The following is a 53,584-nucleotide window of genomic DNA, read 5'->3' as shown; positions in this document are numbered from 1 at the left end:
AACATTTCGGGGTCGTGCAGCACGCGTTCCTGCAGGGCCGTCAGGCTCGGCAGGCCGAAATGGCTGCGCGCCTGAAGCAGGCGGCGCTTGATCGACGCCCGCGCATAATGGCGAAAGTCATAGTGGTAGCGTTGAAACAGCGCCTCCAGCAGAAGCCCGATCTCGATGTCCTCGATCTCGTTCGTCATGGCGGAACTCAGCGGGGCATCCAGACGCGGACCAGGGACAGCAGCTTGTCCACGTCCAACGGTTTAGCCATGTAGTCGTTCGCCCCGGCCGCCATGCAGCGTTCCTGGTCGTCCGGCATGGCCTTGGCGGTCAGCATCAGCACCGGCAGCGTCTTCCAGCGTGGATCCTTTCTCAGCTCGCGCGTGGCCGCCAGACCGTCCATGACCGGCATCATCACGTCCATCAGCACCAGGTCGACGGCCTTCGACGGGTCGGTCGAGGATCGCTCCAGGGCCTCAAGCGCCTCCTTGCCGTTGCGGGCGATCTCGATCATGGCGCCGCGCGGTTCTAGGACGTTGGTCAGGGAGTAGACGTTGCGGACGTCGTCCTCGACGATCAGAATCCGACGCCCCTCCAGCACGGCGTCGCGGTTGCGGGCTTTGCGGATCATCTTCTGCTGCTCGGGCGGCAGCTCCGACACCACCTGGTGCAGGAAGAGGGACACTTCGTCGAGCAGGCGTTCCGGCGACTTTGCGCCCTTGATGATGATGGAGCTGGAATAGCGGCGCAGCTGCTGCTCGTGATCGGGCGATAGATCGCGTCCTGTATAGACGATCACCGGCGGGAAGCCGTGGCCGCCTTCGCGGCTGAGGGTCTCGAGCAGGGAAAAGCCCGACGCGTCCGGCAAGGTCAGGTCCAGCACCATGCAGTCGAAGGTCTGGCTTCTGAGTTGTTCCAGGCACTCGGCGGCGGTGCCTACGCCTACGGTCTCCACATCGCCTGAGGCCAGCAGGCGGCTCACAGCGTCGCGCTGGACCACGTCGTCCTCGACGATGAGCACGCGACGCACGGTGCGGGTCAGCTTGTCCTCCAGGGTGCGCAGAACCTCGGCGAGATCTTCGCGCTTCACCGGCTTGACCAGATAGCCGATGGCGCCCAGCGACAGGGCGGTCTGGCTGTGATCCTCGGCCGAGACGACGTGGATCGGAATGTGACGGGTGTCGTCGTCGCGCTTCAGCACATCCAGTACGGTCAGGCCCGACTGGTCGGGCAGGCCCACGTCCAGCACGACCGCGCTGGGGCGATGGCGCTTGGCCAGTTTGAGGGCCTCCTCCGCCGTACCCGCTACAATGCACTGGAAGCCCAGCTCGCGGGACAGGTCGCGGACGATGGCGGCGAAGCGGTCGTCATCCTCCACCACCAGCAGCAGGCGGCGCGTCCCGGCCAGATGATCGCGGTCGTCCTCTATGCTTGCCGGCACATGAGACAGGCGGCGCTCAGGAGTTGCGTCCGATGGGGACGAAGTTTCCAGGGCAGGGGCGGGCGTTTCGCGAGAGGCGACCTGCGCCGCGTCATAGGTGCGCGGCAGAGAAAGGGTAAAGACGCTGCCTTCGCCCAGTCTGCTTTCCAGCCTGATCCGCCCGCCAAGCAGACGCGCCAGTTCGCGCGAGATCGACAGGCCCAGGCCTGTGCCGCCGTATCTGCGGCTGATCGTTCCGTCAGCCTGCTGAAAGGCATCGAAAACGCCCTTCTGCTGCTCGGGCGATATGCCGATGCCGGTATCCGACACGGCGAAGGCGATCCTGTCGCCGGGCTGGGCCGATATGCTCAGCTTTACCTTGCCGCTTTCCGTAAACTTGAAGGCGTTCGACAGCAGGTTCTTGAGGATCTGCTCCAGCCGTTGACGGTCTGTCTCCATCAGATCGGCTCCGGCGTCCAACTCGATGTCGAAAGCCAGGCCGCGATCGTCCGCCACCGGCTGGAAGAGTTGGCGCACGTCTTCGGTCAACCGCTGCATCGAAACCGCTTCGGGACGCGCCTGGATGTGACCGGCTTCAATCTTGGATAGGTCGAGGATGTCGTTGATCAGGGCCAGCAGGTCATTGCCGGACGACTGAATGGTGCGAGCGTAGTTGACCTGGTCCTCAGACAGCGTCCCTTCCGGGTTGTCCGCCAGCAGCTTGGACAGGATCAGCAGCGAGTTGAGCGGGGTGCGCAACTCATGGGACATGTTGGCCAGGAAATCGGATTTGTACTGGCTGGCCTGTTCCAGTTCGCGCGCCTTCAGCGTCAAAGCTGAGGCGCCGCGCTCCAGATCGTCGCGCTGAGTCTCCAGAAGTTGGGCCTGCTCCTCCAACTGGCTGTTGGTCTGCTCCAGCTCCGCCTGTTGCTGCTCGAGACGCGTCTGGGACTCCTTCAGCGCGCGGCCCTGCTCCTCCAGCTCTTCATTGGAGACGCGAAGCTCTTCGCTCTGGACCTGAAGTTCTTCGGCCTGGCGTTGGGTTTCCTCCAGCATGTTCTGCAACTGGGCGCGGTAGCGAGCGGATCGCAAAGCCGTGCCTATGGCGGGGCCCGCCTCTTCGAGCAGCGCCATGAGCCGTTCGTCAGGCGCGTGAAGGAAGCCGAGTTCCAGAACCGCATTGACGGCTCCGTCCGCTCGCGCTGGGGCGAGCACCAGGTGCCGAGGCTTGTCGCGGCCCAGAGCCGAACCGATCGTCAGATAGCCTTCGGGCACGTCGGACAGGGTCAGAACCTGACCTTCAGCCGCCACCTGACCGAGCAGCCCCTCACGCAGACCGAAGCGCTCTGCGATGGGAGCGTCAGACGGTACGCCGAGGGCGGCGACGCGCCGGTAGAGGCCGCCTTCGCCCTTGAACAGCGCGCCGGCCTGCACGCCGGCATAACGCCCCAGATAGGCGAGGATGCTGTCCGCGAGTTGTTCCAGGGACTGATCTCCCATCATGGCGGCGGCCAGGCCGACCTGCCCTTCGTGCAGCCATTCCTGGCGGGCGCGCGCTTGCGCGCTGCGGCGGATCAGAGTGAAGACGACAAGCGTCAGCGCCGCTCCCAGCAGGCCGGAAAGCACGCCGCTGATCAGCGCCGTCCGATAGGCGGCGTCCATTTCGTTCAGGCGCAGTTGGCGCACCCGCTGCTCTTCCTGGCGCAGGAGCGTGATCTGGGCGCGGACCGCATCCATCTCACGCTTGCCCTGATCCGTCGCCATGCGCGCCAGGGCGGCTTGCATCCCCTCGGTGCGGCGCGTCTGAAGGGTGGCTCCCAATTCAGCCATCTTGGCGTCGATGTGGCGTCGCAGTTGGCGCAGATGAGCTTGCTGGGTCGGGCTGTCCTTCGTCAGATCGCCGACCTCGTCCAGACGTCGAGCCAAGTCCCGGCTCGCGGCTTCATAGGGCTGCAGATACTGAAGGTCGCCCGTCAGCAGATAGCCACGTTGCCCCGTCTCCGCATCCTGAGCGGCGGACAGTACTTCATCGACCGCGACGATCACCCGGTGTGTATGGATGATCTGTTGGTTGTTGGCCCGCAAGACTTCCACGTTGCGCCAGGCGACGACGCCGGTGGCGAAAAAGAAGGCGAGAACAAGGGCCAGCCCCAGCGTCGCCCAGGCTTCCATTTTTGAGCCCGTAGACGGGCGACGTGGCGATTTCATCAATCTGCGAACCTTGGCGAGCCTCGGGAACGCCCTGCCTACAGGCGGGGGCGAAGCGTACAATAACCTATGCTGGACTCATCGCACAGGCTGGGCGAAGAGCGAGGCTGGGGGCGCCTGTTCGCCCTATGTTCGAGCCCGTCAAGGGAACCCTCTGCGAGCATGAGCTTTGGCTGCCTATGGCTTCCGGCATCCACTTTGGCCCCATACCGGCAAACGCCGTCCATCTGTGCGTGGACATGCAAAGACTGTTCGCGGAGGACACGCCGTGGCGCACGCCCTGGATGCCGCGCGTCCTGCCTGTGATCGTGCATCTGTGCGAGCGCAAGGCCGAGCGTACCTGTTTCACCCGGTTCATCCCCGCCCGCTCGGCCGATGAGGGGCGGGGAGCCTGGCGTCGGTATTGGCGGCGATGGGCCTCGATGAAGCTTGAAAATCTGGGGGAGGAACGGGTGGAGCTTCTGCCCGAGTTGCAGGCATTCGCTCCGCCCGGACAGGTGCTGGACAAGGCGCACTATTCTCCCTGGGTCGACACGGGTCTGGCGTCGGCTCTGATGGCGAGCCAGGTCGACACCTTGGTGGTGACGGGCGCCGAGACCGACATGTGCGTGCTGGCGACCGTTCTGGGCGCCGTGGATCTGGGTTTTCGCGTGGTGGTGGTGTCGGACGCTCTGTGCAGTTCCTCAGACCAGTCGCATGACGCCTTGCTGGGTCTTTATCACGACCGTTTCGGCCAGCAGATCGAGACGGCGGAATGCGACGAAGTTCTCGAAGCCTGGATCTAGGCGGGGCCGCCCAGCAATCGCGCCAGGCTCGAATCGAAACCCTGAGCGTCTGGACCAGGCAGTAAGGTTGTGATGCTTCCGGTTTCATAAAGTTCAATCACGCGCGGATGCACATAGGAACCCCGGCAGACCGTCGGCGTATTGCCAAGCAGGCCCGCGATCGTTCTCATGCAGGCTGAGACGTTGCGCCGGGCTTCGGTCTGGGACGTGGGGAGGGCCATCTCGCAGAAGGCGCGGGCGGCGGAAACGGTGGCCGCCCAGGTCCGGAAGTCCTTGGCGGAGAACTGATCGCCCATGGCCTCGCGGATATAGGCGTTCACGTCGTCTGAACTGATCGGCTTCAGAACGCCTTCGGCGTCGCGGTATTTGAAGAGGTGCTGGCCAGGCAGGCCTTCCAACCCGCGCATGACACGCGCCAGACGCCGGTCGCTGACCTTGACGCAGTGTTCCTTGCCGCTCTTGCCCCGGAACTCGAAGATCAGGGCCGAACCGTCGACTTCCAGGTGGCGTTTGCGCAAGGTCGTCAGGCCGAAACTGCGGTTCTGGCGGGCATAGGCGGCGTTGCCGACGCGGATCAGGGTGATCTCCAGCAGACGGACGGCCGACGCCACGACCTTCTCCTTGCAGGGCCCCCGGCGCGATAGATCGTTCTCCACCCGCGCGTGCAGCCGCGGCAGGCGGCGAGCGAAATCAGGCAGGCGGGCGAACTTGTGCGAGGCGGCCTGAGCCGTCCATTCGGCGTGATAGCGATACTGCTTGCGGCCGCGCGCATCGCGTCCCGTCGCCTGGATATGGCCGTTCGGGTCAGGACAGATCCAGACGTCCCGCCACGCAGGCGGAATGGCCAGGGCGTGGATGCGCATGAGGATGCCCTGATCGCGGACCAGGCGGCCTTTGGCGTCACGGTAGCAGAAACCTCGCCCGCTCCGGCGACGCGTGAGGCCCGGAGTCTCGTTGCTGGACCAGATCAGTCCGTCGGAAGACGGCGGCTGGGGCGCACTCGTCAGCATCTCTGCAGCTCTGGCTGAGTTTGGGTCTAGGCAACGCCAGAGCGCAGCTTCGGCTCCCCTATGTGATCCGTCGCGGGGGGCGCGCCGCAGCGGCACGAAAAATCTGAGAGGCTGTCGGCGTCCAGGATAGACGCCTTGCCGCGGCTGAAGCGCACAGCGCCCATAGTCTGCAGGTTGCTGGCGGCGGCGTTGATGCTCGTTCTTTGGACGCCGAGCATGGCGGCCAACTGGGCCTGCGTCAGGCGAAGCGACGCGCCGTTGCCGCCGTGGTGCAGGCGAAGCAGCCATTTCGCCAGACGCTCCGACACGCGGTGCGAAGCATTGCAGGCGGCTTCCTGTTCCAGAAACGTCAAACGCTGAACCGCCTGAAGAGCGATGAAACGCGACAGCCAGTCGTAGCCCAGCGCTTCGCGGACGGCGGCGGCTGGAACGCGAAACAGCCGAACATCCAAAAGCGGGCGCACGTCGGCGCCGCTGCCGCTGGAGCCCAGGGCGTGATCCCAGCCGTAGACGGAGCCGGAGACGATCGGCGCCACGCAGACGTCGCTGGCGGCGGGAAAGACGCCCAGAACCCCCGACAGAATGAACCAGAGGTGGTCCCTGTCCAGCGGGGTCTGTGCATCGCCTGACAGGTCGAGCTCCACCCCCTCGGCGATCAGACGCTGTTGGGCGTCCGACGGCAGGGCGCGATAGACCGGATGGTCGTGGATGTTGGGCCGGGAACGGCCGGTAGGCCGTGCGGGCGAGGGGAGAACGGCGGCTGAATCTGCGGGCATGGGGCCTCCTGACCTGAAGCCCTGCCACGGAAGCCTAAGATCCCCACTTACATGGGTTAGTCGCGACTGGGCGGCGCATCCGCGAGATCGTCCGCGATGCTGAGCCCCGCGGCCAAGGCCAGACCCTGCAGGTCAGGCAGGATGGCCCGCCCGGTCCGGTAGTCGACCAGGCCCGCCCGTCGGAGCTGCTGCAGCGTGCGATTTATATGCACGGCGCTGAGCCCCAGGATGTCCGCCAGCATGTCCTGGGTCAGAGGGAGATGAAGAACGCCGGGCTCGGCGGCGCCGAGGCGGCTTTGCCGCTCGTACAATTCCAGCAGAAGGTGGGCGGTCCGCTCATAGGCGCTGAGACGCCCCAGACGGATCACGTGCCGCGCTAGGCGCAGACGCTCCGCAGAGCGGACCTGGCGCCAGGCTTCCAGCAATCGGGGGCTGACGTCGACGCTTTCCGAAATCGCCTCCCACAGCAGGGAGGCGTCGAGGGTGGAAGCGTCGGTAAGGGCCCAGACCGCCATGTCGGCGTCCACGGCGTCGGCGGCCAGAATGACGTCGCCAGGCAGGCTGAGGCCCACGATCTGCCGCCGGCCGTCTTCCAGCATGGCTCCACGCGCGATCCAGCCGCGGGCCACCACGCGGGCGTCCTGACGTTCGGGATGAAGAGACACCGACCCGCCAGGCGGGTGGACCAGCGCCGGACCGTGGAACCAGCCGCGGACCCGATCGACGTCGGCGGGCGACAGCGCGACGAAGCTGGACAGCATACGTTCCAGCGACGCCGCGGCTATGTCTACATCATCTTGATAAGACTGATTCTTCATCCCCCTGACCAACAGCACGGCCAGAGGTGTTTCGTTCTTTACATAGGTTAGTCGGAACGCTCGAACGTCACGCTTGCGACATCGTCATCAGAGCTCTTTTAGGCGCGGTAGTAGGAATCCGAGCAAAGGGTGCGAAGCTGCCTCCACGTGGCCTTGCCTTCCAGTTGGAAGAGCTCAGCCTGGGTATACCGATCTGAGATCAGGGCCTTTCGCACTTCGCTAGGGATACGGAAACGCCCGCTGCGAGCCAACTCGAAGGCGCGCTCGATAACTGGTGTTCTATTCACGATACAAACTCCCCTGTTACGGGAAGACAATGCGGCTCAGGCCTCGCGGTTCTCTGTGTCGCATTTGCGGCCCCCGGGAACCCCGGCGGCTTCCCCAGCCGCGCAACATTCGCGAAGAATCGGCGTTGTGTTTCCGCCAACGTAGGGGAGCGAGATGCACGATCACAGCCGTCTTCTGGAGAACAAGCTGGAGCGCCGCGACGTCATCACGGACTGCGAACGGCAGGCCTTGCGAAGCGTGCTGACCCATGTGGTTCTGAAGCCCGCCGGCAGCGACATCGTCTCCCAGGACGCTTTGGTCGATCATTCCAGTCTGGTCGTCGACGGCTTCTGCGCGCGTTATCGCGATCTGAGCGACGGAAGGCGGCAGTATACTCAGATCAACCTGCCCGGCGACTTCATCGACCTGCACAGCTTCGTTCTCAAGCGTGTCGACCATGGCGTGCGTGCGCTGTCGGACTGTCTTATCGCCGAGGCCCCGCATGACCGTCTGCGCGAATTAACTGAACAGCATCCTCATCTCACACGCTTGTTGTGGCTGGAGACGGTGGTCGACGCCGCGATGCATCGCGAGTGGCTGCTGGCGCTGGGGCGGCAGGAGGCGCTGGAGCGGACGGCCCTGCTGGTCTGCGAAATCTACGCTCGCCTGGAGGCGGTGGGGCTGGCGCATGACGGCGTCTTTCGCTTCCCCATCATACAGGCTGAGATTGCGGATCTGCTAGGCATGTCCGCCGTGCACGTGAACCGTACGCTGAAGGTCATGCGCGAGGCTGGATGGCTGGAGTGGACGGGATCTGAGGTCCGTATTCTGGAATGGGACCGTCTGGCGGACGAGGCCGAATTCAATCCCTCCTATCTGCGGCTGGAGCGACTGCCGGTTTAGCGCCGAATGACGGCCCCGCCGCTGATCGGGCGGCGGGGCCGTCGGAATTCAGGCGGCGGGCTTCAACGCCTCGGCGTTGATCGCGGCGTCGGCGATGGCCGTCAGATCATCGTCGGTCTGGCTCTCTTCCTGCAGGGTTTCATCAAGCAGTTTGACGGCGTCCTTCAGCCCCATCACCTCGGCCCAGCGCTTGAGCGTGCCGTAGCGGGTGATCTCATAATGCTCGACCGCCTGGGCGGCGGCCAGTAGGCCGGCGTCCAGCGCCGCCGAATCCTTGTACTCTTCGGCGATCTCGTCGCCCTCGGCCAGGATGCCTTCGATGGCGTCGCAGGTTTTGCCGCGTGCGGGCTTGCCGATGATCTCGAACACCTGTTGCAGGCGCTCGATCTGCCCTTCCGTCTGCTCGCGGTGTTTTTCAAAGGCCGCCTTGAGATCGGGCGACTGGGCGGCGCGCGCCATCTTCGGCAGGGATTTCAGGATCTTGCGCTCAGCGTAATAGATGTCGCGCAAGGTGTCGTGAAACAGGGTCTGCAGCGTTTTCTCAGCCATGGGGCTCTCCTGAATATGAAAAGGGGAGCCTGCGAAGCGGCAGGCGGACATGCGCGTTCCTAATGTTCGGATATGAACAGGGCCGGGCGCAACGGAACCCTTGCGAATTGGACAGCCTGGCCAATGCCGAAGGCGGCGGGGAGTCGCTGAATAGAAAGAAGGGGCGGACTGCAGTCCGCCCCTTCGCGCCGTTTTAACTTTCGGCCGATGTCAGCCGACCAGGTTGGATTGCAACTGCTTGGCGCGCTCCAGGTGGGCTTCGATCTTGGGCAGGACGGTGCGGGCGTGCTCCGCCAGGGCCGGGGCGTCCGTCTTGTCCGAGAAGCCGCGATGGAGGGTGACGGCCTCCTCATGGGCGGCGACCTGCTGGTCGATATAGGTTTTGTCGAAGTCCGCCGCCGAGGCTGAGCGCAGGTTGTCGATCAAGCCCTTGCGGCGCTGGTCCAGCTCGGTCGGCAAGGTCGTGTCCGGCGCAGCCTGCCCGGCGGCGGCCTTTAGAGCGCTCGAGGCGGCCGAGTGGTCCGTCTTGATCATCTGCGCCAGTTCTTTGACCTGGGCGTTCTTTGACCGCTCTAGGGCGATGTCGGCGGCCTGGATTTCGTACATGTCGCCCATGGCGGCGTTCGGGACATAGGCGCTGACCATATTGGCGCCCATGGTCGCCGCCGAGGTCTGGCCCACCGGCTCGGAAGCGGCGTCCTGCGCCTTGTCGACGGCTTCGGACCCTTGCTGTTGATTGCAGGCAGCCAAGGTGAGAGCGGCGGCTGAAGCGGCCAGGACGGCGGCGGTTTGCTTCATCATCATATTGATTCCTTAGTTGATCAGGATTTGGCGGCCATGCCGGGCGTGACGGGGGCCAGTTCTTCCGCCTGAGTTTTGGGCGGGGGCGCGTCGGCGTGCTGAAGGCCGTCGTCCGGCGTTTCTCGGATGGACAAAACGGCCTCGTGAACGCGCATCAGCGGGGCAGCGGCGTCAATGGCCTGGGCGTCGGTAGGCGAGGCCACCCGCAGGCGTCTTTGAGGGCCGCTGTCGCTGCCGACCACGACTTCATAGAAGCGCATGGCGGTCTCCCGTCGCGGGGACGCCCGGGGGGCGGCGATTGCGATCGATCATGTCTTTAATCCTCCCTGTGACGGGAGCTTAAGCGGCGGGACGCGGAGGTGTTCCAAATGCCCAAGCCTGGACATGCCGTCACATGGCGCGTTCCAGCGGGGCTTCGGCGCCGGTCATTCGTGCATCGGGAGTTTTTGTTTGTGTGCGGAGAAAACCGGTCGCCGCCGTGGCCAGGTAGACGACGAACAACAGGGCCAGAAGGGCTCCGACGAGCATCAACAGCCGGCGCGGACGTCGCAAAATCGGTGGTTTTTCCTTGTTTGCAAGCGGCAAAGAGAACTCCTTTCGTATTGATAGGAGAAGGAAACGACGCCGAGCCTGTTCCATACGGCGCCGGTCAGTCCTTATTTTTGCCGCGGGGATTTTAGGCTAGATTCAAAGGGCTTTGAGGGGCGGTTGCCCCGGGCCAGCACGGCCAAGGTCAGTTTCTCGGCCGTCAGCCGCACTTCATCTTGAACGGCGGGATCGCGATCCAAGGCGTCATGGCTGGTGGCGTAAGGCTCCCAATAGCCAATGTAACGATCGATCTCGGCGCCGGCCGGCGACAGCTCCATCGAAACCAGCCAGTCGGACAGAGAACGACGCACGTTCTCGGCGCCTTCCGCATCGCCATGAACGACCAGGGCGAAACGCCGACCCGCCAAATGGCGGGGATAGGGCCAGTCGGCCAACTCCAGCGCCTTGGCCATCGGAACGGTCTTGCCGTGCGTCGTGGTGGGGTCGGGATTGCCGCCGTCGGCGCAGACCATCCGGTCCATCATCAGCTTGAACGGGCTTGAGGCGTGATACCAGTTGACCGGGGTGACGATCAGGACGCCGTGCGCGCGGACCCACATCGGATAGATGTCATTCATCCAGTCGTGGACCTGGCCCAGGCTGTAGTTGGGATAGCAGCTGCACGGCCAATGGCAGAGGGCCGCTGCGGTGGAGAAGCAGGCCTTGCAGGGATGAATTTTCCGGCCGTATTCCGACGCCAGGCGTGACAGGTCGAGAACTTCAGTCTCCACCCCCGCGTGACCTTCCACAACTTCGCGGGCGATCTGGACCAGACGCCAGCTCTTGGACATTTCGCCGGGGCAGGTGTGTTCGGAACGGCTGGAAGCGTTGATGATCAGGATGCGCGCGGGCATGGCGGCGTCGTCATGCTGCGCCTCGGCGGCGCGGAGAGCTTTGTGGGCGTCCAGCCAGTCCAGCGCCAACTCATAGTCCGGCTCGGCGAAGCTCGGACCGGCGGGGCGCGTCAGCGGCGATTTCCGACCCCCGATGTAGCCGTCCCAGGCTGCGGCGGCCAGGCGGTCGATCTCGTCGCGCAGGGGATCGAAGGCGGGGTCCGCGAACCGGCTGCGGAAGCGGGTTTCAAAGGTTGCGCGGTCCAGTTCCGGGCTGGGCATGCCCTTGCGCGGTTCAGGGACGGCTGGAGCTTGGGGAACGGAATCTGGCATGCGGCTTCTCCGGCTCGGGTGCGTCGGAAACGTCGCGTCTGAAGACGACGTTCCGCCGCAGGAGGGGAACGCGCGGACAGAGGGCGACTTAGGAAGGCACGCCCTTCAAACGTCTACAGGAGCCGTCATGTCCGACCGTCTGACAATGCAGGATCCCCGTCATCAGTATCCGCGTCCGCCATTTCCGCGGCAGCCGCAACCGGCGCCCGGACTGGCGGCTGAGATGGAGCCCAGTCCCGATCATGGGGAGGAGAGCTATCGCGGCCACGGGCGGCTGAAGGGGCGTCGCGCCCTGATAACCGGGGCCGATTCCGGCATCGGCCGCGCCATCGCCATCGCCTACGCCCGCGAAGGGGCCGATGTCGCCGTCTCCTATCTGCCCTCCGAGGAGGCCGACGCGCGCGAGGTGATCGCCCTGATCGAGGCCGAAGACGTCAAGGCGCTGGCCCTGCCCGGCGACGTGCGTGACGAGGCGTGGAATGCGGCCATGGTGGCGCGCACGCTCAAGGCCTTCGGCGGCCTGGACATCCTGGTCGTCAACGCAGGTCGGCAGCAGTTCCGCGAGGACGTAGGCGAGGTCTCGACCGAGGATTTCGACGCCACGCTGAAGACCAATCTCTACGCCCTGCACTGGTTGTGTCAGGCGGCGACGCCGCACCTGCCGCCGGGCGCGGCGGTCATCACCACGGCCTCGATCCAAGCCTATGAACCGTCGGACATCCTGCTCGACTACGCCACCACCAAGGGCGGGATCGTCACCTACACCAAGGCCCTGGCCAAGCAACTGATCGAGAAGGGCGTGCGGGTGAACGCCGTGGCGCCGGGCCCCTTCTGGACGGTTCTGCAGCCCAGCGGCGGCCAGCCTCAGGAGAAGGTCGAAAAATTCGGGGCTCACAGCGCCTTCGGCCGCCCGGGCCAGCCGGTCGAGATCGCACCCGTCTACGTTCTGCTGGCGTCGCAGGAAGCCAGCTTCGTCACGGGCGAGGTCTGGGGCGTCACCGGCGGCGCCGGGATCGCCTGAGCTCAGACCTCGAATACGCGATAGGGCGTGTCGCCTAGCGCCCGCAGCACGGGCAGGGCGACGTTGTAGACTGGGACGCCGCGCGCCGTGCGGCCTTCCGGCGCCCCGCGATGCGCATGGCCGTGCACCACCAGCTTGACGTTCTCATAGCGATCGACGACCTCCGCCAGCCGCGATGAGCCGAGGAAGGCGTGGATTTCCGGCGGCTCGCCGATCACCGTGTCGACCACCGGCGCATAGTGGAGAAGCACGACGCTCCGTTCGGTGCGCAGGGTGCGGATGGAGTTCTCGATGAGGTTGGCGTCCTCCACCGCCTCATTGACGAAGGTCTTCACCGAGGCCTCGCCGAACGAACTGAGCATGTAGCGGCCGAAGCCGCCCACGAAGCCTTTTCCCCCGGCGAAACCGACGCCGTCGATCTCATAGGCCTCGCCGGTGAGCATCTTCACGCCGGCTTCGGTCAGCATGCGGGCCACCTCCAGAGGTTGGCCGCACTCGTGCTCGTGATTGCCCAGCACGCCGATCATGGGGATGCGGCAGGCGCGCAGATCCTCCAGCAGGTTCTCCACCTCGACCGTCTTGCCGAAATTGACCAGGTCGCCGCACAGGCAAAGCACGTCCGCGTCTTCATGCACCCGGTCGAACAGGTCGCGATAGGCGCGATGCGAGGTCTCGCCGACGTGCAGGTCGCCGACGGCGGCGACGCGAAGCTTTTTCTTCGGTCCGGCTTCCATGCCGGGTTGAGGCGTCTGGCTTTCAGCGGCGGGGGCGGCGGGTTCAGGCGACGGGGTCATGGCGTTCCTCCAGGCCCTTGCCCACCACGTCGCCGAAGCCCCATTCGGAGATGTCGGCGATGTAGTCTCTGGGGCTGAACAAGCGGCCGCGGCAGACCTTTACGCGCGGCGCCGGCAGATCGACCTGAGCCTGAAGGCGGCCGATCAGCTCCGTCATCAGCCACGCCGGCACCAGGCCGCGCTCCGTCGGATAGGCGAAGCGGAAGTTGAGCAGATGCGCCATCAGCACCTCCCAATAGAGGTCCATCTGATCCAGAAGCGACTTCCAGTCGATGGCGTCGGCCTGCTTGAGAATGACGTGGTTCACATCGGCGCCGTCGTAGCGATAGCGGTCCTGAATGAAGGCCTTGGACAGGATCAGGGCGGTCGGCGGGGTGATCGTCACCTCATGCCCGTAGACGGTGATGCGATCCGGCCCGAACCAACTGTCGGAGACGGCGATGGTGCCGTTCGACATGGCGAAGATGACGTCAAAGAAGTGCTTGTCGTCCTTCCAGACCTTGGCGATCCAGCGTTCGTCCTCGACGTCGGTGCGATAGCCGTGCGCCTGGAAGAAGGCCAGAATCCGGGGGTAGTCGCCGGGCTTGCAGAAGACGTCCAGATCCTTGGTCGGCCGACGGATGCCTGTATAGGCCGTTACGGCGTAGGTGCCCGAGAGCAGGAAAGGAACGCCGGATTCCTTCAGCAGACGCAAGGACTCTTCATAAAAGGCCTGGGCTTCTGCGGGAGGCTCGAAGGCGGGGTCGGCGACGGTATCGGACATGAGCGGGTTCCTGAACAGGGCATGGAAACGGCGCATGGCGAAACCGGGTTCCGCTTCGTTTGAGCCAGCAGGAGCGGTGAACCGTCGCTGCGCGGAGGCGTTGGCCCAGGATGGTCGATGCCGTCTGGACACCTTATTGCGGGCCCGCGCCCGATCCGCTCGAGGCGCTGAGCCGCTGGAACGGCGATCCGGTTCTCTGGGTCGTTCTGACGGCTGCGACGGTCGCGGGGCTGGTTCTGCTGCGCGGGCCGGAAAGGGGGCGATATACGGCTGCGATGACCGTGCTGGTGATCGGTTTCATCTCGCCTCTGTGCGCGCTGAGTTCGGCGTTGTTCACCGCACGGACGTTGCACCACCTGCTTCTGGTGCTGGCGGCGGCCCCGTTGCTGGCCCTTTGTGTGCCGGCGATGAGAAAGCCGAGGCTGGCGGCGGCGACGGCCGCGCAGGCGGTGATCTTCTGGGCCTGGCATGCGCCGGGCCTCTATGCCCAGGCCCTGTCGCATGATGCGATCTACTGGTTGATGCAGTTCACTATTCTGGGCAGCGCAGTCTGGTTCTGGGCGGCCGTGCGCAGCGCCAGAGGCCATGCGGCCGTCGCCGCCTTGCTGGCGGCCATGCTGCTGATGGGGCTTCTGGGCGCCCTGATCGTGTTCGCGGGCCAGCCCCTCTATGCGCCGCATTTCGCCAGCACCATGGCTTGGAACATGACGCCGCTGGAGGACCAGCAGGCGGCCGGACTCATCATGTGGGCGCCGGCGGCGGCGGCCTATCTCCTGGTCGCCCTGTGGCGGATTCACGGTCTGCTGAAGCCGGCGGGCGAGGCGGCGGCATGATCGACCGGCTGATCGCCCAGGCGCTGGAGTGGGCAGCCGGTCATCATGATGAGGGGCGCTATTCCCCCGTGGCCATCTGGTTTCACTGGATCATGGCAGGTCTGGTCGTGTTCCAGTTGGGCTGGGGCTGGTGGATGGGGCGGTTGCCGGTCGGCGGCGAGAAGGTCGCCGCCTATGAGGTCCATTTCGCCGTCGGCGTGCTGATGCTGTTGCTGGTGATCGGCCGCCTGACCTGGCGGCTGGTCGCGCCGGACCTGATCAATGACGCAGACAAGCCGGGGTGGGAAAGCACGGCGGCCCGCGTCACCCACTATGTGTTCTACGTCTGTCTGTTCGGCCTGCCGTTGTCGGGTTGGGCGATGGTCTCCGCGACGGCGCGAAACACCCAGTTGGAGGCGGCGGGCTTCATTCCATGGCCGCTGTTGCCGATGCAGAATTTGTCGAACCGCCAGCTGTGGGCGGTCGAGGCTGCGGCGGAGTGGATGCACTGGGCGTTGATTGTCGCTCTTCTGCTGATGATCCCGATCCATGCGGGGGCGGCGCTGAAGCATCACCTGATCGACCGCGACGACGTCTTTCACGCCATGCTGCCGGTCGTGCCTCAACTGAGGCCGCGCCGCACGCGATGGCAGCGACGATGGCGCGCGCTGGAGAAAAGGATCGCGACGACCGTTCGGGGGCTGCGGCGCGGCCGCACCCGCTCCCAGGTCTAGAGTCGGTCCAGGATCGCCTGCATTTGGGCGATCTCCCGCTCTTGAGCGACGATGATTTCATCGCACAGGGCGATCAGTTCAGGGTGGGTCAACTTGGCCTTTCCGCACATCAGGATCGCCCCGGAATGATGGGGGATCATGCCGCGGATCAGTTCCTGGTCGTTAATGGCCGCCTGGGTGCGCATGGCGTAGAAGCTGGCGGCGAATACGACGGCGGCGACTCCGATGATGATCCAGTTGGCGCGTCTGTTCTGGAACATCGAACGCATCGACAGCAGCATGACCACGGCCATCGGCGCGACCATCATCAGCGTCATATAGACGTTGTTCAGGTTGAAGCGGAAATGATCGAGCGTCGCGATCATGGTGAACATCACCAGATACATGATGACGAAGTCGATCAGCAGTTCGATTGCGAGATTGCGATAGCTGTGGGCGTGCATGAGGGGCCTCCACCGGGTTGTTAGTCGTGTGACAGGCAATCTCTGGGCGCGCGGCCTGTTCCCGAGGAGTTCAGTCGCCGTCGGAACGAGCGGGGCGGCGGATCTCGCGCGACGCGGCCGGGCGCGCGGCAGCAGCGACCGAGGCGACGCGGGCGCTCGACGCTTCGGCGCGGACCGGGGAGGGCGGCTGGGTCGACAGCCAGGCGGCGATGGCGCGGGCTTCGTCGTCCGTCAGCCTTTGGACGGCGGCGGCCATGACGCCGCGCGGGTCATTTCGCCGCTCGCCGGACTTCCAGCGGTCAATCTGTTCCAGCGTATAGGCGGCGGGCTGCCCGGCCACGATCGGCTGACCTTCGCCCGCGCCCTGGCCCTCAACGCCATGGCAGGCGGCGCAGGCGGTGACGCCGCGGGCCGTATCGCCAGTCAGCCAGATCGGAGGCGGGGAGACGGTTGAAGCTCGCACGGCGGGCGCGGGCAGTCCGGCGTACCAGGCCGCCACGGTCCGGCGCGCGTCCTGATCCAGACCCTTGGCCACGCGGGTCATGACGTCGTCAGGGCGCAGGCCGCTGGCGTAGTCCTCCATCTGTTTCTGCAGATAGCCCTGGTCCAGACCGGCCAGACGCGGCGTCGAGACGCCGTCGCCTTCGCCCTTCAGGCCGTGGCAGGTGAAACAGGCGTTGGTCGCGCCGCCCGCGCCGCCACCCATGGCGATGATCTCGCCGGACGCCTGAAAGGCGCGATCAGTTACGCCCGGCGTCGTATCGCAGGCGGCGAGGGTCAATCCCAGAAAAGCGAGGAGCAGGGCGCGCACCCTGATCCAACACCGGCGTTGCGGCGCCGGTTCCGCCTCGGAACCCCTGGCCGCCCGGCGGATTGGTTCTGGCGAAGCGGAAAGGGGCCGGATGCTGTCATGTCGCGACGATGGGGAAGATAGGGGCTGCGGTTTCAGCCGCGGGCCTGCTGGGCCTCGCCGCCTGCGCGGACAAGGCTGGGGCGCCGCGCGACCTGGCGGGCGCCGACGCGGTCGAGGGGCTGCGCCTGATCCGGACCCAGGGCTGCGGCGCCTGCCACGCTATTCCCGGCGTGGCCTGGCCCGAGGGGCGGACCGGCGGATCGCTGGCGGGCGTCGGGGCGCGGCCGATGATCGCCGGGCGACTGCCGAACCAGCCTGCGGTCATGGCCGCCTTCGTGCGCGACGCCCCGTCGTTGCTGCCCGACACCGGCATGCCGCCCATGCCCCTGACACAAGCCGAAGCCCGCGACATAGCGGCCTATCTCTATACGCTCGATGACGACTGAGACGCCGGACATGCTGGGCGGCTGGCCGCCGCCGGTGCTGGACCCCGCTGGGCCGTTCGCCGGGCCGGTGACGGTCGTCGCCTGGGTGCTGTTCGTCATGGGCGCGGTGGTGCTGGCCGTCGTCTTGATCGCGCTGGGCGTCGCCCTGTTCGGGCCGAGGAAGTGGAAACGTCGCGTCGGCGGCGAGCGCCTAGTCTGGATCGGCGGCCTGGCCTTTCCGGTGGTCGTGCTGACGGGCCTGCTGATCTACGGCCTCAGCGTCACCGCGCGCGTGTCGGATGCGCCGCGCGGCGGCGAGATGCGCGTGCGCGTCACCGGGGAGATGTGGTGGTGGCGCGTGGCCTATCTGGACGACCAGGGCCGCGAAAAGGTCCAGGACGCCAATGAGGTTCACATCCCCGTCGGCCGCCCGGTGGTGGTCGAACTGGAGAGCGCCGACGTCATCCATAGCCTGTGGGTGCCGCGCCTGGGCGGCAAGACGGACATGATCCCAGGCCGTCGCAACTTCATGCGCCTGCAGGCTGACAAGCCGGGCGTTTATGCGGGACAGTGCGCGGAGTATTGCGGCGGACCTCACGCCCTGATGGGCTTCGTCGTCGTCGCCCATCCCGAGGCCGACTTCGAGGCCTGGCGGGCCAGGCAGGCCGCGCCCGCCGCGCCGTCCGCCCTGCCGGGCGCGGCGGCGTTCGGCGCCTCGGGGTGCGGCGCCTGCCACACCATACGCGGAACCGAGGCCAACGGCCTGGCCGGGCCGGACCTGACCCATGTCGGTTCGCGCCAGACGCTGGGCGCGGGCATCCTGCCCAACAATCAGGGCACGATGGCGGGTTGGATCGCCGACAGCCAGGGGATAAAGCCGGGCAATCGGATGCCGTCCTATCCGGTGCTGACCGGGCGCGAGCTGCGCGACCTGGCCGCCTATCTGGACAGTCTGAAATGACGTCGGAAACCGGCTTCGACGTCCGCAAATACGATCGCTTTCCCACCGAAGAGCCGCGTCCGGACGGCGAGCTGGAGCAACTGGAGGCCGCCTGGTGCGGTCCGCGCCGTCCCGGCGAGTGGATCACGGCGATCAACAACAACATCATCGGCGTTTATTACGTCGGCGCGGCCATGCTGTTCTTCGTGCTGGCGGGAGTGCTGGCGCTGCTGATGCGCACCCAGCTGGCGCTGCCGATGACCGGCTTCCTGCCGCAGGAGACCTACAACCAGATCTTCACCATGCACGGTACGGTGATGATGTTCCTGTTCGCCGTGCCGGCGGTCGAGGCGTTGGGCGTGCTGCTGTTGCCGCAGATGTTGGGGGCGCGAGACCTGCCGTTTCCGCGCCTCGGGGCCTACGCCTTCTGGGCCTATCTGATCGGCGGCCTGGCCTTCTTCTGCTCCCTGTTCTTCGGCCTGGCGCCGGACGGGGGATGGTTCATGTATCCGCCGCTGACCGGCATGACCTATTCGCCGGGGATCAACGCCGACTTCTGGCTGCTGGGCATCGGCTTCATCGAGATCTCGGCCATCGCCGGAGCGATCGAGATCATCGTCGGGGTGCTGAAGACGCGCGCGCCCGGCATGACGCTGGACAAGCTGCCGGTCTTCGCCTGGGCCATGCTGATCTTCGCCTGCATGATCATCATCGCCTTTCCCTCGGTGATCCTGGCGACCTTGCTGCTGGAGCTGGAGAGGGCGCTGGGCTGGCCCTTCTTCGACCCGCTAAAGGGCGGCGATCCCATGCTGTGGCAGCACCTGTTCTGGTTCTTCGGCCACCCGGAGGTCTACATCATCTTCTTGCCGGCGGCCGGGGCCATGTCGACCATCATCCCCGCCATGGCGCGCACGAAGCTGGTCGGCCATCCCCTCGTGGTCATGGCCATGCTGGCGACCGGCTTCATCAGCTTCGGCGTGTGGGCGCACCACATGTTCACCACCGGCATGCCGCAGATCAGCATCAACTACTTCAGCGCCGCCTCCATGGCGGTCAGCGTGCCTGCCGGGGTGCAGGTCTTCGCCTGGATCGCCACCATAGCGGCCGGAAAGATGCGCTTCACCACGCCGGGTCTGTTCGCCGTGGGCGGTCTGGTCATCTTCGTCATGGGCGGGCTGACTGGGGTGATGGTCGCCATGGTTCCCTTCGACTGGCAGGCCCACGACAGCTACTTCATCGTCGCCCACCTGCACTATGTCCTGATCGGCGGCATGGTCTTTCCCATGTTCGCGGCCATCTACTACTGGCTGCCCATGTCCAGCGTCCGGCCGCTGAGCGAGCGCATGGGCAGATGGGTCTTCTGGCTGATGTTCGCCGGTCACAACATCGCTTTCATGCCGATGCATCTGACTGGGCTGATGGGGATGCCGCGTCGAGTCTATACCTATCTGCCGGGGCGGGGGTGGGATCTGCCCAACTTCATCTCCACCGTCGGGGCCTTCCTGTTCGGCCTGGCGGTCCTGCTGTGGGTCGTCGACATGATCCGCAACTTCCGCCCCTTCGGCCCGCGCGAGGCGGGCAATATCCACGACGGCCCAGGCCTGGAGTGGCTGCCCAGCGGCTATTATTCCGTGCGCTCCGTCCCGGTGGTGAAGAGCCTCTATCCGCTGTGGGAACAGAAGAGCTTGGCGAAGGAGGTGGAGGAGGGGCGCTGGTTCCTGCCCGGCGCGGCGGGAGGCGAGCGCCAGACGCTGGTCACCAGCCCTCTGAACGCTGAGCCGCAGTATGTCTTGCGCCTCCCGCGCCCATCGCCTTGGCACGTGTTCGGCGCTCTTTTCACGGCCGGCTTTTTCCTGATCCTGACCATCCAGGCCTATGTCGCCGCCGTGGTCAGCGGCGTGCTGGCGATCTACTGCATCATGCGCTGGTGCTGGTTTCTGGACGCGCCGCATACCCGCAAGACGACCGACATCGGAGCGGGCGTGCGTGTACCCAACTATGTCTCCGGTCCGGCCAGCCACGGCTGGTGGGCCATGGTGATCGTGCTGATCGTCGGCGGCATGGTCTGCCTGCTGGCCGGCTTTTCCTACATCTTCCTGTGGAGCCGGCGCCCGGATCTGTGGCAGGCGCCGCCGGAGACGGCGTCGATGATGCTGCATCTGGGCGGTCTGGCCTTAGGAGGGCTGTGCGCCGCAGCGGCGCCGCGCGTTCTGCGCCGGACCGGGAAGGGAGCGGAGACGCTCGCTACGGTTCTTCTGGTCATCAGCGCCATCGGCGCCGCGATGGCGATAGGGCTTGAGCTCCAAGCCTGGTGGACCTCGGGGCTCAAGCCTGACGCCACCAGCCAGGGCGCAGCCGTCTTCGCCCTGCTCGGCTGGTCGGCGACGTTCGCCGGGATCGGGATGTTAATGGGGCTCTACATCCTGTTGCGACGGGCGTTCAGGCGCTTGTCGGCCGAGCGTCCGTCGACGATAGACCTGATCGGCCTCTTCATGACCTATACGGCGGCGCAGGCGGTGATCGTGATGCTGCTGATCCGACTGTTTCCGGGCTCCGGCGCATGAGGCGCTGGCTGGCCATGACGGCGGGGCTGCTGATCTGGGCCGCGCATTTTCTGGGGCTTTACCTGCTGGCCAGCGCCGCAGACGTGTGGTCCTCGACCGAGGCGGCCGCCGGTCGCTGGATCGGGTTGGGTTTCAGCCTTCTATGTCTGACGCTGATCGCCGCCGCGGCCTTCGCCATGGCGCGGCGTCCGGCGCCGGAGGGGCCGGCTCTTTGGGAGCGGCGTGTCGCCTTAACAGGCGCTCTGGTCGCCGCCGTCGGCGTGACCTGGCAGACCGCACCGCTGGCGTTCTGAGAAATCGCTCCGGCCAAGCTGGATCATCCCATGAATGGAACATATCATGAACAAATGGCGCAGATTGATTTGAGACGAAAGCTGGCGGTGCTGGCGGATGCGGCGAAGTATGACGCTTCATGCGCCTCATCGGGTTCGACCAAGAGAGATTCCCTGGGCGGTCGAGGCATAGGCTCGACCGAGGGCATGGGCATCTGTCACGCCTATACGCCGGACGGCCGGTGCGTCAGCCTGCTGAAAATCCTGCTGACCAACTTCTGCATCTACGACTGCGCCTATTGCATCAACCGGGTGTCATCGAACGTCGAGCGGGCGCGTTTCACGGTGCAGGAGGTCGTGGACCTGACCCTGGCCTTCTACAAGCGCAACTATATCGAGGGCTTGTTCCTGTCGTCGGGGGTGATCCGCAACGGCGACTACACCATGGAACAACTGGTCGAGGTCGCGCGGCGACTGCGCGAAGATCACGACTTTCGCGGCTACATCCATTTGAAGCTGATCCCCGAGGCGGACGCACGGCTGGTCGAGCTGGCGGGCCTGTATGCCGATCGCTTGTCCGCCAACATCGAACTGCCCCGCGACGAGGCCTTGGGCCGACTGGCGCCCGAAAAGGACGCGCGAACGATCCGCAAGGCCATGGGGCAGGTGCGGCTGAAGCTGGAAGCGGCCCGGCCCGAAAAGAAGGACCGAAAACGCCCGCCCGCCTTCGCCCCAGCGGGGCAGTCGACCCAATTAATCGTCGGCGCCGACGGGGCGCCGGACACAGAGATCATGGCGCGCAGCGCCGCCCTGTATGGCGGATACGGCCTGCGTCGGGTCTACTATTCCGCCTTCAGTCCTATCCCCGACGGCTCCAACCTGTTGCCGCCGACCAAGCCGCCGCTGATGCGGGAACACCGGCTTTACCAGGCCGATTGGCTGATGCGATTCTACGGCTTCACCGCGCCCGAGATCGGGGAGGGGACGGACGATGGAATGCTGGATCTGGCCGTCGATCCCAAACTGGCCTGGGCCTTGCGTCGGCGCGAGGCCTTTCCCGTCGACGTGAACCGTGCAGCGCGTGAGGCGCTGCTGCGGGTGCCGGGACTGGGTGTGAAGGCGGTCGACCGCATCCTGTCCGTGCGGCGGCATCGGACCTTGCGGTTGGAGGACGTGGGCCGACTGACGCGCTCCATCGAGGCGGTGCGGCCGTGGATCACCGCCCTGGACTGGACGCCCGGCGGCCTGACCGATGCGGCGGACCTGCGTGCGCGCCTGGCCCCCCGGCGCAAGGCCGAACAGTTGAGCCTGTTCTGATGCGGACCCTTGTCCTGGCCGATCCGCTTGATTTCGACAGCTGGCGCGAGGCGGCCCGGCGTTTGAGGCTGGCGGGCGTCGAGCCGGCCCAGGCGCGGTTCGCCGTGGGCCGTTCGCGTGGCGACCTGTTCGACGAGGCGGCGGCTCTTCCCGAAGTCGAGGGCGCATTCAACGCCCCGCGCGCCTTCATGGAGACGGCGGCGCAGTTGATCCAGCATCGATCCGAGGATCGTTTTGATCTGATGTATCGCCTGCTGTGGCGCTTGAAGGATCAGCCTGACCTGCTGGCCGTCCTGTCGGATCGGGATGTGGCCGAGGCGGCTGATCGGGTGAAGGCGGTGCGCCGCGCCGCCCACAAGATGAAGGCCTTCGTCCGATTCCGACAGGCTGAGGATGAGGCAGGCGACCACTGGGTCGCCTGGTTCGAGCCGGCGCATCGCGTGTTGCAGGCGACCGCGCCCTTCTTCGCCCGGCGATTCAGCGCCATGCGATGGACGATCCTGACGCCGGACGGCTCAGCTCATTGGCACGGAGAGACCTTGACCTTCGGCCCTGCCGGCGAACAGGCGCAGGCCCCGGCCGAGGACGCCGTGGAGGACTTCTGGCGCACCTATTACGCTTCGACCTTCAATCCCGCACGGCTGCGGCTTCAGGCGATGCGGTCGGAAATGCCCAAGCGCTACTGGAAGAACCTGCCCGAGGCGGCGCTGATACCGGAACTGACCGCCGCTGCGTCGGTTCGCACCGAAGCCATGGTGACGCAGTCCGCACCGAAACCCAATGAGCGTTTCCAGCGCGTCCGCGCACCTTCCGTCGATCGCGCGCCGACCGACGATCTGGTTCCTGGCGATCTGGATGAGCTGGCGCGGGGCGTTCAGGGGTGCCGCCGCTGTCCTTTGTGGCGCGACGCCACCCAGGGCGTCTGCGGCGAGGGCCCCAAGCGTGCGGCTCTGATGGTGGTAGGCGAACAGCCGGGCGATCAGGAGGATCTGGTCGGACGACCCTTCACCGGTCCCGCTGGACGCCTCCTGGACGCGGCGTTTGAAGAAGCGGGCCTGCGTCGTCGTGACCTCTACCTGACTAATGCGGTCAAGCACTTCAAGCACGAACCGCGCGGCAAGCGCCGACTGCACAGAACGCCAAGCCCTAGCGAGGTTCAGGCCTGCCGCTGGTGGTTGGATCATGAGCGACGTCTGGTGAAGCCTCGGCTGATCCTGGCGCTGGGCGCAACGGCGAGTCTGGCGGTGCTTGGCCGGAAACCTGCCGTGCAGGCCGAGCGGGGCCGGGTCATCACGGCGGACGACGGCGCGCGCGTGTTTCTTACTGTTCACCCTGCTTATCTGCTGCGCCTGCCTGATCCGGCTGCGAGGGATAGCGAACGCGCCAAATTCCTGGCGGACCTCAGAGTCGCATCGGCCGAGTTTTAGTGTCTGTCGACGAAATCTCAGGCGAGGAAGTCAAGGGTGAGGTATCGCCCAAATCCTGCTCCCGCACCCAAGCTCACAAAGCCCCGATGGCATACGCCTCGGGACTTTCTGCTGTCTGCGCCTGCTCCAGCGCCAACAGCATCGTGTCGAATGGGGGTTCACCAGGCTTCACCGTTCGCGCATGGCTCTGGGCCTCAGGCCCATCCGGGCTTGCAGGGCGTCCATCTCCGCCCCCTGCTTTCGGTCCGCCAGGAAATGCGCGAAGCGGAAGAATATCCTCTCGCCTTTCGCGCAGCGGGGGCATCCGCAAACGCACGACGTACAGGTGATAGAACAGGTCGGATCGAAAAGCACCCTCTTGAGCCGCGCCTACCAGATCGCGTTTCGAAGCGGCGATGACACAGGCGCTCCGACGGTCCGATAGGTCCATACGCATGAAGAGAGACGACCACGTCGCACGCACGCGATCGAAGATCCGGAGCACTTGCTCATCGAGGATGCGGCGCGTCATCAGTTGAAGAACGTGGCCTCGCTGCCGTTTATCCATAAACACGTGGCGGCCATGCCGGACGTGCATTGGGCCATGAAAGCTCTGGTCAATCCGCTGCTACATCGATAGGCCGGATGTGAGAGCATTCGGGGGCATGATCATGCGTGGTGAGGTTCTGACATTCGATCAGGCGACCGGGATGGGGGCGATACTGGGCGATTGTTCGGCGTCAGCGCCTTTGGCACAGATCTGGGGTTGCGGATAATGGAGGGATTGGGTCTCGTCGCAGTGACGTAAGGAACGCAGATGAGACCCAATCCCTCCAGCCCAAAATTGGCTGCCAAGCCCACCAAGAAGCCCGCCGAGGTGGTGGTGAAAGATATTCGCCGTGCCACACGCCGGCATTTCTCGGCCGAGGATAAAATCCGCATCGTGCTCGAAGGCCTGCGCGGCGAGGAGAGCATCGCTGAACTGTGCCGCCGCGAAGGCATCGCCCAGAGCGTGTATTATTCCTGGTCAAAAGAATTCCTTGAGGCTGGCAAACGCCGTCTGGCCGGGGACACGGCCCGTGCCGCCACCAGTGACGAGGTCAAGGATCTGCGCCGTGAAGCACTGGCTCTCAAGGAATGCGTGGCCGACCTGACGCTCGAGAACCGCCTGCTTAAAAAAAGCATGATCGCGGATGGGGGCGACCAAGAATGAGGTATCCCGCCGCAGAAAAGCTCGAGATCATCCGCCTCGTCGAGCAATCCCATCTGCCCACCCGACAGACGCTGGAGAAACTGGGCATCCCACGCCGCACCTTTGCCCGCTGGTATGCCCGCTACCTTGATGGTGGGCCTGAGGCGCTGGAAGACCGCCCCTCGGCGCCAAGCCGGGTATGGAACCGGCTGCCCGAGAATGTGCGCAAACAGATCATCGACATGGCGCTGGAGGAAAGCGAACTCTCGCCCCGCGAGTTGGCCACCAAATTTACCGATGAGAAGCAGTACTTTGTCTGCGAGGCCACGGTTTATCGCCTGCTCAAGGCACAGGATCTGATCGCCAGCCCAGCCTATATCGTCATCAAGGCCCGCGACGAGTTCCACACCAAGACGATGCGACCAAACGAGATGTGGCAGACCGACTTCACCTATTTCAAGCTGATCGGTTGGGGCTGGGTTTACCTCTCAACCGTGCTCGACGACTATTCCCGCTACATCATCTCGTGGAAGCTGTGCACCACCATGACGGCGGGCGATGTCACCGACACGCTGGACTTGGCGCTGGCCGCATCAGGTTGTGACAGCGCCACCGTGCTGCACATGCCGCGCCTGCTCTCGGACAATGGCCCGAGCTATGTCGCGGGCGAACTGGCCGCCTATATCGAGGCCCAGTCCATGAGCCACGTGCGCGGCGCCCCCTTTCACCCCCAGACACAGGGCAAGATCGAGCGCTGGCACCAGACCTTGAAAAACCGCATCCTACTGGAGAATTATTACCTGCCCGGCGATCTCGAAGCCCAGATCGAAGCCTTCATCGAGCACTACAACCACCAGCGCTATCACGAAAGCCTGGGCAATGTGACGCCCGCAGATGCCTACTTTGGCCGCGATCGGCAGATCCACGCCCAGCGCGCCGCCATCAAGAAACAGACCATCGAACATCGCCGCTTGCAGCACCGCAAGCTCGCCGCCTAAAAGCCAACCCCTGACGAGGCCCGCTCTCCGTTAACGCCACGCCAAACCTGCGCCAAATGTTTCGACGACGGACAGCAGCCGTCCGAACAGGTGTGGAACTTGTCGCCGCCGTGCTCAGAGACGCGGAAGCTGATGGTGTTCGGATCGCCGACCTCGGTGAAGGCCATCGGGATCTGGCAGACCTGACACAGCTGAGGCAGGCCGTCGTTGTAGAAGCGTTTGCCTTCCTCGGCCTGTTCGCGCCACTTGCGATAGCGCGGCTCATAGTGCTGGGCGAAGGTGTCGGGATACTTCTCGCGCAGCCAGGCCATGTGGGCTTCGTCGATGTCCCAGGTGTGCATGGCGGCGGCGTGGGTGTAGTTGTAGAAGATGCCCCACGCCTGGTGCGTCATGTGGCCCTTTTCGGCCTTGGCGACGTCGGCGTATTTCGGCTCGCGGATGCCATAGCGCGCCAGGTCGGCGAACAGGGCGCCGCCCGCCTGCTCATAATAGGTCTCCCAGGCCTCGCTCCAGGACATGACCTTCTTGGGCAGCATGTAGTCCATCATCATGCCGACCAGGGACAGCAGGCGGTATCCGCGCCAGAACCACTTGTCGATCCAGCCCTGGACGATCGGCACATTGGCCTCGTCCTGTTCCAGCAGGAAGCGGACGGCCTCAAGGCCCAGCGTCATGTGGCGGCTCTCGTCCGACTGGGCCGAGAAGCCGAACGTCACCGTCGCCATGTCGCCGTTGTAGGCCGCGCCCGACATGAAGGGCACGAACAGCAGATTGGTCAGGACGTATTCGAAGGCGAAGCTGATCGAGGTCAGGAACTCGAACGGTCCGGCGCTGGTCGCATCGTCGAAGAAGGATTTGGGCACCGACAGATACCACAGGCGGTCATGCATGTGGGTGAAGTCGTGGATGCCGTCGAAATACTTGTTGTAGTGGCTGATGGTGTGGATCTGCGTCTGGCAGTGACGCAGTTCGTCGATCGACTGCATCTGCGCCGCCACGCGCAGGCCCGCGCCCGGCAGGTGCCGCGCCAGGTGGGCGAAGTGGCGGTGCGCCTGATACTCCAGCGGGGTCACGCCCTGGATGAACAGCTTGACCGCGTTCAGATACCGGGCGTCGGTGATGCCCAGCTGGCCGTTGTTCTGGGCCATGGAGTCGATGACGGCGTAGAGCTTGCGCTCCTTCTCCGCCTGGAATTTCCAATAGGCGTCCATGGTCAGCTTGAAGGGATCTTCCCAGGCGTCCCAGTCGTGGATCTTGATCCCTTCGTATTTGGCGAAGGGGAAGATGTCGTCGGCGCGCTGATAGGTCGGTTTCCAGTCCAGACCTCGCGTATAGGCGCCGTATTTCTGCTTCAGGCTCATTTTGCGCGGGGTCATGCCTATCTCCAGAAGATGATCAGAGAGCCGTCGTCCTCGTCCACCGAACCGGACAGGGAGATGACGCTGAGGTGGATTTCCTGAGGGTCCCAGTCGCGGCCCAGGCGTTCGGAAACGCTCTCGGCGCGGATTTCCAGCCGACCGGGGCAGTCGATCTTGGTCATGGCCGGGAAGGGGTTGCTCTTGGCCTCGGGGTTGTCGGCCAGGATGGCTTCAATGATGGCGAAACCGTCCTGGGTGTTCTGAATGCTGATGGAAACGGGCTTGATCATGCTGCCATCTCCCGGGCTTCCAGGGCGTTCAGGCCGACCATCCGTTCGCGCAGACGCGCCCCGACGGCATCGACGGCGACGTCGCCTTCGGCGCCCAGCACCATGGCGGCGATCGGGCGGACGGCCTCTTCGGCGCGGGCGGACCAGCGCTCGAACCACTCGCCCAGCACGATGCGGTTGGCGTCCGATTCAGCGGCCGCCGCCTTGACCACGGCGTCGGTCCAGCGGCTGTTGTCGGCGAACCAGTCGCCGAGGAAGCCGGTCATCATCGAGAAGGCCGAGCCGTTATGCGCGGCGCCGGCGCGGTCGAAGGCGCCTGTGACCAGCGGATAGATGTAGCCGTCCAGCACGATCAGCTGGGCGACATACAGCTCGAACCAGTCGTGCACGACCATCTGGTCCTCGGCCAGACGGCGCAGGGGCTGCCAGACATCGGCCTCCAGCCATTGCGTCTTGGCGTCGGCCAGGGCGCTCTCCGTGCCCTGACCCAACAGCAGGCCGATGCGTGAAATAACCTGGGCGATGCCCAGGCGGTCGGCGCCGCAGAAGGCCGCCGCCGAGGTGATCTGGGTGCCATAGCCCCAGTCGGCCATCAGCTGGCAGTTCATGTTCGCTGCCCATTCGACATGGCGCAGCGGCAGCAGATAGGCGGCGAACATGTCGCGCCAGGCCGGGTCGACGCCGGCGGCCAGATCGCGCTTCTCGACGAAGTTCACGGCGTCGTCGAACGACTGCTGCATGGCCGCGCGGCTGATATTGTACGAGGCGTAGTAGAACTGGCGCGGGTCGCGGAAGACGTACCAGTCGTTCATCACGATGCGCGTGCGGCGCGGATCGTACAGTTCGAACTCGGGCGAATAGGTCGGCCGATAGTGGAAATTGGCCGTCGGCTGGACGTCATAGGTGGCCTCGTCATAGCGCGAGGCGGGCTTGTCGACGCCGAAGCGCCGCGCGATGTGCGAGAAGGTGTGACGCCGCGGCGTAATCGCCTCAGCTTTGAGGTCGATATTCATTGTGACGCTCCAACAGGCTCAGGGGCGACGGCGGGGCCGTCCTTGACGAGGCGCAGCACGGCGTGGCTGGCGGCGGGATCGGCGGCGGTCACCAGACAGCCGTTCTCCAGGCAGAACTCCCGGAAGGCGATGACCGGCAGGACCAGTTCGACGCTCAGGTCGGGGTCGCCGTAGATGAAGTCGAACTCCACGATGCCGTTGTCCGTCAGGTTGCGGACGACGGTCTGGAGCTTGGGGCGACCGCTCGAAAACGGGCTGGGTCGCGTGATCGGGCTGGGCGCCGCTGTCATGTTCGTTTCCTGGGTTGGACCGCTTTTCGCGGTTCGTTGTTCCGTTCCCTGAAACGAAGACTGTCGGAGGGTCTGATAATGGGCCAATACAAAAAGGGCAGAGTCTGATGCCTTTTGGTTATTGCCTTGCGGGCGGGCGTCAGGCTCTGATGTTGGAATGAAACGCTCGCCGAAGCCGGAACCTCTGCCGCGCGCTGTCCTTTCGGGCGTCGATGTGCGGCGCCTGCGCTATTTTCTTGCCGTGGCCGAAGAACTGCACTTCGGCCGGGCGGCGGAACGGCTTTACATCGCCCAGCCCGCGCTTAGCCGTCAGATCGCCAGCCTGGAAAACGCCATCGGCGCCCTGCTGTTCGACCGCAGCCGCAGCGTCATCCAGCTGACCCCGGCGGGCGAGGCCCTGTTGCCGCGCGCCCGCGACATTCAGGCGCGGGTCGCCGACGCCGTGCGGGTGGCGCGCCGCGCGGCCGAAGGACTGGTCGGGGTGATCCAGGTGGGCTTCGTCGGCTCGGCGACCTTTTCGATCCTGCCGGGCGTGTTCAACGCCTATCGCGAACAGTATCCCGAGGTCGAACTGGTGCTGCACGCCATGAACACGGCGGAACTGCGGGTGGCGCTGCGCGACCGCTCCATCGACGTGGCCTTCGCCCGGCCCGGCATTCAGGATCCGGACATTGTCAGCGAGGTGGTCCAGCGCGAGCCGTTGATCGTGGCCCTGCCGGACACCGACGTCCTGGCCGAACAGAGCCATATCGCCCTGGCTGATCTGGCCGTGCGGCCCTTCATCCTCTATCCGCGCCAGCCCCGGCCCAGCTTCGCCGACCATGTGCTGGATCTGTGCCGCGCCGAGGGCTTCACGCCCGAGATCGCCCAGGAGACGCTGGAGATCCAGACCGCCCTGTCGCTGGTGTCGGTGGGGGCGGGGGTGTCGCTCGTGCCGGAATCGACCTCGGAGGCCCAACTGCACGGCGTCGCCTATCGGCCCCTGTTGGGACAGGAGCGGGAGACGCAGTTGAGCCTGGCCTATCTGCGCGACAACCGATCCTCGGTGCTGGGCGGCTTCTGCGCCCTGGTGCGCGAACGCACCCGCAGCCAGATCAGGCCGCGAGGAAGCTGAGCACGGCGCCGGCGAAGGCGTCGGGTTGTTCGACGTTCGACAGGTGGGCGCCGTTCAGCACCTTCAACTGCGCCTCGGGAATGGCCTTCACCAGGGCGGCGGCGTGGTCGGGCGGGGTGGCCGGATCGGCGTCGCCCGAGATGACCAGCGTCGGCGTCGTAATCAGTCCGCCCAGTCGCCGTAGGTCCATGTCGCGAATGGCGGCGCAGCACCCGGCGTAACCCTGCGGCGAGGTCGCCAGCAGTCCGGCCTCAATGACGGCGACCGGATCGGGCGCGCGGGCGGCGAAGTCCGGCGTGAACCAGCGGGCGACCGAGGCTGCCGCCAGCGGCGCCATCCCTTGCGACAGTGCGCTGGCGATGCGTGCGTCCCATGCCGAGGGCGGCCCCATGAAGGCTGAGGTGTTGGCCAGCACCAGCCGCTCCAGCCGTTCGGGCGCGCGCACGCCCATCCATTGGCCGACCATGCCGCCCAGCGACAGGCCACAGAAGGCGACGCGCTCAAGCGTCAGCGCGTCCAGCAGCTCCACCACGTCGCGGCCCAGTCGGTCGAGACCATAGGCGCCCGCAGGCGCGTCCGAGGCGCCGTGCCCCCGGCTGTCATAACGCAGCACCCGGAACCGGGCGGCGAAGGCGGCCATCTGGGCGTCCCACATCTCCATCCGCGTGCCCAGCGAGTTGGACAGCAGCAGCACGGGCGCGTCTTCAGGCCCGTCGAACCGATAGGCCAGACGGCAGCCGTCGCCGAGCGTGACGTGTTGCTCGCTCATACCCGCTCCACGATCATGCCGATGCCCTGACCGACGCCGATGCACATGGTGCAAAGGGCGTAGCGGCCGCCGGTGCGGTGAAGCTGCTCCACCGCCGTCATGACGATGCGGGCGCCGGACATCCCGAGCGGATGGCCCAGGGCGATGGCGCCGCCGTTGGGGTTAAGGCGCGGATCGCGCGGATCGACCTGAAGCTCCTGCAACACGGTCAAGGCTTGCGCGGCGAAGGCCTCGTTCAGCTCGATGACGTCCATGTCGGCCATGCTCAGGCCGGTGCGGGCGAACAGCTTGCGCGCCGTCTCGACCGGGCCGACGCCCATGATGCGCGGCGCCACGCCCGAGGCCGCCATGGCGACGACGCGGGCGCGCGGCGTCAGGCCGTGGGCGCGGGCGGCGGCCTCGGAGGCGACGATCATCGCCGCCGCTCCGTCATTGAGGCCCGAGGCGTTGCCCGCAGTCACCGTGCCGTCCGGCCGCACGACCGGCTTCAGCCTGGCAAGCGCATCGAGTGAGGTGGCGCGCGGATGCTCGTCCACGGCGAAGACGACGGGGTCGCCGCGACGCTGGGGCACGGAGACGGGAACGATCTCGGCGTCGAACCGGCCAGAGGTCAGGGCGGCGGCGGCCTTGGTCTGGCTGTCCAGGGCGAAGGCGTCCTGCGCCTCACGACTGACGCCCCATTGTTCGGCGACGTTCTCGGCCGTTTGGGGCATCGTATCCACGCCATAGTCGGCGCGCAGGGCCGGGTTGATGAAGCGCCAGCCCATCGTCGTGTCTTCGATCATCTGGGCGCGGTCGAAGGCGGTCGCGGCCTTGCCCATGACATAGGGGGCGCGGGTCATGCTCTCGGCGCCGCCCGCGATCACCAGCTCGGCCTCGCCCGCGCGGATGGCCTGCGCCGCCAGCCCCACGGCGTTGAGGCCCGATCCGCACAGGCGGTTGATCGTCGATCCCGGCACGGTCTCGGGCAGGCCCGCCAGCAGCACCGCCATGCGCGCCACGTTGCGGTTGTCCTCGCCCGATTGATTGGCGCAGCCCAGAATGACGTCCTCGATGGCGCTCCAGTCCAGCGCAGGGTTGCGCTGCGCCAGCGCCCGCAGCGGGATCGCCGCCAGATCGTCGGCGCGCACCGCCGACAGCCCGCCGTTCAGCCGTCCGACCGGGGTGCGGACGGCGTCGCAGATGAAGGCCTCGGTCATATGGCTTGCCCTATCGCTCGCCGCGCGGCGGCTCCCTGCATGAGGGCGGTCATGCCACCGCCGCCGCGATGGCCAGCGGGGCGCCGGTCCTGGCCGTGATCTCCTCGACCGTGACGCCGGGGGCGGTCTCGATCAGCGTCAGGCCGCCCTGTTTGCGGTCGACGGCGATGACGCCCAGATCGGTGATGATCAGATCCACGACCTTCCGGCCGGTCAGGGGCAGGGCGCATTGCTCCAGAATCTTGGGCGAGCCGTCCTTGGCGACGTGATCCATCACCACGACGATCCGCTTGACCCCGGCGACCAGATCCATGGCGCCGCCCATGCCCTTCACCATCTTGCCGGGGATGGTCCAGTTGGCCAGATCGCCGTTGGCGGCGACCTCCATCGCCCCCAGCACGGCCATGTCGATGTGGCCGCCGCGGATCATGGCGAAGCTGTCGGCCGACGAGAAGAAGCTGGAGGTTGGCAGCACCGTCACCGTCTGCTTGCCGGCGTTGATCAGGTCGGGGTCCGCCTCGCCCTCGTAGGGGAAGGGACCGATGCCGAGCAGGCCGTTCTCGCTTTGCAGCGTGACGCGGACGCCTTCGGGCACATGGTTGGCCACCAGCGTCGGAATGCCGATGCCCAGGTTCACATAGTAGCCGTCGCGCAGTTCCTGCCCGGCGCGGGCCGCCATCTCGTCACGGGTCCAGCTCATGACAAGGCCTCCTCGCGCGGACGGGTCGTCAGCTTCTCGATGCGCTTTTCATTGATGGTGCTGAGGACGATGCGGTCGACATAGATGCCCGGCGTGTGGATGGCGTCGGGATCGAGGGCGCCTTCGGGGACGAACTCCTCGACCTCGACCACGGTGGTCTTTCCGGCGGTCGCCATGTTCGGATTGAAGTTGCGCGCCGTCTTGCGGAACATCAGGTTCCCGGCCGGATCGGCCCGCCAGGCCTTGATGATCGACAGGTCGGCGCGCAGCCAGGTCTCGCGCACATAGTCTTCGCCCTCGAAGGTCTCGACGGGCTTGCCCTCGGCGACGACGGTGCCGACGCCGGTCTTGGTGTAGAAGGCGGGGATGCCCGCGCCCCCCGCCCGGATGCGTTCGGCCAGGGTGCCCTGCGGGTTCAGTTCCAGTTCCAGTTCGCCCGAGAGATACTGCTGCTCGAACAGCTTATTCTCGCCGACGTAGCTGGAGATCATCTTCTTCACCTGACGGCTCTCCAGCAGCATCCACAGGCCGAAGCCGTCGGCGCCTGCGTTGTTGGAGATGACGGTCAGCCGGCCGACCCCGGCCGCCCTGATCTCGGGGATCAGGCTCTCGGGGTTGCCCGAGAGCCCGAAGCCGCCGGACATGATGGTCATGCCGTCGAACAACAGGCCCTCGAGCGCGGCGCGGGGAGAAGCGAAAATCTTGGACACGAACCGCAGGTCTTCCGATCAGGCCGCCGCGCGGGCGCGGCCGGACAGGTGCTCGTCCGCCTTGTCAGCGGCGCGCTGCAGGGTGAAATCGAAGGCGACGTAGGCGCTGTCGCCCTGACGCTGCGGCACCGGCAGCAGGCCGTCGCGCGTGGCGAAGGCGAAGTCGTCGGCCGCGAACGGATCGTCGCCGAAGTTGATCTGGGTCGTCAGCGAACGATAGCCGGGCGCCTCGACGAAGAAGTGGACGTGGGCCGGGCGGTTGCCGTGGCGGCCGATGGCCTTCAGCATCCGGTCGGTCGCGCCGTTCGGCGGCACCGAATAGCCGCTGGGGATCTTGGAGCTGAAGTAGTAGCGGCCGTCCGCGCCGACCTTGATGCGGCGGCGGTTGTTGAACGGGGTCTGCTCGCCGGTCGGGTCGAAGTGGGAATAGAAGCCCTTCGAATTGGCGTGCCAGACGTGAAGGATGGCGTCGGCCGGGGCCTCGCCGTCGGGCCCGACGATGTTGCCGGTCATATAGAGGGTGTCGGTGTCGTCGGCGTCGTCCGTCAGGTTGACGCTGTCGCCTTCGACCAGGGGCGCGCCCTCGACATAGAGGGGGCCTTCGATGGTGCGCGGGGTGCCGCCGGTGCGGCCCGCCTCGGCGTCCTTGGCGTCGAGGACAAGGTCCATGAAGTGCTCAAGACCCGTGCCCGGCACGATCAGGCCGAACTCCTGGGCGCCGTCCTGGAAGAATTTGATCGCGCCCCAGAACTCGTCCTCGCTGACGTCATGCTTGGCGATGACGCGCATCAGGGCCTCGATTACGTCGCGGGTGATGGACTTCAGTCGGGGATCGCCGCCCTCGACGGTCATGCCGCTGGCGCGGTCGAGAAGCTGTTGAACCTCGGGCGTGGCGACGAAATCTTCGGTCATGTCTTCTTCCTCTCCAATAGTGTTGGCCCTTGTGGGCTCTTAGCGATCGTCCTCGTGGATCGATGACGGATGGCGGCACAGGGCGGTGACCTGGACGTCCATGTAGGGAAACAGCGGCAGGGTGCTGAGCAGGTCATGCAGCGTCTGGGCGTCGGCGACGTCGAAGACGCTGACGTTGCTGTATCGCCCCGCGACGCGCCACAGGTGGCGCCAGATTCCCTGACGCTGCAGATCCTGGGCGCGGGCCTTTTCCTCGGCCTTCAGCCGGTCGATCTTCGCCGGGTCGGCGTCGTGCGGAATGCGCACATCCATGGTCACATGAAACAGCATCGTCTTACCCCGCAACCAGTTTGGGCGTGATGACCGAGGTCCGGGAATCTCGATCGCGGCGGAGCGCCGCAATGGCGTCCTCGTTCAACTGAACGCCCAGACCCGGCCCGCTGGGCACGCTCAGGCAGCCGTCGGCGTAGTGCAGCGGCTCGACCAGCAGTTCCTCGGTCAGCAGCAGGGGGCCGAACAGTTCGGTGCCGAACTCGATCTCGGGCAGGGTGGCGAACAACTGGGCTGAGGCGATGGTGCCGACCGGCCCTTCCAGCATGGTGCCGCCGTAAAGGGCGACGCCCGCAGACTGGGCGACGCCCGCCAGACGCTTGGCCTCGGTCAGGCCGCCGGCCTGGGCGATCTTCAGGGCGAAGACGTCGGCCGCCTGACCGCAGGCCAGGGCGTAGCCGCTCTCGGGACCGTGCAGGGCTTCGTCGGCCATGATGGGGATCAGGCCCATCGCCGTCAGCCGCGCCATGCCCGCCGTCGCATGGGCGCGGATCGGCTGCTCGACCAGATCGACGCCCGCCTCGGCCAGCAGGGGCAGGGCGCGTTTGGCGGCGGCCTCGCTCCAGGCCTGATTGACGTCGACGCGGATGCTGGCGCGGGCGCCCAGGGCGCGCTTGATCGCCGCGACGTGGGCCACGTCGTCCTGCACCGGGCGCTTGCCGATCTTCAGCTTGAAGGCGGCGTGGCGGCCCGACGCGATCATGGCTTCGGCCTCGGCGATGTCCTGGGCGGTGTCGCCGCTGGCCAGGGTCCACAGCACCGGCAGGCGGTCGCGGATGCGCCCGCCTAGCAGCTCGCTGACCGGCACGCCCAGGCGCTTGCCCTGAATGTCCAGCAGGGCGGTCTCGACGGCGTTCTTGGCGAAGCGGTTGTCGATGATCGAGCGGCGCAGGCGATCCATGATGACGGCCGGGCGGGTGGTGTCGGCGCCGATCAGCAGCGGCGCGAAATAGGCGTCGATCGCCAGCTTGATGCCTTCGGGGCTTTCGCCGCCGTAGCTCAGACCGCCGATGGTGGTGCCTTCGCCGACGCCCTCGACGCCGTCGGCGCAGTGCAGGCGCACCAGGACCACGGTCTGCGACTGCATGGTGGCGACCGACAGGACGTGCGGCCGGATGGTCGGCACGTCGAGGACGATCGTCTCCACCCGTTCAATCGCTGATGCCTGCACCCTGTCGTCTCCGCGTTCTCTGTTGAGACCGACCTTAGGAGGCGTGTGTCATGACCCAAAATGCCGATTTGTTCAGAATTGATGCTGAAAAGGCATCAAGCGGCGCGGCTCTGCGTCCCGAGCAATCATCTGTCGAGCGATGTTCCGCCAAACTTCTGTCGCTGAAACTTGGCTAGACCGCCGTGGAAATGTGCGCGGATCATCATGGAGCCGCCCTAGTTTTCAGCGTCATCGCAGACGGGGCTGACGGGCATGAAGTTCGCTATTTCACCACGGGCGATCGCGCCTCTGACGATTGCGGGTTTGGCGCTGGCGACGGCGGTTCTGATTGCAGTCGTCCCCGGCCAGGCGCAGGCCGCCGAGGCGCTCCAGGCCGCGCACCGCCTGCTGTGACGTTGGCCGGAACGGCTGGGGCCTAAGGTCGTTCTGCCAGATGTCGCCTGCTGAGATCGCTGACCCGGAGCTTGATCCGGCGAGATCGGCTGCGCCGTCATGGGCGCTTTACCGACCCGTCAGAGCAGTTGTCTTTTCAGCGACAGGGACGGTTGCAATTTCACGCCTCTGGTCCATCTCATAAGCCAAGCTCGGCTGTGGGTGACGCGGCGGGCGGCAGAGGAGACAGGCGATGACCCAACAGAAATCAGGCTCCACGACGGGCGCAGGCGCTCCGGCGGTCAGTGATCGGAACTCGCTTACCGTCGGGCCGAACGGGCCCGTGGTGCTGCACGACGTGCACTTCCTGGAGCAGATGGCGCACTTCAACCGCGAGAAGGTTCCCGAGCGCCAGCCCCACGCCAAGGGCTCGGGCGCGTTCGGCGTGTTCGAAACCACGCACGACGTCTCGGCCTATACGAAGGCCTCGCTGTTCCAGCCGGGCGCGAAGACCGAAATGCTGGCGCGCTTCTCGACCGTGGCGGGCGAGCAAGGCAGCCCCGACACCTGGCGCGACGTGCGCGGCTTCTCGCTGAAATTCTATACGGACGAGGGCAACTACGACCTGGTCGGCAACAACACCCCGGTCTTCTTCGTGCGCGATCCGATGAAGTTTCCCCACTTCATCCGCAGCCAGAAGCGGCTGCCCGACTCCGGGCTGCGCGACAACCACATGCAGTGGGACTTCTGGACCAACAATCCCGAGTCGGCGCACCAGGTGACCTATCTGATGGGCGTGCGAGGCCTGCCGCGCACCTGGCGTCAGATGAACGGCTACGGCTCGCACACCTATATGTGGATCAACGCCGCGGGCGAGAAATTCTGGGTCAAGTACCACTTCCATACCCGCCAGGGCATGGCCTTCTTCTCCAACGCCGAGGCCGCCGCCATGTCGGGCGCCGACGCCGACTTCCACCGCCGCGACCTGTTCGACGCCATCGCGCGCGGCGAGCATCCGGTCTGGGATCTGTCGGTTCAGGTCATGCCCTACGCCGAGGCGGCGACCTATCGGTTCAACCCCTTCGACCTGACCAAGACCTGGTCGCACAAGGACTATCCGCTGATCCCGGTCGGCGTGATGACGCTGAACCGCAATCCGGAGAACTTCTTCGCCCAGATCGAACAGGCGGCCTTCTCGCCCGGCAACACCGTGCCCGGCATCGGCCTGTCGCCGGACAAGATGCTGCTGGGCCGGGCCTTCGCCTATAACGACGCCCAGCGGAACCGCATCGGCACCAACTTCCACCAGCTGCCGGTGAACCAGCCCAAGGTGCCGATGAACACCTATATGTTCGACGGGCATATGGCCTATCACCACTCGGGCGCCCAGCCGGTCTATGCGCCCAACAGCGGCGGCCGCACATGGTCGGACGAGACCGGCCCGGTCCATGACGGCTGGGAGGTCGACGGCGAACTGGTCCGCAGCGCCTATACGCTGCACGCCGAGGACGACGACTTCACCCAGCCCGGCGTATTGGTGCGCGAAGTGTTCAACGACGACCAGCGCGCTCAGTTGGTCGATCAGGTGGCGGGCAGCCTGCTGGGCGGCGTGCGTTCCCCGGTGCTGGAGCGCGCTTTCGACTATTGGAAGAGCATCGACCCCGACGTCGGCGGCCGTATCGAGGCGGCGGTGCGGGCGGGCGGCGCCCCGCGCCCGGCCGAGGGCATGGGCGAAGGCTGACGCCTGACCGCCAAGGCCTGAATTGAAGCGCCCCCCGTTCCCTTGTCGGAGCGGGGGGGCGTTTTGCGTCAGCGGGCGGTCGCCTCGATCAGGACGCGGGCCTGGGCGACGGCCGCCTCGGTGGTCAGTTCGCCGGCCCGGATCTGATCGGCCAGCTTCATCAGGGGCGGGGCGGTGATGGCGCCGGTCTCGGCTTCCTCTGCGACGCGGACGCCGCCGTCGCGGGCGATGATTGCGTCCCAGGCGTCGCGCACGGCCGCCCAGTAACACTTCGTCGCCGCCCAGTAGTCGTCGCCCGCCTTGGGCGAGAAGGCGGTGGAGGCGTCATAGCTGTTGATGACGTCTTCCTGGACGATGGCGACCGGCTCGCCGCCGTCCTTGCCCGACAGCTTCATATTGTCCTGGATGTGGACCCAGCCGTCGTGTTTCAGGATGTGGCGGTTGACGCCCAGATAGCGGTCGTAGACCGGGTTGCGCACCGCGTCGCGGCGGGCCAGCGGCCGCCAGGTCGGGCCGGAGGTCCAGGCGCTTAAGCCGTTCTCATAGGTCCAGCGGCCGACGCCGCCGTAGCGTGGGGAATCGTCCGTCTGCCACACGGTCTGCGACCAGGCGCCCTCACGCTCGGCGGCGGGCACGGGCGTGGTGCGCCAGCTGTTGTCGCCGACATAGGTCAGGACGCTCTGCGGCTGATAGGTCCAGTCCTGGCGCCAGTGTTTGACGACGATGCTCTTGCCGCCGTGCTCCATCACCAGGATGTGCTGCAGGCTGATGCGGTCGCTGTGGTCATAGACGACGCGGACGATTTCGGTGCCGCTGGACAGCTGCTCTTCCAGCGGGTCGTAGTTCGCGACGAAGCTGACGTTTTCGCGCATGTCGAAGTGGACGCGGAACGCGCCCGCCTGGGCCAGGATGGACTGGCGGTCGCGCTCGAACTGGGGGCTGCGGGCAGGCGCGGCGGCCTGCGCCGTCTGGGCGGAGGCTGCCGTGGCGAGGGCGGCGGGCGCCGCCCCGGTCAACAGGGCGGCGGCGATCAGGATGGCGCGCATGGAAGGCTCCTTGGCGGCGGGTGATTTCAAGTCCGTCACAGGCGCACGCTCAGCGAAACGCCGACGTTGCGTCCCGGCTGGGTGAAGGCGTCCAGGGTTCCGGGGCTGGCGCCGACGGCGGGTCGGTTCAGGCCGCGCACGTCGCTCCACCAGGCGTATTTCTCGTCGAAGACGTTGAAGACGCCGGCGCGCAGGGTGGCCCGCTCGGCCACGTTCCAATAGGCGGTGACGTCCAGCAGGGTGAAGCGCTCGCCCGGCCAGCACAGGCCGCCGCCGCACTCGTGGTGCGACTTCTTGTCCGACCAGGTGACGGTGGCGCTCCCGCCCCAGACGCCCGAAGGCGCGGCGTAGTTCAGGCCGCCGACCAGCTTGATCGGATCGACGCTGGTCAGGGCGCCGCGCTCGCCCTCCGTCTCCTGTTCGCCGTCGGCGAAAGAGGCGGCGACGATGGTCGAGAAGCCGTTGTCCCAATGAATGTCGCCGCGCGCTTCCAGACCCCAGATCTTCACCGTGGTCAGGTTGACGTACTGATAGATCAGCGGATCGACGCCGGGACGGCCCGTGCCGCGCACCACCACCTGGTTGATGAAGTCGTCGTATTCCGTGCGGAAGGCCGTCGTCTGCAGCGACAGGCTCCCGCCGAAGAGGTCCAGGTTACGGAAGCGGAAGCCGCCTTCGATGCTCTCGCTGGTCTCGGGCTTCAGGTCCGGGTTGGGGATGGATTCATAGCCGAACACCGGGTTGGCGAAGAAGTTATTCACCTGCATCGGGGAGGGCGCCTTGAAGCCCTGGGCGTAGTTGGCGAAGACGCCGAAGTGATCGTCGGCCCAGTAGATGGCGCCGATCTTGGGCGACAGGCGGCTGTCGCTCTGCTTCTCGGCGGCGGCGGGGAAGAGGGCGTCCTTCTTGGGCGTCAGCTCATACCAGTCGTAGCGAAGGGCCGGGATGATGCTGAGGCGGCCGCCCAGCAGGTCGATCTCGTCCTGAATGAACAGGCCCGCCAGGTCGAACTCGGTCTTGGGGAAGGGGCGAGCGGGGAAGGGCTCGCCCATCGGCGGGACCGTGCCGTCGCGGACGCCTTCCTGGGTCGTGCGCGACCAGTCCGCGCCGAAGGTGATCCGGTGGCGGACGGCCTCGCCGCCGAAGCTTTTGGACCCCTGCGCCGCCAGGCCCCAGACGGCGTTGTCGAACGTCACGTCACGGGAGCGGTCGACCGCAGGCGTGCGGTCTTCATAGGTGAACTGGCGCGTGGTCGAATCCTGCCAGAAGGCGGCCACAGAGCCGGAATCGAGACCCAGAACATCATCGAAACGCCAGTCGAGGCTGACGCGATCACGCTGGGTCTCGTCATGAGCGGTCAGGCCGACGACAGTGGCCGAGTAGCTGCTCAGCGCCTCGCCATCCATCTCCTGATCGAAGTGGTCGTAGGTCAGGCGCAGGGTGTGATGATCGTTCACGTCCCAGACCAGCTTGGCCAGCACGGCGTTGGAGGCGAAGCCCTGGGGGTTGGGCTGGGTGCGGGCCGCGCCCACGCCGCCCGTCTCGGCCATGTTCTCGGTCTCCTGAGCGTCACGGCGGGTGTAGGCCAGCAGGCCCGAGAAGGCGCCGCTGCGCCCGGCCAGGGCCAGGCCCTCGGTCCAGCCCTCGTCAGCGGAGTTGTAGCCGACGCGCGCACGGGCGCCGAAGTTGCGGCCCGCCTCGATGAAGTCGGACGGGTCTTTCGAGGTGAAGCTGACGGCGCCGGCGATGCCGTCCGACCCATAGAGGGCCGAGGCCGGACCGCGCAGAATCTCGACCGATTTGACCAGATCCAGGTCGTTATAGCCGCCGCGACCCACCGACTGGGCGCCGAAGGCGAAGCCGTCCGGCACGCGCACGCCGTCCTGAACGATCAGCACGCGGTTGCCGCCCATGCCGCGGATGGTGAAGCCCGAATTGCCGTCGCGTCCGGTGCCGGACAGGGCGGCCGAGAAGCGGGCGGGGCTGGTCGGGACGCTGACGCCCGGCTCGAACCGGATCAGATCCTTGATGTCGGTGACGAGGTTCGTCTCGATCGCCTCGGCGGCGATGACGCTGACGCTGGCGGGCACCTCGTCGACGCGGCGCTCGGTGCGGGTGCCGACGACGGTGACCGGCGCCACGCGCACGGGCTCGTTCAGATCGATCGCATAGTCCTCGACGGCGGGCGCGGCGATGGCGGGAGCGGCGGCGGCGAGGGCGGTCAGCCCGACGGAAATCATGAGTAGCGAGCGCATCGGCGAAACCCCGGTTGAAACTGGGCTCGCTTTAATGCGAACGATTATCAGAATCAATCTTAGTCTTTTTGGGTCCTAATCGCTCCTGCTACGGTCACAATCGCGCCAACTCGTCGCTTTGACGCAAGCGCGTCATTTCCCTTAGGAAAAACTCTGGCAGAACGATGAGGAGCGATCCGCAGCCTTTCGGACGCCGTCCCAAAATCTTTCGGAGATGATCGACACGCCCGTGCCCGCCAGCTTCCTCCTGCTCGTCATCCTGCTCCTGCCCTTCATCGGGGCCATGATCGCCTCGGGTCTGCCGCGTCACGCACGGACCTCTGCGGCCGTCCTGTCATGGATCATCGCCCTGATCAGCGTCGGCTGTCTGGCGGTGCTCTGGCCTAGGTTCCAGGACGGGGAGGTGCTGAAGCTGACCCTGGCCTGGTTGCCGTCGCTGGGGGTCAATCTGACCATTCGCCTGGACGGCCTGTCCTGGCTGTTCAGCGCCCTGATCTTGGGGATCGGCGCGCTCGTGGTCCTGTATGCGCGCTACTACATGTCGCCGAAGGATCCGGTGCCGCGCTTCTTCTCCTTCCTGCTGGCCTTCATGGGCGCCATGCAGGGCGTGGTGCTGTCGGGCAATCTGATCCAGCTGGTCGTCTTCTGGGAGCTGACCAGCCTCTTCTCCTTCCTGCTGATCGGCTACTGGCACCAGAACGCCTCGGCGCGCGAGGGCGCGCGCATGGCTCTGACCATCACCGCGACCGGCGGGGTCGCCCTGCTGGTCGGCATGATCCTGATCGGGCGCATCGTCGGCAGCTATGAGCTGGACGCCGTCATCGGCGCGCGCGACGTCATCCTGGCCAGCCCGATGTACCCGGTCGCCCTGGGTCTGATCCTGATCGGCGCCCTGACCAAGAGCGCCCAGTTCCCGTTCCACATCTGGCTGCCGCGCGCCATGGCGGCGCCGACGCCGGTCAGCGCCTATCTGCACTCGGCGACCATGGTGAAGGCGGGCGTCTTCCTGCTGATGCGGTTCTGGCCCGTCTTCGGCGAGACCGAGATGTGGTATTTCGTGGTCGGCGGCCTGGGGCTGACGACCCTGCTGGTGGGCGCCTGGTGCGCCATCTTCCAGCACGACCTGAAGGGCCTGCTGGCCTATTCGACCATCAGCCACTTGGGCCTGATCTGTCTGCTGCTGGGCCTGGGATCGGACCTGGGCGCCATCGCCGCCATCTTCCACACCATCAACCACGCCACCTTCAAGGCCTCGCTGTTCATGGCGGCGGGCATCATCGACCACGAGGCCGGCTCGCGCGACATGCGCAAGCTCAGCGGCCTGATCCGCTTCATGCCGATCACCGCCACCCTGGCCATGGTCGCCGCCGCCGCCATGGCGGGCGTGCCCCTGCTGAACGGCTTCCTGTCCAAGGAGATGTTCCTGGCCGAGGCCCTGGCCAGCACTCAGACCTCGGCGCTGAACCAGGCCCTGCCGGTGCTGGCGACCCTGGCGAGCGCCTTCAGCGTCCTCTATTCGCTGCGCTTCATCCATACGACCTTCTTCGGCCCGCCGCCGACCGAGCTGGATCGCGTCCCGCACGAGCCGCCGGGCTGGATGCGGCGTCCGATCGAGGTGCTGGTGGCCCTGTGTCTGCTGGTCGGCGTCTTTCCCGCCGTCACCGTCGGTCCCTTCCTGCGCAGCGCCGCCGTGACCATGCTGGGCTTCGATCTGCCCTATTACAGCCTGGCCCTTTGGCACGGCTTCAACTTGCCGCTGCTGCTCAGCGTCATCGCCATGGCGGGCGGGATCGGCCTCTACGCCGTGTTCGGCAAGGCGCTGAACGCCAATCCGCGCGGCGGCCCCTGGGGCATGAAGCGGCTCAACGGCGGCTATCTGTTCGAGCGGTCCCAGGTCATCCTGATGGACCTGTCGCAGTGGATCGTGCGCTGGCTGGGCGCGCAGCGCCTGCAGCCGCAACTGCGCCTGATCCTGCTGACGGCCCTGCTGTCGGCGGTCGTTGCGGCGGCGGGCGGCTTCGTCCTGACCTGGCCCGAGTTCCGCGTTCCCCAAGCGCACAACCTGGCCTTCGCCGCCCTGTGGCTGGCGGGCGGGGCCTGCGCCCTGGCCGCCGCCTGGCAGGCCAAATATCACCGCCTGGCCGCCGTCATCCTGATGGGCGGGGCCGGCCTGGCCAGCTGTCTGACGTTCGTCTGGCTGTCGGCGCCCGATCTGGCCCTGACCCAGCTGGTGGTCGAGGTGGTGACGACGGTGCTGCTGCTGCTGGGCCTGCGCTGGCTGCCCAAGCGGCTGGCCGAGATCCATGTGCCCGAGTCTGAGCAGCGCCGCGCCCGCTGGCGCCGTCGTCTGGACCGTGGGATCGCCGTCTGCGCCGGGGCCGGCGTGGCCCTGATCGCCTGGGCGGTCATGGTGCGCCCGCCGGTCGAAGGGGTGTCGCGCTTCTTCGTCGAGAAGGCCTATGAGGAGGCGGGCGGCCGCAACGTCGTCAACGTCATCCTGGTTGACTTCCGCGCCTTCGACACCTTCGGCGAGATCACCGTCCTGGGCGTCGTCGGCCTGACGGTGCTGGCCCTGTTGCGTCGTTTCCGCCCGGCCAGCGACAGCCTGTCCCAGCCGATGCAGAAGCGGGTGCAGGACGCCTCGGATCGCGCCCGCGAAGGCCGCACGGAGGGCGACACCCTCAGCGACACCATGATGATCCCCGGCGTGGTGATGCGCTGGCTGTTCCCCTTCATCATCCTGCTGGCCGTGCACCTGTTCTTGCGCGGGCATGACCTGCCCGGCGGCGGCTTCGCGGCGGGGGTGGCGCTGTCGATCGCCTTCATCCTGCAATACATGTCGTCCGGCGCCCGCTGGGTGGAGGAGCGGCTGGAGATCCGCCCGATCATCTGGATCGGCGTCGGCCTGCTGCTGGCCGCGCTCAGCGGGGCGGTGGGCTGGATCTTCGATCAGCCCTTCCTGACGACCTATTTCCAGTACGCCGATCTGCCGCTGCTGGGCCGCGTGCCGCTGGCCAGCGCCGTCCTGTTCGACCTGGGCGTGGTGGTGCTGGTGGTCGGCGCCACGGTGCTGGTGCTGGTCGCCCTGGCTCACCAGTCGCTGCGCCGCGCGCGCATCGAGGAAGCCGAGGCCGAAGCGGAAGCCGAGGCCGAGCAGAAGGGAGGGGCGCAATGACCCAGATCGTCCTAGCCCTGGCCATCGGCGTCCTGACCGGTTCGGGCGTGTGGCTGATGCTGCGCCCGCGCACCTTCCAGGTCATCATCGGCCTGTCGCTGGTCTCCTATGCGGTCAACCTGTTCATCTTCTCCATGGGGCGGCTGCGTTCGGCCGCGCCGCCGATCACCAGCAAGGGCGCGGAAGACCCGGCCCTCTACGCCGATCCGACGCCCCAGGCCCTGGTGCTGACGGCCATCGTCATCAGCTTCGCCCTGACGGCCCTGTTCCTGGTGGTGCTGCTGGCCTCGCGCGGCGAGACCGGCAGCGACCATGTCGACGGCCAGGAGGCGCCCGAATGACCGACTGGCAGGAACATCTGATCATCGGGCCGATCGTCCTGCCCATGGTCATCGCTGCGGCCATGCTGCTGTTCGACGAGCGCCGCCGTCTGCTGAAGGGCGGCCTCAGCCTGTTCGCCATGGCGGCCATCCTGGCCATGGCCCTGGCCCTGCTGCACGAGAGCGCGACCGGGGCGACGGGCGGGGGCGACACCGCCCGCGTCTATCAACTGGGCGACTGGCCGGCGCCGTTCGGCGTCGTCCTGGTGGCGGACCGTCTGTCGACCCTGATGGTGGCCCTGACCAGCGTCCTGGGCGCCTGCTCCATGATCTTCGCCCTGGCGCGCTGGGACCGAGCGGGGCCGCGTTTCCACGCCCTGTTCCTGTTGCTGGTCATGGGGGTCAACGGGGCCTTCCTGACGGGCGACCTGTTCAATCTCTTCGTCTTCTTCGAGATCATGCTGGCGGCCTCCTATGGCCTGGCGCTGCATGGGTCGGGCGAGGCGCGCATCCGGGCGGGCCTGGCCTATATCGCCGTCAACCTGACGGCCTCCATGCTGTTCCTGATCGGGGTCAGCCTGATCTACGGCGTGACCGGCACCCTCAATATGGCCGATCTGGCCGTGCGCATCCCCCAGATCGCCGAGGCGGACCGGGGCCTGTTCCACGTCGGGGCGGCCGTCCTGGGCGTGGCCTTCCTGACCAAATGCGCCATGTGGCCGCTGGGCTTCTGGCTGACCACCACCTATTCGGCGGCCAGCGCCCCGGCGGCGGCCGTCTTCGCCATCCTGTCCAAGGTCGGCGCCTATGTGATCATCCGCCTCAGCTTCCTGCTGTTCGCGCCGGACAGCGGCGCCTCGGCCGGGTTCGGTCAGTTGTGGATTCTGCTGGGCGGGCTGGCGACCATCGGCTTCGGCACGGCCGGGATGATCGCCGCGCGCGACCTGTCGATCGCCGCCGCCTACGCCGTCATCGTCTCGTCGGGCACGGTGCTGGCGGCCGTCGGCATCGGCAACGCCGACGTCCTGGGCGGAGCGGTCTTCTACCTGGTCGGCTCGACCCTGGCCTGCGGCGCCCTGTTCATGCTGGCCGAGGTGCTGAACCGGGGCCAGGATCCCGGCGCGCGTTCGGGCCGCGCCGTGTTCGAGGATGAATATATCGACCCCTTTGACGACGAAGAGCGCAACGAGCCCGGTCTCGTCATCCCGGCGGCCGTGGCGGCCCTGGGCGGCGCCTTCCTGATCTCGACCCTGATGATCGCGGGCCTGCCGCCGCTGGCGGGCTTCATCGGCAAGCTGGCGATGATGGACGCCCTGTCGGGCGTCGGCGGCTGGGCGGGCTACACGGTGATCGCGGCCTTGTCCCTGGCGTCGCTGGGCGCCCTGATCGGGCTGACCCGCCTGGGCATGGCGGCCCTGTGGGCGCGGGACGACGACGCCGAGCCGGCGGTCGTGGTCGGCGCCGCAGAGGGCGTGGCCATCGCGGGCCTGCTGGCGGCCTGCATCTTCCTGGCGATCTTCGGCGAGGCTGGCTTCGCCTATGCCGACCACACGGCCGACTGGCTGGTGCGGCCGGACGCCTATGTCCGCGCAGTGCTGGGAGGCGGCTCATGATCCGGGCGGTCCTGCCGCATCCCATTCTGTCGCTGGCCCTGTTCGGGGCCTCGCTGTTGCTCAGCGGATCGGCCGCGCCGCCGTCCCTGGCCCTGGCCCTGCTGATGGCCCTGGCCGCGCCTCACATCATGCGCGCTCTGGAGGTCGAGCCGGTTCGCGTCAGAAAGCCGCTGACCCTGCTGAGCTTCGCCGTGGTGGTGATGCGCGACATCATCCGGTCGAACTGGGAGGTCGCCCTGGTCGTGCTGGGGCTGAACGCCTCGCGCGACCGCCGCGTCTCGGGTTTCGTCCATATTCCGCTGGAGATGCGCGACCGCTACGGCCTGGCGGTGCTGGCGGTGATCATCACCAGCACGCCGGGCACCATCTGGGTCGAGTATGAGGACGCGACGGGCGTGCTCCTGCTGCACATCCTCGACCTGCGGGAGGGCGACGACTGGGAGGACCGCATTAAGAACCGCTATGAGCGCCGCCTGATGGAGATCTTCGAATGAGCGGCGCCGTCTTCTACTGGGCGCTGGTTCTGGCGCAGCTGTTCCTGGCCGGTGCGGCCCTGATCGGCGTCTGGCGCATCGCCAAGGGGCCGCGCGCCCAGGACCGCATCCTGGGCCTGGACACCCTTTATCAAGCGGGGATGCTGCTGATCGTCGCCTTCGGGGTGCGGACGGGCAGCCATCTGTATTTCTATGCGGCGGTGATCATCGGCATGCTGGGCTTCACCTCCTCGGTCGCCCTGGCCAAATTCCTGATGCGCGGCGAGGTGATCGAATGAGCGGCTTTCCCGCAAACGTCCCGGCCTGGGCGGCGCTGCTGGCGGCGGGGCTGGTGTTGGCCGGTTCCGGCCTGACCTTCATCGGCGCATTAGGCTTGGTGCGGCTCAAGACCTTCTACGAGCGGGTTCACGCCCCGACGCTGGGGGCGACGCTGGGCATGTTCCTGATCCTGGGCGGATCGGTGGTCTATTTCACCGCGGCCGAGGGGCGGTTCATGCCGGTCGAGCTGCTGGTGGCGGTCTTCTTCACGGTGACGACGCCGGTGACGCTGATCATCCTGGCGCGCGCGGCCCTGTTCCGCGACCGGACCGATCGTTCCGGCGAAGGGGTGCGGGTGCCGCTGGAGGGCGAATGCGCCGGCGTGGTCCGCACGCCGCCCGACCTGACGGCTATTGATCCTCGTCGAAGCGACGCGCCACAAGATCGGTAAGGGCGGCGACGGCCTCGGCGGCGTCCGGCCCCTCGGCCTTCACCTCGACGCCGCAGCCGATCCCGGCGCCCAGCATCAGCAGACCCATGATCGAGCGGGCGTCCACGGTCACGCCGTCGCGCGTCACCTGGATCTCGGATTCGAATTCCGAGGCCAGCTTGACGAACTTGGCCGAGGCGCGGGCGTGCAGGCCGCGCTGGTTGCAGATGTTCAGCACCGCCTGGGCGGAAGGGGCGACGTTGCTCATTTCTCGCCCGCCAGCACCCACGACGCCACGGAGATGTATTTGCGGCCCGCATCCTGAGCGTGAGCCACGCAGGCCTCCAGCGTCTCGCGGCCGCGCACGCTGGCCAGCTTGATCAGCATGGGCAGGTTCAACCCGGCGATGACCTCGGCGCCGGTCTGCTCCATCACCGAGATGGCCAGGTTGGACGGCGTGCCGCCGAACATGTCGGTCAGCAGGATGACGCCCTCGCCTTCATCGACGGCGGCGGCGGCGTCGACGATGTCGCGGCGGCGCCGCTCCATGTCGTCTTCAGGGCCGATGCAGATGGCGGCGACGCCGCGCTGCGGCCCCACCACGTGCTCCATCGCCGACAGGAATTCGGAGGCCAGGCCCCCGTGGGTGACGATCACCAGCCCGATCATATAGGCTTCACCAAAGACATCCCCAGCTCGCCTCGACGAGCGACAAGCCTCGTTTCATAGGGCAATCGCGGCGCGGATCAAAGGGCGCCGTCGTCGCGCCCTAGCGGACGCTTTGCGACGAGCGCCATCGCCGCCGCCACGACCAGGGGCGCCGAGGCCGGACGCGGGTCCAGAACCAGGCGCGGAATAGCGATTCCGTCGATCACGTCCTGGTCCGCTTCGGGCATCCGCTCGACCGGTTCATGGGTTAGATGCAGCGACAGGGCGATCCGCGTCAGGGGCAGGAAAGGCCGGCTGACGACGCCCAGGCCGCGAACCTCCATCCGTCCGGCGATGGTCGCGGGCGCGACGGCGTAGAGGGCCCCCTTGCAGGCGAAAACCTCGACCCAGTCATCGCCGACCAGCCGCCAGTCGTTCTGCATCAGCCGCAGGGCCAGGTCGCTCTTGCCCGCGCCGGATCGTCCCTGGATCAATACGCCGCGCCAGGCGCCGCGGTGCCGGAGCGCGGCGACGGTGGCGTGCAGGGGCTGGCGGGACGTTGTCACGGGCGCTTGCCCGTCGCCGGCAACCGCACCTCGAAGCGGGCGCCGACCACGGCGCCGTCCGGGCCGGTGCGGTTCTCGGCGTGGACATGCCCGCCGTGGGCGTCGATGATCTGGCGCACGATGGCCAGGCCCAGGCCCGAGTTGGCGCCGAAGGCCGTGCCCTTGGGCCGCGAGGTGTAGAAGCGCTCGAACACCGTCTCCAGGTTGTCGGCCGGGATGCCGGGGCCGTCGTCCTCGACGCGGACGCGCAGGGGCAGGTCGGGCTGGCTGTCGTCGCGTTCCAGGCTCACCCGCACTTCGCCGTCGGGCGGGCTGAAGGAGCGGGCGTTGTCGATCAAGTTGCGGAACACCTGCCCCAGAGGAATGTCGCGGCCGATGACGCGGGCGCTGTCGGCGGTCGAGACGAAGAGCACCGGGGGCTCGCCCGGCTTCTGACCGGCCTCATAGACGCCGATGATGTCGCCCAGCAGCTCCTTCAGATCGATGGCGCGCGGGCGGTCGCGCGACAGTTCGGCGTCCAGGCGCGAGGCGTTGGAGATGTCGGTGATCAGACGATCCAGCCGCCGCACGTCCTGCTGCAGCAGATTGGTCAGGCGGGCCCTCTGCTCATCGGTCTTGACCAGGGGCAGGGTCTCCAGCGCCGACCGGATCGAGGTCAGGGGGTTCTTGATCTCGTGGCTGACGTCGGCGGCGAACCGCTCGATGGCGTCCATGCGCGTCGACAGGGTGTCGGTCATGGATTCAAGCGCGCGGGCCAGATCGCCGATCTCGTCGCGACGATCCTCGAGGTCGGGCAGGGAGATGGCGCGGGCGCGCTGCAGGCGCACCTGATCCGCCGCCGCCGACAGCCGCATCACCGGCCGCGCCACGAACAGGTGCAGCACCAGCGACGCCAGCAGGTTCACCGCCAACGCCACCAGGGCGAAGGGCATCAGGGCGCGGCGTTGCGCGTCCAGGGTGGCGTTGACGTCGCCGGCTTCCAGGGTCAGCACGCCCAGCACTTGTTGCACATGGCGCACGGGCAGGGAGACGGAGACGACGCGCTCGCCCTCTTCGTTGCGGCGGATGGCGGCCTGAGGCGTGCCCTGCAGGGCGCGCTCGACCTCGGCCGACAGTTCCGCATCGGCGCGGGCCAGGCGCGCGGTCTCGCGCGGCGACGGCTCGGACGGCGCCAGGGCCGTGCCTGCCGGGTTGGCCGGGGGCAGAGGGGCGCCGGGAATAGTGTCGCTGACCCGGAAGGAGTCCGACACCTCGATGCCGTCCATGTCGAACAGGCGGGCGCGCTGGCCTGCCGGGATGAAGTTGTCGCGCAGCCACAGGGCGGCCGCGCGATCGTCCAGCATGGGATAGGGGTCGCCCTGGGTGATGCCCAGTTCGCCCAGGACGTTGGCCAGCAGTTCGGCCTGGACGCCGAGCGATTCCTGGCGCGCCTCGATCAGACCGCGCCGCCACTCGTTGAGCAGCAGGGCGCCGCCGAACAGAATCAGCAGGCTGAGAAGATTGAGGGCCAGAATGAAGCCGCCCAGACGCGAGCCGCCGAAGCGGAATCGGCGCCGCGCCGGGGCGTCTTCAGGTTCAGCTCTCGCGGTAGCGGTATCCGACGCCATACAGGGTCTCGATAGCGTCGAACTCAGGGTCGACCATGCGGAACTTCTTTCGCATCCGTTTCACATGGCTGTCGATGGTGCGGTCGTCGACATAGACCTGATCGTCATAGGCGGCGTCCATCAGATTGTCGCGGCTCTTCACGAAGCCGGGGCGCTGGGCCAGGGCCTGCAGCAGCAGGAACTCGGTGACGGTCAGCTTCACCGGCTTGCCGTCCCAGGTCGATTCGTGGCGCGCCGGGTCCATCGACAGCTTGCCGCGCTTGATCGCCTTGCCGGCTTCGACGGCGGCAGGGTCGACGGGGTCCAGACCTTCCACGCCTGCGCGGCGCAGCAGGGCCTTCACCCGCTCGATCAGCAGGCGCTGGCTGAAGGGTTTGTGGATATAGTCGTCGGCGCCGAGGTTGAAGCCGAGGATCTCGTCGATCTCCTCGTCCTTGGACGTCAGCATGATGACCGGAATGCTGGAGGTCTGGCGCAGGCGGCGCAGCACTTCCATGCCGTCCATGCGGGGCATCTTCACGTCCAGGATGGCCAGGTCCGGCGGGGTGGTCTCCAGCGCTTCCAGGCCCGAGGCGCCGTCGTGATAGGCGGTCACCGTATGGCCGTGGCTTTCCAGCGCCAGTGAGACGGAGGCCACGATGTTCTCGTCGTCGTCGACCAGGGTGATGTTAGCCAAGGGCTTCTCCTTAGTGCGGGCGGGGCGATCGCGTGATCGGCCGCCGTATCCGGTAACGCACGGCAAGCGTAACCGTTCTATGCATTCGCGGTGACTTTACGGCCACCGCAAAATGGTTTGCGCGACTCTGCCTTTCAACCCGTGTGAGGAAAAGACGAAACCTCGCCTTAAAGCCTGGAAAGTCAGAATAGCCGTCTTGCTGTCCACGAAGGCGCCATGGCTGGTCCCGTTCACTACGAAATCTACATCCGCCGCACGCCGCCGGACGACTGGTCCCTGTCGCAGGCGATGGAGGACCGCCGCCGCGCCATGGAGACGGCCGAGGATCTGATGCGCGACCGTCAGGCCGTGGCCGTGCGCGTCACCAAGGAGACGATGGACCCTGAGACCATGGAGTTCGCCAGCGTCGTCGTCCTGACGCGAGGGGCGCCGGAACTGAAGCGCAAGCGCCCGGCGCCGGTCGAACCGCGCGGCCCTGCCTGTAGCGGCGTGCAGGATCTCTACGCCCCCCATGCGCGCGAGACCATCGGCCGCATCCTGGAAGACTGGCTGGGTCGCCAGGGCGCGACGGCCTTCGAGCTGCTGCACCGGCCGGATCTGGCCGAACGGCTGGAAGCGTCGGGCGTGGAGCTGCAGCACGCCATCCAGAAGGTCGCCGTGCCTGAGGCCCAGGCCGTTCCCGGCCAATCGGTGCACGAACTGATGCGCCACTATCAGCGCCTGGCCGAACAGGCGATCGAGCGGCTGTTGAAGGCGGGCCGCAGCCGGACGTTCGCCGATCTGGAGACGCGATCCGTCGCTGATCTGGCGCGCAGCCTGACCGGCGCCGCGGACCGGGCCTTTCTCATGGGCGGGGCGGTGGCCGGATCGCTGCGCGGCCTGACGGGGGCGCGGGCGCGGCTGGAGCGGCTGATGGACATCTGCGATCGGGCGCCGATCGAGGGGCCGCCGCGCGCCCTGGTGTTCGTCGCGGTCGAGCAGATCCTGTGCGAGCTTCTGGGATCGCGCGCGGGCCTGGCGCAGATTCTCGGCCCCGGTCTGGATCAGGGCTCCAGCCTGGCGGCGGCCGTGCGCATGGTCGCTCCGCGCGAGGTGGGGGCCATCCTCGCCCATGACCCGCGCCTGACCCTGCTGGTGCCGCCGGTGGAAGGCCCGCCCGCGCGACTGGGCGAGCGGTTGGCGGCGGGCGAGTTCCCCCTGCTGGCGGCGGCCCTGGCGCGGATGGTGCTGCGCGAGCTGATGAGCCAGCGCCGCCTGCGGCCCGGCGACGCCGTAGGCGAGATCGACATTCTGCGCGCCCTGGCCACCGCCCTGACGGCCACGGCGGGGCGGCTGCTGACGCTGGAAGAGGTGCAGACCGCTTTCATCGAGCGCTCGCGCAGCCTGGTCGCCGCCGATTTCGTCGCCGCCTATGTCGCCGACTGCACGTCTGTCCTGGCCGAGGCCGAGCGCCTGACCCGCCTGTGCGAGAACGTCACCGGCGGCGCCAACAAGCGGGCGGCGGCGCGCTGGCTGGACGCCTGCGTCGCCTCCCTGCGCTTCGAGACCGAGTTGCGCGGCCGCCTGACGACCGAAGCCGCGCCGCCGGGGCAGCGTCTGCTGTCGCTGGTCGCGCTGCAGCGGTCGGTGCGCAACTCGGGTCTGCCCGAGCGCGAGACCCAGGCTGTCGTCGACGCTCTGGGCCTGGTCGGCGGCGCGGTCGAGGCCGATGCGCGGCTGACGACGCAGATCGCCCGCGCGCCGGCGCCGATCCCTCAGAAGCTGGCGGCCCTGCTGCGGCTGGCGGCGGCGGAGACCGGCCCGACCGGCCCGGTCGCGGAGCGCGCGCGGGCCGAGGCCTTGCGTCTGCTACGCGCGCCGGACACCCGCGCCGCCCTGGGGGCGGAGCCGCAGGCGGTGCTGACCTTGCGGCCCTTGATGCAGGCGGTCGGCCTGGCGGCCTGACCGCTCTTCGGCGTCAGTCGAAGATGTCGAAGATGTCCAGCCGCTTCTTCTTCTTGCGGTAGTGGTAGTCGTCGTCGCGGCGACGGTCGTGGTCATAGCGGTCGTCGCGAGGACGCGGCGGCTCGCGATAGGTCGGCTGGCTTCCCCAGGGTTGTTGGGGCTGCGGCTGGGCCTGTTGCGGGGACGGGGCGTAGGCAGGGGCGGCGGCGCGCCCTTCATCGCCGGCGGCGGCCATCAGCTTCTCCAACTCGCCGCGATCCAGCCAGACCCCGCGGCAGGTCGGGCACATGTCGAACTGGACGCCGTGGCGGTCCAGCGTCTGCATGGGCGCATTGTCGTTCGGGCACATCAGCAGGGGCATGACATCCTCTTTCGTCGTTGAATGCGGTCCGACATCACGCCGCCGAAGCGCCGCCAGAGGGGCCCGTCCCGCTAGAGCAGAAGAGGTAGGGATCGCCCGCCTGCGCGACAACGCGCCGCGTCGCCGCAGGCTTTGTTTTCACACCGTCAGCAGTGCTGGCCCGCCGCCCAGCCCGACGACCAGGCCCACTGGAAGTTGTAGCCGCCCAGCCAGCCGGTGACGTCCGCGACCTCGCCGATGAAGAACAGACCGGGGATCGCCTTGGCCTCCATCGTCTGTTGATCAAGGGCGGCGGTGTCGACCCCGCCCAACGTCACCTCGGCCGTTCGATAGCCTTCGGAGCCGACCGGCTTGACCGTCCAGGCGTTGATCCCCTCGGCCAGGGCGCGCAGCTTCTTGTCGCCGACCT

At 66.8% G+C, this 53,584-nt stretch carries 59 protein-coding genes (2 of these 59 only partly in view); 24 read left to right on the top strand and 35 right to left on the bottom strand.

Annotated elements, in window-relative coordinates:
* On the bottom strand, nt 1-188 hold the 5' portion of the coding sequence (locus tag FGL25_RS14690) for a CheR family methyltransferase (RefSeq protein ID WP_138142111.1). Its footprint begins 637 nt before the window's first position; only the first 188 of its 825 coding nucleotides appear in the window; the start codon lies at nt 186-188; its stop codon lies off the left edge, out of view.
* A gap of 8 nt (nt 189-196) precedes the next feature.
* Complete coding sequence (locus FGL25_RS14685) at nt 197-3,580, bottom strand: response regulator (RefSeq protein WP_138142110.1); 3,384 nt, start codon at nt 3,578-3,580, stop codon at nt 197-199.
* A gap of 215 nt (nt 3,581-3,795) precedes the next feature.
* On the opposite strand from FGL25_RS14685, the gene FGL25_RS14680 reads away from it, so the two are divergent.
* Nucleotides 3,796-4,401: a cysteine hydrolase family protein gene (locus tag FGL25_RS14680; RefSeq protein WP_040346514.1), complete on the top strand. Its 606-nt coding sequence runs from the start codon at nt 3,796-3,798 to the stop codon at nt 4,399-4,401.
* On the opposite strand, the gene FGL25_RS14675 is transcribed toward FGL25_RS14680, so the two are convergent.
* The 3 genes from FGL25_RS14675 to FGL25_RS14665 are packed head-to-tail and all read right to left on the bottom strand — an operon-like array spanning nt 4,398 to nt 7,005.
* On the bottom strand, nt 4,398-5,411 hold the full coding sequence (locus FGL25_RS14675) for a DNA topoisomerase IB (protein ID WP_003164256.1): 1,014 nt from the start codon (nt 5,409-5,411) through the stop codon (nt 4,398-4,400). The genes FGL25_RS14680 and FGL25_RS14675 overlap by 4 nt on opposite strands.
* A gap of 26 nt (nt 5,412-5,437) precedes the next feature.
* On the bottom strand, nt 5,438-6,187 hold the full coding sequence (locus tag FGL25_RS14670) for a Crp/Fnr family transcriptional regulator (protein ID WP_003164257.1): 750 nt from the start codon (nt 6,185-6,187) through the stop codon (nt 5,438-5,440).
* 56 nt (nt 6,188-6,243) lie between these two features.
* Entirely contained in the window at nt 6,244-7,005 is a 762-nt protein-coding gene (locus tag FGL25_RS14665) for a Crp/Fnr family transcriptional regulator (protein ID WP_076224091.1), read from the bottom strand.
* Between the two features lie 441 nt (nt 7,006-7,446).
* On the opposite strand from FGL25_RS14665, the gene FGL25_RS14660 reads away from it, so the two are divergent.
* Nucleotides 7,447-8,175 (top strand): Crp/Fnr family transcriptional regulator, encoded by a 729-nt coding sequence (locus FGL25_RS14660; RefSeq protein WP_003164260.1) that lies wholly within the window; start codon nt 7,447-7,449, stop codon nt 8,173-8,175.
* 48 nt (nt 8,176-8,223) lie between these two features.
* Here FGL25_RS14660 and FGL25_RS14655 read toward each other — a convergent pair whose 3' ends face one another.
* From FGL25_RS14655 to FGL25_RS14635, 5 genes are all read right to left on the bottom strand, one after another.
* Nucleotides 8,224-8,724, bottom strand: a complete 501-nt coding sequence (locus tag FGL25_RS14655; protein ID WP_003164261.1) for a YciE/YciF ferroxidase family protein — start codon at nt 8,722-8,724, stop codon at nt 8,224-8,226.
* A 210-nt stretch (nt 8,725-8,934) separates the two neighbouring features.
* Nucleotides 8,935-9,528, bottom strand: coding sequence for a DUF4142 domain-containing protein (locus FGL25_RS14650; RefSeq protein ID WP_138142109.1), 594 nt, complete (start codon nt 9,526-9,528; stop codon nt 8,935-8,937).
* 17 nt (nt 9,529-9,545) lie between these two features.
* Nucleotides 9,546-9,785 (bottom strand): hypothetical protein, encoded by a 240-nt coding sequence (locus tag FGL25_RS14645; RefSeq protein WP_003164263.1) that lies wholly within the window; start codon nt 9,783-9,785, stop codon nt 9,546-9,548.
* A 130-nt stretch (nt 9,786-9,915) separates the two neighbouring features.
* Entirely contained in the window at nt 9,916-10,110 is a 195-nt protein-coding gene (locus tag FGL25_RS14640) for a hypothetical protein (RefSeq protein ID WP_252970207.1), read from the bottom strand.
* Nucleotides 10,111-10,181: 71 nt separating this feature from the next.
* Nucleotides 10,182-11,279, bottom strand: coding sequence for a flavodoxin family protein (locus tag FGL25_RS14635; RefSeq protein WP_252970206.1), 1,098 nt, complete (start codon nt 11,277-11,279; stop codon nt 10,182-10,184).
* Nucleotides 11,280-11,406: 127 nt separating this feature from the next.
* Here FGL25_RS14635 and FGL25_RS14630 point away from each other — a divergent pair, with 127 nt between their 5' ends.
* Entirely contained in the window at nt 11,407-12,300 is an 894-nt protein-coding gene (locus FGL25_RS14630; RefSeq protein ID WP_138142107.1) for an SDR family oxidoreductase, read from the top strand.
* 2 nt (nt 12,301-12,302) lie between these two features.
* Here the strand turns inward: FGL25_RS14630 and FGL25_RS14625 are convergent, their stop codons facing one another.
* Both FGL25_RS14625 and FGL25_RS14620 read right to left on the bottom strand, forming a co-directional pair.
* Nucleotides 12,303-13,094 (bottom strand): metallophosphoesterase family protein, encoded by a 792-nt coding sequence (locus tag FGL25_RS14625; RefSeq protein ID WP_197733857.1) that lies wholly within the window; start codon nt 13,092-13,094, stop codon nt 12,303-12,305.
* On the bottom strand, nt 13,078-13,857 hold the full coding sequence (locus tag FGL25_RS14620) for a nucleotidyltransferase family protein (RefSeq protein WP_138142106.1): 780 nt from the start codon (nt 13,855-13,857) through the stop codon (nt 13,078-13,080). The genes FGL25_RS14625 and FGL25_RS14620 overlap by 17 nt, the downstream gene beginning before the upstream one ends.
* Nucleotides 13,858-13,967: 110 nt before the next feature.
* Between FGL25_RS14620 and FGL25_RS14615 the strand changes: the two genes are divergently transcribed.
* Together FGL25_RS14615 and FGL25_RS14610 are read left to right on the top strand one after the other, a co-directional pair.
* Nucleotides 13,968-14,690, top strand: coding sequence for a cytochrome c oxidase assembly protein (locus tag FGL25_RS14615; protein WP_138142105.1), 723 nt, complete (start codon nt 13,968-13,970; stop codon nt 14,688-14,690).
* A complete protein-coding gene (locus FGL25_RS14610; RefSeq protein WP_046654582.1) occupies nt 14,687-15,403 on the top strand; it encodes a cytochrome b in 717 nt (238 codons plus the stop codon). Before FGL25_RS14615 ends, FGL25_RS14610 begins: the two co-directional genes overlap by 4 nt.
* Here FGL25_RS14610 and FGL25_RS14605 read toward each other — a convergent pair.
* A complete protein-coding gene (locus FGL25_RS14605) occupies nt 15,400-15,846 on the bottom strand; it encodes a DUF305 domain-containing protein (protein ID WP_138142104.1) in 447 nt (148 codons plus the stop codon). The genes FGL25_RS14610 and FGL25_RS14605 overlap by 4 nt on opposite strands.
* Nucleotides 15,847-15,916: 70 nt before the next feature.
* The gene (locus FGL25_RS14600) at nt 15,917-16,657 is read right to left on the bottom strand and encodes a c-type cytochrome (protein WP_138142103.1); all 741 of its coding nucleotides are present in this window, start codon (nt 16,655-16,657) and stop codon (nt 15,917-15,919) included.
* A 110-nt stretch (nt 16,658-16,767) separates the two neighbouring features.
* Between FGL25_RS14600 and FGL25_RS14595 the strand changes: the two genes are divergently transcribed.
* The 6 genes from FGL25_RS14595 to FGL25_RS14570 are packed head-to-tail and all read left to right on the top strand — an operon-like array spanning nt 16,768 to nt 23,644.
* On the top strand, nt 16,768-17,145 hold the full coding sequence (locus tag FGL25_RS14595; RefSeq protein WP_138142102.1) for a c-type cytochrome: 378 nt from the start codon (nt 16,768-16,770) through the stop codon (nt 17,143-17,145).
* Nucleotides 17,135-18,085 carry a cytochrome c oxidase subunit II gene (gene coxB, locus FGL25_RS14590; protein WP_138142101.1) on the top strand — a complete coding sequence of 317 codons (951 nt, stop codon included), beginning with the start codon at nt 17,135-17,137 and terminating at the stop codon, nt 18,083-18,085. The genes FGL25_RS14595 and coxB overlap by 11 nt, the downstream gene beginning before the upstream one ends.
* Nucleotides 18,082-20,628, top strand: a complete 2,547-nt coding sequence (locus tag FGL25_RS14585) for a cbb3-type cytochrome c oxidase subunit I (protein WP_138142100.1) — start codon at nt 18,082-18,084, stop codon at nt 20,626-20,628. The genes coxB and FGL25_RS14585 overlap by 4 nt, the downstream gene beginning before the upstream one ends.
* The gene (locus FGL25_RS14580; protein WP_076224105.1) at nt 20,625-20,921 is read left to right on the top strand and encodes a hypothetical protein; all 297 of its coding nucleotides are present in this window, start codon (nt 20,625-20,627) and stop codon (nt 20,919-20,921) included. The genes FGL25_RS14585 and FGL25_RS14580 overlap by 4 nt, the downstream gene beginning before the upstream one ends.
* A gap of 54 nt (nt 20,922-20,975) precedes the next feature.
* Nucleotides 20,976-22,217 carry a putative DNA modification/repair radical SAM protein gene (locus tag FGL25_RS14575; protein ID WP_138142099.1) on the top strand — a complete coding sequence of 414 codons (1,242 nt, stop codon included), beginning with the start codon at nt 20,976-20,978 and terminating at the stop codon, nt 22,215-22,217.
* Nucleotides 22,217-23,644: a UdgX family uracil-DNA binding protein gene (locus FGL25_RS14570; protein ID WP_138142098.1), complete on the top strand. Its 1,428-nt coding sequence runs from the start codon at nt 22,217-22,219 to the stop codon at nt 23,642-23,644. The genes FGL25_RS14575 and FGL25_RS14570 overlap by 1 nt, the downstream gene beginning before the upstream one ends.
* Before the next feature lie 73 nt (nt 23,645-23,717).
* Here the strand turns inward: FGL25_RS14570 and FGL25_RS14565 are convergent, their stop codons facing one another.
* Nucleotides 23,718-24,155 carry a sigma 54-interacting transcriptional regulator gene (locus FGL25_RS14565; RefSeq protein WP_138142097.1) on the bottom strand — a complete coding sequence of 146 codons (438 nt, stop codon included), beginning with the start codon at nt 24,153-24,155 and terminating at the stop codon, nt 23,718-23,720.
* A 12-nt stretch (nt 24,156-24,167) separates the two neighbouring features.
* Here FGL25_RS14565 and FGL25_RS17830 point away from each other — a divergent pair, with 12 nt between their 5' ends.
* Together FGL25_RS17830 and FGL25_RS14555 are read left to right on the top strand one after the other, a co-directional pair.
* Nucleotides 24,168-24,263, top strand: coding sequence for an RtcB family protein (locus FGL25_RS17830; protein ID WP_232464128.1), 96 nt, complete (start codon nt 24,168-24,170; stop codon nt 24,261-24,263).
* 177 nt (nt 24,264-24,440) lie between these two features.
* Nucleotides 24,441-25,813, top strand: a protein-coding gene (locus FGL25_RS14555; protein WP_095046155.1) for an IS3 family transposase whose coding sequence is annotated in 2 segments (ribosomal slippage) — nt 24,441-24,798 and nt 24,798-25,813 — 1,374 coding nt in all. Because the reading frame shifts where the segments join, the coding sequence is not laid out codon by codon here.
* Here the strand turns inward: FGL25_RS14555 and FGL25_RS14550 are convergent.
* Genes FGL25_RS14550 through FGL25_RS14535 form a run of 4 tightly spaced genes read right to left on the bottom strand, consistent with a single transcriptional unit; the run spans nt 25,810 to nt 28,764 of the window.
* Nucleotides 25,810-27,189, bottom strand: a complete 1,380-nt coding sequence (locus FGL25_RS14550) for a phenol 2-monooxygenase (protein WP_252970205.1) — start codon at nt 27,187-27,189, stop codon at nt 25,810-25,812. The genes FGL25_RS14555 and FGL25_RS14550 overlap by 4 nt on opposite strands.
* A 2-nt stretch (nt 27,190-27,191) precedes the next feature.
* Complete coding sequence (locus FGL25_RS14545) at nt 27,192-27,461, bottom strand: MmoB/DmpM family protein (protein ID WP_087139175.1); 270 nt, start codon at nt 27,459-27,461, stop codon at nt 27,192-27,194.
* On the bottom strand, nt 27,458-28,474 hold the full coding sequence (locus FGL25_RS14540; RefSeq protein WP_138142096.1) for a phenol hydroxylase: 1,017 nt from the start codon (nt 28,472-28,474) through the stop codon (nt 27,458-27,460). The genes FGL25_RS14545 and FGL25_RS14540 overlap by 4 nt, the downstream gene beginning before the upstream one ends.
* Nucleotides 28,471-28,764 carry a phenol hydroxylase subunit gene (locus tag FGL25_RS14535; protein WP_138142095.1) on the bottom strand — a complete coding sequence of 98 codons (294 nt, stop codon included), beginning with the start codon at nt 28,762-28,764 and terminating at the stop codon, nt 28,471-28,473. Before FGL25_RS14535 ends, FGL25_RS14540 begins: the two co-directional genes overlap by 4 nt.
* A 157-nt stretch (nt 28,765-28,921) precedes the next feature.
* On the opposite strand from FGL25_RS14535, the gene FGL25_RS14530 reads away from it, so the two are divergent.
* Nucleotides 28,922-29,878 (top strand): LysR family transcriptional regulator, encoded by a 957-nt coding sequence (locus tag FGL25_RS14530; protein WP_138142094.1) that lies wholly within the window; start codon nt 28,922-28,924, stop codon nt 29,876-29,878.
* Here FGL25_RS14530 and pcaD read toward each other — a convergent pair.
* The 7 genes from pcaD to FGL25_RS14495 are packed head-to-tail and all read right to left on the bottom strand — an operon-like array spanning nt 29,859 to nt 35,669.
* A complete protein-coding gene (gene pcaD, locus FGL25_RS14525) occupies nt 29,859-30,647 on the bottom strand; it encodes a 3-oxoadipate enol-lactonase (RefSeq protein WP_138142093.1) in 789 nt (262 codons plus the stop codon). The two genes, FGL25_RS14530 and pcaD, sit on opposite strands and share 20 nt — an antisense overlap.
* The gene (gene pcaF, locus FGL25_RS14520; protein WP_138142092.1) at nt 30,644-31,846 is read right to left on the bottom strand and encodes a 3-oxoadipyl-CoA thiolase; all 1,203 of its coding nucleotides are present in this window, start codon (nt 31,844-31,846) and stop codon (nt 30,644-30,646) included. The genes pcaD and pcaF overlap by 4 nt, the downstream gene beginning before the upstream one ends.
* A gap of 49 nt (nt 31,847-31,895) precedes the next feature.
* Complete coding sequence (locus FGL25_RS14515) at nt 31,896-32,546, bottom strand: 3-oxoacid CoA-transferase subunit B (protein WP_138142091.1); 651 nt, start codon at nt 32,544-32,546, stop codon at nt 31,896-31,898.
* Nucleotides 32,543-33,265 carry a CoA transferase subunit A gene (locus FGL25_RS14510; protein WP_197733885.1) on the bottom strand — a complete coding sequence of 241 codons (723 nt, stop codon included), beginning with the start codon at nt 33,263-33,265 and terminating at the stop codon, nt 32,543-32,545. Before FGL25_RS14510 ends, FGL25_RS14515 begins: the two co-directional genes overlap by 4 nt.
* 9 nt (nt 33,266-33,274) lie before the next feature.
* Entirely contained in the window at nt 33,275-34,168 is an 894-nt protein-coding gene (locus FGL25_RS14505; RefSeq protein ID WP_138142089.1) for a dioxygenase family protein, read from the bottom strand.
* Nucleotides 34,169-34,207: 39 nt separating this feature from the next.
* Nucleotides 34,208-34,498: a muconolactone Delta-isomerase gene (gene catC, locus FGL25_RS14500; protein WP_046654385.1), complete on the bottom strand. Its 291-nt coding sequence runs from the start codon at nt 34,496-34,498 to the stop codon at nt 34,208-34,210.
* 4 nt (nt 34,499-34,502) lie between these two features.
* Nucleotides 34,503-35,669 carry a muconate/chloromuconate family cycloisomerase gene (locus FGL25_RS14495; RefSeq protein WP_167493360.1) on the bottom strand — a complete coding sequence of 389 codons (1,167 nt, stop codon included), beginning with the start codon at nt 35,667-35,669 and terminating at the stop codon, nt 34,503-34,505.
* 50 nt (nt 35,670-35,719) lie between these two features.
* Here FGL25_RS14495 and FGL25_RS17825 point away from each other — a divergent pair, with 50 nt between their 5' ends.
* The 3 genes from FGL25_RS17825 to FGL25_RS14490 all read left to right on the top strand — a co-directional run bounded on the left by FGL25_RS17825 (nt 35,720) and on the right by FGL25_RS14490 (nt 37,782).
* The gene (locus FGL25_RS17825; RefSeq protein ID WP_290125526.1) at nt 35,720-35,845 is read left to right on the top strand and encodes a hypothetical protein; all 126 of its coding nucleotides are present in this window, start codon (nt 35,720-35,722) and stop codon (nt 35,843-35,845) included.
* Between the two features lie 76 nt (nt 35,846-35,921).
* On the top strand, nt 35,922-36,062 hold the full coding sequence (locus FGL25_RS16905; protein ID WP_003164223.1) for a hypothetical protein: 141 nt from the start codon (nt 35,922-35,924) through the stop codon (nt 36,060-36,062).
* A 232-nt stretch (nt 36,063-36,294) separates the two neighbouring features.
* Nucleotides 36,295-37,782: a catalase gene (locus FGL25_RS14490; protein WP_138142088.1), complete on the top strand. Its 1,488-nt coding sequence runs from the start codon at nt 36,295-36,297 to the stop codon at nt 37,780-37,782.
* Between the two features lie 68 nt (nt 37,783-37,850).
* On the opposite strand, the gene FGL25_RS14485 is transcribed toward FGL25_RS14490, so the two are convergent.
* Both FGL25_RS14485 and FGL25_RS14480 read right to left on the bottom strand, forming a co-directional pair.
* Complete coding sequence (locus FGL25_RS14485) at nt 37,851-38,828, bottom strand: DUF6607 family protein (protein WP_167493359.1); 978 nt, start codon at nt 38,826-38,828, stop codon at nt 37,851-37,853.
* Between the two features lie 35 nt (nt 38,829-38,863).
* Nucleotides 38,864-41,083: a TonB-dependent hemoglobin/transferrin/lactoferrin family receptor gene (locus FGL25_RS14480; RefSeq protein ID WP_138142086.1), complete on the bottom strand. Its 2,220-nt coding sequence runs from the start codon at nt 41,081-41,083 to the stop codon at nt 38,864-38,866.
* Between the two features lie 214 nt (nt 41,084-41,297).
* On the opposite strand from FGL25_RS14480, the gene FGL25_RS14475 reads away from it, so the two are divergent.
* The 6 genes from FGL25_RS14475 to mnhG are packed head-to-tail and all read left to right on the top strand — an operon-like array spanning nt 41,298 to nt 47,394.
* Complete coding sequence (locus FGL25_RS14475; RefSeq protein ID WP_138142085.1) at nt 41,298-44,258, top strand: monovalent cation/H+ antiporter subunit A; 2,961 nt, start codon at nt 41,298-41,300, stop codon at nt 44,256-44,258.
* A complete protein-coding gene (locus FGL25_RS14470) occupies nt 44,255-44,599 on the top strand; it encodes a Na+/H+ antiporter subunit C (RefSeq protein ID WP_003164218.1) in 345 nt (114 codons plus the stop codon). The genes FGL25_RS14475 and FGL25_RS14470 overlap by 4 nt, the downstream gene beginning before the upstream one ends.
* Nucleotides 44,596-46,191, top strand: coding sequence for a monovalent cation/H+ antiporter subunit D (locus tag FGL25_RS14465; RefSeq protein WP_003164217.1), 1,596 nt, complete (start codon nt 44,596-44,598; stop codon nt 46,189-46,191). Before FGL25_RS14470 ends, FGL25_RS14465 begins: the two co-directional genes overlap by 4 nt.
* Nucleotides 46,188-46,685 carry a Na+/H+ antiporter subunit E gene (locus FGL25_RS14460; RefSeq protein WP_138142084.1) on the top strand — a complete coding sequence of 166 codons (498 nt, stop codon included), beginning with the start codon at nt 46,188-46,190 and terminating at the stop codon, nt 46,683-46,685. The genes FGL25_RS14465 and FGL25_RS14460 overlap by 4 nt, the downstream gene beginning before the upstream one ends.
* On the top strand, nt 46,682-46,963 hold the full coding sequence (locus FGL25_RS14455) for a K+/H+ antiporter subunit F (RefSeq protein WP_003164215.1): 282 nt from the start codon (nt 46,682-46,684) through the stop codon (nt 46,961-46,963). The genes FGL25_RS14460 and FGL25_RS14455 overlap by 4 nt, the downstream gene beginning before the upstream one ends.
* Nucleotides 46,960-47,394: a monovalent cation/H(+) antiporter subunit G gene (mnhG, locus tag FGL25_RS14450; protein ID WP_088410957.1), complete on the top strand. Its 435-nt coding sequence runs from the start codon at nt 46,960-46,962 to the stop codon at nt 47,392-47,394. Before FGL25_RS14455 ends, mnhG begins: the two co-directional genes overlap by 4 nt.
* Here mnhG and FGL25_RS14445 read toward each other — a convergent pair.
* The 5 genes from FGL25_RS14445 to FGL25_RS14425 form a co-directional block, all read right to left on the bottom strand.
* The gene (locus FGL25_RS14445) at nt 47,354-47,641 is read right to left on the bottom strand and encodes an HPr family phosphocarrier protein (RefSeq protein WP_138142083.1); all 288 of its coding nucleotides are present in this window, start codon (nt 47,639-47,641) and stop codon (nt 47,354-47,356) included. The genes mnhG and FGL25_RS14445 overlap by 41 nt on opposite strands.
* Complete coding sequence (locus tag FGL25_RS14440) at nt 47,638-48,042, bottom strand: PTS sugar transporter subunit IIA (protein ID WP_003164212.1); 405 nt, start codon at nt 48,040-48,042, stop codon at nt 47,638-47,640. The genes FGL25_RS14445 and FGL25_RS14440 overlap by 4 nt, the downstream gene beginning before the upstream one ends.
* A gap of 77 nt (nt 48,043-48,119) precedes the next feature.
* Nucleotides 48,120-48,587 carry an HPr kinase/phosphorylase gene (locus tag FGL25_RS14435; RefSeq protein ID WP_138142082.1) on the bottom strand — a complete coding sequence of 156 codons (468 nt, stop codon included), beginning with the start codon at nt 48,585-48,587 and terminating at the stop codon, nt 48,120-48,122.
* Nucleotides 48,584-50,194, bottom strand: coding sequence for an ATP-binding protein (locus FGL25_RS14430; RefSeq protein ID WP_138142081.1), 1,611 nt, complete (start codon nt 50,192-50,194; stop codon nt 48,584-48,586). The genes FGL25_RS14435 and FGL25_RS14430 overlap by 4 nt, the downstream gene beginning before the upstream one ends.
* On the bottom strand, nt 50,163-50,870 hold the full coding sequence (locus FGL25_RS14425; protein ID WP_003164209.1) for a response regulator transcription factor: 708 nt from the start codon (nt 50,868-50,870) through the stop codon (nt 50,163-50,165). The genes FGL25_RS14430 and FGL25_RS14425 overlap by 32 nt, the downstream gene beginning before the upstream one ends.
* Before the next feature lie 216 nt (nt 50,871-51,086).
* Here FGL25_RS14425 and FGL25_RS14420 point away from each other — a divergent pair, with 216 nt between their 5' ends.
* Nucleotides 51,087-52,814 (top strand): hypothetical protein, encoded by a 1,728-nt coding sequence (locus FGL25_RS14420; protein ID WP_138142080.1) that lies wholly within the window; start codon nt 51,087-51,089, stop codon nt 52,812-52,814.
* A 13-nt stretch (nt 52,815-52,827) separates the two neighbouring features.
* Here the strand turns inward: FGL25_RS14420 and FGL25_RS14415 are convergent, their stop codons facing one another.
* Nucleotides 52,828-53,175 (bottom strand): TFIIB-type zinc ribbon-containing protein, encoded by a 348-nt coding sequence (locus FGL25_RS14415; protein WP_138142079.1) that lies wholly within the window; start codon nt 53,173-53,175, stop codon nt 52,828-52,830.
* A 146-nt stretch (nt 53,176-53,321) separates the two neighbouring features.
* Nucleotides 53,322-53,584: the final stretch of an NAD(P)/FAD-dependent oxidoreductase gene (locus tag FGL25_RS14410; protein ID WP_138142078.1), read on the bottom strand. 961 nt of this gene lie beyond the right edge of the window; 263 of the gene's 1,224 nt are visible here — the last part of the coding sequence; its start codon lies beyond the right edge, outside the window; the stop codon is at nt 53,322-53,324.

Origin of the sequence: Brevundimonas vancanneytii (genome assembly GCF_901421975.1) — a bacterium.
GTDB lineage: Bacteria > Pseudomonadota > Alphaproteobacteria > Caulobacterales > Caulobacteraceae > Brevundimonas > Brevundimonas diminuta.
Note: the sequence above shows the minus strand (reverse complement) of the source record. Positions and strands in the feature narration are given on the sequence as shown.

Bases quoted from the DNA above. Each gene is read 5' to 3' on its own strand.
- FGL25_RS14605 (WP_138142104.1), bottom strand. From the start codon at position 15,846: ATGCACGCCCACAGCTATCGCAATCTCGCAATCGAACTGCTGATCGAC.
- FGL25_RS14415 (WP_138142079.1), bottom strand. From the start codon at position 53,175: ATGCCCCTGCTGATGTGCCCGAACGACAATGCGCCCATGCAGACGCTG.
- FGL25_RS14535 (WP_138142095.1), bottom strand. From the start codon at position 28,764: ATGACAGCGGCGCCCAGCCCGATCACGCGACCCAGCCCGTTTTCGAGC.
- FGL25_RS14680 (WP_040346514.1), top strand. From the start codon at position 3,796: ATGGCTTCCGGCATCCACTTTGGCCCCATACCGGCAAACGCCGTCCAT.
- FGL25_RS14530 (WP_138142094.1), top strand. From the start codon at position 28,922: ATGAAACGCTCGCCGAAGCCGGAACCTCTGCCGCGCGCTGTCCTTTCG.
- FGL25_RS14420 (WP_138142080.1), top strand. From the start codon at position 51,087: ATGGCTGGTCCCGTTCACTACGAAATCTACATCCGCCGCACGCCGCCG.
- FGL25_RS14630 (WP_138142107.1), top strand. From the start codon at position 11,407: ATGTCCGACCGTCTGACAATGCAGGATCCCCGTCATCAGTATCCGCGT.
- pcaD (WP_138142093.1), bottom strand. From the start codon at position 30,647: ATGAGCGAGCAACACGTCACGCTCGGCGACGGCTGCCGTCTGGCCTAT.
- FGL25_RS14550 (WP_252970205.1), bottom strand. From the start codon at position 27,189: ATGACCCCGCGCAAAATGAGCCTGAAGCAGAAATACGGCGCCTATACG.
- FGL25_RS14445 (WP_138142083.1), bottom strand. From the start codon at position 47,641: ATGAGCAACGTCGCCCCTTCCGCCCAGGCGGTGCTGAACATCTGCAAC.
- FGL25_RS14515 (WP_138142091.1), bottom strand. From the start codon at position 32,546: ATGAGCTGGACCCGTGACGAGATGGCGGCCCGCGCCGGGCAGGAACTG.
- FGL25_RS14565 (WP_138142097.1), bottom strand. From the start codon at position 24,155: ATGACGCGCCGCATCCTCGATGAGCAAGTGCTCCGGATCTTCGATCGC.
- FGL25_RS14485 (WP_167493359.1), bottom strand. From the start codon at position 38,828: ATGCGCGCCATCCTGATCGCCGCCGCCCTGTTGACCGGGGCGGCGCCC.
- FGL25_RS14670 (WP_003164257.1), bottom strand. From the start codon at position 6,187: ATGCCCGCAGATTCAGCCGCCGTTCTCCCCTCGCCCGCACGGCCTACC.
- FGL25_RS14685 (WP_138142110.1), bottom strand. From the start codon at position 3,580: ATGGAAGCCTGGGCGACGCTGGGGCTGGCCCTTGTTCTCGCCTTCTTT.
- FGL25_RS14430 (WP_138142081.1), bottom strand. From the start codon at position 50,194: ATGGCGTCGGATACCGCTACCGCGAGAGCTGAACCTGAAGACGCCCCG.
- coxB (WP_138142101.1), top strand. From the start codon at position 17,135: ATGACGACTGAGACGCCGGACATGCTGGGCGGCTGGCCGCCGCCGGTG.
- FGL25_RS14650 (WP_138142109.1), bottom strand. From the start codon at position 9,528: ATGATGATGAAGCAAACCGCCGCCGTCCTGGCCGCTTCAGCCGCCGCT.
- FGL25_RS14645 (WP_003164263.1), bottom strand. From the start codon at position 9,785: ATGCGCTTCTATGAAGTCGTGGTCGGCAGCGACAGCGGCCCTCAAAGA.
- catC (WP_046654385.1), bottom strand. From the start codon at position 34,498: ATGCTGTTTCATGTGACCATGGATGTGCGCATTCCGCACGACGCCGAC.
- FGL25_RS14610 (WP_046654582.1), top strand. From the start codon at position 14,687: ATGATCGACCGGCTGATCGCCCAGGCGCTGGAGTGGGCAGCCGGTCAT.
- FGL25_RS14440 (WP_003164212.1), bottom strand. From the start codon at position 48,042: ATGATCGGGCTGGTGATCGTCACCCACGGGGGCCTGGCCTCCGAATTC.
- FGL25_RS14615 (WP_138142105.1), top strand. From the start codon at position 13,968: ATGGTCGATGCCGTCTGGACACCTTATTGCGGGCCCGCGCCCGATCCG.
- FGL25_RS14665 (WP_076224091.1), bottom strand. From the start codon at position 7,005: ATGAAGAATCAGTCTTATCAAGATGATGTAGACATAGCCGCGGCGTCG.
- FGL25_RS14635 (WP_252970206.1), bottom strand. From the start codon at position 11,279: ATGCCAGATTCCGTTCCCCAAGCTCCAGCCGTCCCTGAACCGCGCAAG.
- FGL25_RS14460 (WP_138142084.1), top strand. From the start codon at position 46,188: ATGATCCGGGCGGTCCTGCCGCATCCCATTCTGTCGCTGGCCCTGTTC.
- FGL25_RS14480 (WP_138142086.1), bottom strand. From the start codon at position 41,083: ATGCGCTCGCTACTCATGATTTCCGTCGGGCTGACCGCCCTCGCCGCC.
- FGL25_RS14580 (WP_076224105.1), top strand. From the start codon at position 20,625: ATGAGGCGCTGGCTGGCCATGACGGCGGGGCTGCTGATCTGGGCCGCG.
- FGL25_RS14595 (WP_138142102.1), top strand. From the start codon at position 16,768: ATGGGGAAGATAGGGGCTGCGGTTTCAGCCGCGGGCCTGCTGGGCCTC.
- FGL25_RS17825 (WP_290125526.1), top strand. From the start codon at position 35,720: ATGACCCAAAATGCCGATTTGTTCAGAATTGATGCTGAAAAGGCATCA.
- FGL25_RS14465 (WP_003164217.1), top strand. From the start codon at position 44,596: ATGACCGACTGGCAGGAACATCTGATCATCGGGCCGATCGTCCTGCCC.
- FGL25_RS14545 (WP_087139175.1), bottom strand. From the start codon at position 27,461: ATGATCAAGCCCGTTTCCATCAGCATTCAGAACACCCAGGACGGTTTC.
- FGL25_RS14675 (WP_003164256.1), bottom strand. From the start codon at position 5,411: ATGCTGACGAGTGCGCCCCAGCCGCCGTCTTCCGACGGACTGATCTGG.
- pcaF (WP_138142092.1), bottom strand. From the start codon at position 31,846: ATGACCGAGGCCTTCATCTGCGACGCCGTCCGCACCCCGGTCGGACGG.
- FGL25_RS14625 (WP_197733857.1), bottom strand. From the start codon at position 13,094: ATGACCCCGTCGCCTGAACCCGCCGCCCCCGCCGCTGAAAGCCAGACG.
- FGL25_RS14455 (WP_003164215.1), top strand. From the start codon at position 46,682: ATGAGCGGCGCCGTCTTCTACTGGGCGCTGGTTCTGGCGCAGCTGTTC.
- FGL25_RS14620 (WP_138142106.1), bottom strand. From the start codon at position 13,857: ATGTCCGATACCGTCGCCGACCCCGCCTTCGAGCCTCCCGCAGAAGCC.
- FGL25_RS14490 (WP_138142088.1), top strand. From the start codon at position 36,295: ATGACCCAACAGAAATCAGGCTCCACGACGGGCGCAGGCGCTCCGGCG.
- FGL25_RS14585 (WP_138142100.1), top strand. From the start codon at position 18,082: ATGACGTCGGAAACCGGCTTCGACGTCCGCAAATACGATCGCTTTCCC.
- FGL25_RS14570 (WP_138142098.1), top strand. From the start codon at position 22,217: ATGCGGACCCTTGTCCTGGCCGATCCGCTTGATTTCGACAGCTGGCGC.
- mnhG (WP_088410957.1), top strand. From the start codon at position 46,960: ATGAGCGGCTTTCCCGCAAACGTCCCGGCCTGGGCGGCGCTGCTGGCG.
- FGL25_RS16905 (WP_003164223.1), top strand. From the start codon at position 35,922: ATGAAGTTCGCTATTTCACCACGGGCGATCGCGCCTCTGACGATTGCG.
- FGL25_RS14660 (WP_003164260.1), top strand. From the start codon at position 7,447: ATGCACGATCACAGCCGTCTTCTGGAGAACAAGCTGGAGCGCCGCGAC.
- FGL25_RS14655 (WP_003164261.1), bottom strand. From the start codon at position 8,724: ATGGCTGAGAAAACGCTGCAGACCCTGTTTCACGACACCTTGCGCGAC.
- FGL25_RS14575 (WP_138142099.1), top strand. From the start codon at position 20,976: ATGGCGCAGATTGATTTGAGACGAAAGCTGGCGGTGCTGGCGGATGCG.
- FGL25_RS14470 (WP_003164218.1), top strand. From the start codon at position 44,255: ATGACCCAGATCGTCCTAGCCCTGGCCATCGGCGTCCTGACCGGTTCG.
- FGL25_RS14475 (WP_138142085.1), top strand. From the start codon at position 41,298: ATGATCGACACGCCCGTGCCCGCCAGCTTCCTCCTGCTCGTCATCCTG.
- FGL25_RS14505 (WP_138142089.1), bottom strand. From the start codon at position 34,168: ATGACCGAAGATTTCGTCGCCACGCCCGAGGTTCAACAGCTTCTCGAC.
- FGL25_RS14540 (WP_138142096.1), bottom strand. From the start codon at position 28,474: ATGAATATCGACCTCAAAGCTGAGGCGATTACGCCGCGGCGTCACACC.